This is a genomic window from Mycobacterium sp. 1245499.0, assembly GCF_001673615.1.
GTDB classification, from domain to species: Bacteria; Actinomycetota; Actinomycetes; order Mycobacteriales; family Mycobacteriaceae; genus Mycobacterium; species Mycobacterium europaeum_A.
The window spans coordinates 1-43,035 of record NZ_LZMG01000087.1; the positions used below are offsets into that span (position 1 = coordinate 1).

41 protein-coding genes and 1 pseudogene are annotated in these 43,035 nt (G+C 65.7%); 16 read left to right on the forward strand and 26 right to left on the reverse strand.

What is annotated here, in order from left to right; all coding sequences use genetic code 11:
* The 3 genes from A5646_RS04575 to ligD form a co-directional block, all read right to left on the reverse strand.
* Positions 1 to 1,261: DUF2961 domain-containing protein (locus A5646_RS04575; protein WP_156765518.1), on the reverse strand; the 1,261-nt coding region annotated here is incomplete at its 3' end.
* A gap of 330 nt (positions 1,262 to 1,591) precedes the next feature.
* Positions 1,592 to 1,774: a hypothetical protein gene (locus tag A5646_RS04580; RefSeq protein ID WP_156749049.1), complete on the reverse strand. Its 183-nt coding sequence runs from the start codon at positions 1,772 to 1,774 to the stop codon at positions 1,592 to 1,594.
* A gap of 516 nt (positions 1,775 to 2,290) precedes the next feature.
* Complete coding sequence (ligD, locus tag A5646_RS04585; protein WP_066868249.1) at positions 2,291 to 3,322, reverse strand: non-homologous end-joining DNA ligase; 1,032 nt, start codon at positions 3,320 to 3,322, stop codon at positions 2,291 to 2,293.
* Positions 3,323 to 3,348: 26 nt separating this feature from the next.
* Between ligD and A5646_RS04590 the strand changes: the two genes are divergently transcribed.
* On the forward strand, positions 3,349 to 4,428 hold the full coding sequence (locus A5646_RS04590; RefSeq protein ID WP_066868247.1) for an ATP-dependent DNA ligase: 1,080 nt from the start codon (positions 3,349 to 3,351) through the stop codon (positions 4,426 to 4,428).
* 67 nt (positions 4,429 to 4,495) lie between these two features.
* On the opposite strand, the gene A5646_RS04595 is transcribed toward A5646_RS04590, so the two are convergent.
* Both A5646_RS04595 and A5646_RS04600 read right to left on the reverse strand, forming a co-directional pair.
* Positions 4,496 to 5,740, reverse strand: coding sequence for an HNH endonuclease signature motif containing protein (locus tag A5646_RS04595; RefSeq protein ID WP_067020238.1), 1,245 nt, complete (start codon positions 5,738 to 5,740; stop codon positions 4,496 to 4,498).
* A 56-nt stretch (positions 5,741 to 5,796) separates the two neighbouring features.
* Entirely contained in the window at positions 5,797 to 6,084 is a 288-nt protein-coding gene (locus A5646_RS04600; protein ID WP_066868849.1) for a hypothetical protein, read from the reverse strand.
* Between the two features lie 84 nt (positions 6,085 to 6,168).
* On the opposite strand from A5646_RS04600, the gene A5646_RS04605 reads away from it, so the two are divergent.
* The gene (locus tag A5646_RS04605; RefSeq protein ID WP_066868847.1) at positions 6,169 to 6,537 is read left to right on the forward strand and encodes a hypothetical protein; all 369 of its coding nucleotides are present in this window, start codon (positions 6,169 to 6,171) and stop codon (positions 6,535 to 6,537) included.
* On the opposite strand, the gene A5646_RS04610 is transcribed toward A5646_RS04605, so the two are convergent.
* The 6 genes from A5646_RS04610 to A5646_RS04635 all read right to left on the reverse strand — a co-directional run bounded on the left by A5646_RS04610 (position 6,534) and on the right by A5646_RS04635 (position 11,933).
* Positions 6,534 to 7,793: a cytochrome P450 gene (locus A5646_RS04610; RefSeq protein WP_066868844.1), complete on the reverse strand. Its 1,260-nt coding sequence runs from the start codon at positions 7,791 to 7,793 to the stop codon at positions 6,534 to 6,536. The genes A5646_RS04605 and A5646_RS04610 overlap by 4 nt on opposite strands.
* Positions 7,794 to 7,828: 35 nt before the next feature.
* The gene (locus A5646_RS04615) at positions 7,829 to 8,734 is read right to left on the reverse strand and encodes a haloalkane dehalogenase (protein WP_066868840.1); all 906 of its coding nucleotides are present in this window, start codon (positions 8,732 to 8,734) and stop codon (positions 7,829 to 7,831) included.
* Between the two features lies 1 nt (position 8,735).
* Positions 8,736 to 9,221 (reverse strand): NUDIX domain-containing protein, encoded by a 486-nt coding sequence (locus A5646_RS04620; protein ID WP_066868836.1) that lies wholly within the window; start codon positions 9,219 to 9,221, stop codon positions 8,736 to 8,738.
* 6 nt (positions 9,222 to 9,227) lie between these two features.
* Positions 9,228 to 10,583: a wax ester/triacylglycerol synthase family O-acyltransferase gene (locus A5646_RS04625; protein WP_066882505.1), complete on the reverse strand. Its 1,356-nt coding sequence runs from the start codon at positions 10,581 to 10,583 to the stop codon at positions 9,228 to 9,230.
* Between the two features lie 61 nt (positions 10,584 to 10,644).
* The gene (locus tag A5646_RS04630) at positions 10,645 to 11,028 is read right to left on the reverse strand and encodes a DUF1330 domain-containing protein (protein ID WP_066882503.1); all 384 of its coding nucleotides are present in this window, start codon (positions 11,026 to 11,028) and stop codon (positions 10,645 to 10,647) included.
* 47 nt (positions 11,029 to 11,075) lie between these two features.
* Positions 11,076 to 11,933 (reverse strand): SDR family oxidoreductase, encoded by an 858-nt coding sequence (locus A5646_RS04635; RefSeq protein WP_066868827.1) that lies wholly within the window; start codon positions 11,931 to 11,933, stop codon positions 11,076 to 11,078.
* A 115-nt stretch (positions 11,934 to 12,048) separates the two neighbouring features.
* Here A5646_RS04635 and A5646_RS04640 point away from each other — a divergent pair, with 115 nt between their 5' ends.
* The 4 genes from A5646_RS04640 to A5646_RS04655 are packed head-to-tail and all read left to right on the forward strand — an operon-like array spanning position 12,049 to position 15,000.
* The gene (locus A5646_RS04640; RefSeq protein ID WP_066882501.1) at positions 12,049 to 13,134 is read left to right on the forward strand and encodes a dihydrodipicolinate reductase; all 1,086 of its coding nucleotides are present in this window, start codon (positions 12,049 to 12,051) and stop codon (positions 13,132 to 13,134) included.
* Positions 13,131 to 13,637 (forward strand): VOC family protein, encoded by a 507-nt coding sequence (locus tag A5646_RS04645; protein ID WP_082984632.1) that lies wholly within the window; start codon positions 13,131 to 13,133, stop codon positions 13,635 to 13,637. The genes A5646_RS04640 and A5646_RS04645 overlap by 4 nt, the downstream gene beginning before the upstream one ends.
* Positions 13,634 to 14,407 carry an SDR family NAD(P)-dependent oxidoreductase gene (locus A5646_RS04650; RefSeq protein WP_066868824.1) on the forward strand — a complete coding sequence of 258 codons (774 nt, stop codon included), beginning with the start codon at positions 13,634 to 13,636 and terminating at the stop codon, positions 14,405 to 14,407. The genes A5646_RS04645 and A5646_RS04650 overlap by 4 nt, the downstream gene beginning before the upstream one ends.
* Positions 14,404 to 15,000 (forward strand): TetR/AcrR family transcriptional regulator, encoded by a 597-nt coding sequence (locus A5646_RS04655; RefSeq protein WP_066882499.1) that lies wholly within the window; start codon positions 14,404 to 14,406, stop codon positions 14,998 to 15,000. The genes A5646_RS04650 and A5646_RS04655 overlap by 4 nt, the downstream gene beginning before the upstream one ends.
* A gap of 5 nt (positions 15,001 to 15,005) precedes the next feature.
* On the opposite strand, the gene A5646_RS04660 is transcribed toward A5646_RS04655, so the two are convergent.
* The 4 genes from A5646_RS04660 to A5646_RS04675 form a co-directional block, all read right to left on the reverse strand.
* Complete coding sequence (locus A5646_RS04660) at positions 15,006 to 15,989, reverse strand: D-2-hydroxyacid dehydrogenase family protein (protein ID WP_067020185.1); 984 nt, start codon at positions 15,987 to 15,989, stop codon at positions 15,006 to 15,008.
* Positions 15,990 to 16,241: 252 nt separating this feature from the next.
* Entirely contained in the window at positions 16,242 to 17,183 is a 942-nt protein-coding gene (locus A5646_RS04665; RefSeq protein ID WP_067020188.1) for an NADP-dependent oxidoreductase, read from the reverse strand.
* A 26-nt stretch (positions 17,184 to 17,209) separates the two neighbouring features.
* A complete protein-coding gene (locus tag A5646_RS04670; protein ID WP_197497945.1) occupies positions 17,210 to 18,142 on the reverse strand; it encodes an alpha/beta hydrolase in 933 nt (310 codons plus the stop codon).
* 47 nt (positions 18,143 to 18,189) lie between these two features.
* Complete coding sequence (locus A5646_RS04675; RefSeq protein WP_067020194.1) at positions 18,190 to 19,008, reverse strand: SDR family oxidoreductase; 819 nt, start codon at positions 19,006 to 19,008, stop codon at positions 18,190 to 18,192.
* A gap of 124 nt (positions 19,009 to 19,132) precedes the next feature.
* Here A5646_RS04675 and A5646_RS04680 point away from each other — a divergent pair, with 124 nt between their 5' ends.
* Positions 19,133 to 19,714 carry a TetR/AcrR family transcriptional regulator gene (locus A5646_RS04680; RefSeq protein WP_067020197.1) on the forward strand — a complete coding sequence of 194 codons (582 nt, stop codon included), beginning with the start codon at positions 19,133 to 19,135 and terminating at the stop codon, positions 19,712 to 19,714.
* Between the two features lie 127 nt (positions 19,715 to 19,841).
* Here the strand turns inward: A5646_RS04680 and A5646_RS04685 are convergent, their stop codons facing one another.
* The gene (locus A5646_RS04685) at positions 19,842 to 21,257 is read right to left on the reverse strand and encodes a short-chain fatty acyl-CoA regulator family protein (protein WP_067020241.1); all 1,416 of its coding nucleotides are present in this window, start codon (positions 21,255 to 21,257) and stop codon (positions 19,842 to 19,844) included.
* A 118-nt stretch (positions 21,258 to 21,375) separates the two neighbouring features.
* Between A5646_RS04685 and prpD the strand changes: the two genes are divergently transcribed.
* The 4 genes from prpD to A5646_RS04705 are packed head-to-tail and all read left to right on the forward strand — an operon-like array spanning position 21,376 to position 28,326.
* The gene (gene prpD / locus A5646_RS04690) at positions 21,376 to 22,881 is read left to right on the forward strand and encodes a 2-methylcitrate dehydratase PrpD (RefSeq protein WP_067020200.1); all 1,506 of its coding nucleotides are present in this window, start codon (positions 21,376 to 21,378) and stop codon (positions 22,879 to 22,881) included.
* Entirely contained in the window at positions 22,881 to 23,783 is a 903-nt protein-coding gene (prpB, locus tag A5646_RS04695) for a methylisocitrate lyase (protein WP_067020203.1), read from the forward strand. The genes prpD and prpB overlap by 1 nt, the downstream gene beginning before the upstream one ends.
* Before the next feature lie 26 nt (positions 23,784 to 23,809).
* A complete protein-coding gene (locus tag A5646_RS04700; RefSeq protein ID WP_067020206.1) occupies positions 23,810 to 24,937 on the forward strand; it encodes a bifunctional 2-methylcitrate synthase/citrate synthase in 1,128 nt (375 codons plus the stop codon).
* Positions 24,938 to 24,942: 5 nt separating this feature from the next.
* Positions 24,943 to 28,326: a pyruvate carboxylase gene (locus A5646_RS04705; RefSeq protein WP_067020209.1), complete on the forward strand. Its 3,384-nt coding sequence runs from the start codon at positions 24,943 to 24,945 to the stop codon at positions 28,324 to 28,326.
* On the opposite strand, the gene A5646_RS04710 is transcribed toward A5646_RS04705, so the two are convergent.
* From A5646_RS04710 to A5646_RS04720, 3 genes are read right to left on the reverse strand one after another with little or no spacing between them, the layout of a single operon-like run.
* The gene (locus A5646_RS04710) at positions 28,323 to 29,240 is read right to left on the reverse strand and encodes a CoA ester lyase (protein ID WP_066868804.1); all 918 of its coding nucleotides are present in this window, start codon (positions 29,238 to 29,240) and stop codon (positions 28,323 to 28,325) included. The two genes, A5646_RS04705 and A5646_RS04710, sit on opposite strands and share 4 nt — an antisense overlap.
* Positions 29,241 to 29,256: 16 nt before the next feature.
* Positions 29,257 to 30,441 (reverse strand): CaiB/BaiF CoA-transferase family protein, encoded by a 1,185-nt coding sequence (locus A5646_RS04715; protein WP_067020212.1) that lies wholly within the window; start codon positions 30,439 to 30,441, stop codon positions 29,257 to 29,259.
* Positions 30,434 to 31,798 (reverse strand): LLM class flavin-dependent oxidoreductase, encoded by a 1,365-nt coding sequence (locus tag A5646_RS04720; protein WP_067020215.1) that lies wholly within the window; start codon positions 31,796 to 31,798, stop codon positions 30,434 to 30,436. Before A5646_RS04720 ends, A5646_RS04715 begins: the two co-directional genes overlap by 8 nt.
* A 67-nt stretch (positions 31,799 to 31,865) precedes the next feature.
* On the opposite strand from A5646_RS04720, the gene A5646_RS04725 reads away from it, so the two are divergent.
* Positions 31,866 to 32,516 carry a GntR family transcriptional regulator gene (locus tag A5646_RS04725; RefSeq protein ID WP_066868796.1) on the forward strand — a complete coding sequence of 217 codons (651 nt, stop codon included), beginning with the start codon at positions 31,866 to 31,868 and terminating at the stop codon, positions 32,514 to 32,516.
* Positions 32,517 to 32,886: 370 nt separating this feature from the next.
* On the opposite strand, the gene A5646_RS04730 is transcribed toward A5646_RS04725, so the two are convergent.
* From A5646_RS04730 to A5646_RS04750, 5 genes are all read right to left on the reverse strand, one after another.
* A complete protein-coding gene (locus A5646_RS04730; RefSeq protein WP_067020218.1) occupies positions 32,887 to 33,858 on the reverse strand; it encodes an LLM class flavin-dependent oxidoreductase in 972 nt (323 codons plus the stop codon).
* 12 nt (positions 33,859 to 33,870) lie between these two features.
* Positions 33,871 to 34,362, reverse strand: coding sequence for a VOC family protein (locus A5646_RS04735; RefSeq protein ID WP_066882479.1), 492 nt, complete (start codon positions 34,360 to 34,362; stop codon positions 33,871 to 33,873).
* Positions 34,359 to 35,597 (reverse strand): MBL fold metallo-hydrolase, encoded by a 1,239-nt coding sequence (locus A5646_RS04740; protein WP_067020221.1) that lies wholly within the window; start codon positions 35,595 to 35,597, stop codon positions 34,359 to 34,361. The genes A5646_RS04735 and A5646_RS04740 overlap by 4 nt, the downstream gene beginning before the upstream one ends.
* Positions 35,598 to 35,612: 15 nt before the next feature.
* Entirely contained in the window at positions 35,613 to 36,884 is a 1,272-nt protein-coding gene (locus A5646_RS04745; protein WP_067020224.1) for a sulfotransferase, read from the reverse strand.
* A gap of 97 nt (positions 36,885 to 36,981) precedes the next feature.
* The gene (locus A5646_RS04750; RefSeq protein ID WP_067020227.1) at positions 36,982 to 37,368 is read right to left on the reverse strand and encodes a DUF2237 family protein; all 387 of its coding nucleotides are present in this window, start codon (positions 37,366 to 37,368) and stop codon (positions 36,982 to 36,984) included.
* Positions 37,369 to 37,498: 130 nt separating this feature from the next.
* On the opposite strand from A5646_RS04750, the gene A5646_RS04755 reads away from it, so the two are divergent.
* The 4 genes and pseudogenes from A5646_RS04755 to A5646_RS04770 all read left to right on the forward strand — a co-directional run bounded on the left by A5646_RS04755 (position 37,499) and on the right by A5646_RS04770 (position 41,621).
* Entirely contained in the window at positions 37,499 to 37,930 is a 432-nt protein-coding gene (locus A5646_RS04755; RefSeq protein WP_067020230.1) for a TM2 domain-containing protein, read from the forward strand.
* A 230-nt stretch (positions 37,931 to 38,160) separates the two neighbouring features.
* Positions 38,161 to 39,301: pseudogene (locus tag A5646_RS04760) on the forward strand (1,4-beta-xylanase).
* Between the two features lie 136 nt (positions 39,302 to 39,437).
* Positions 39,438 to 41,075 (forward strand): DUF4185 domain-containing protein, encoded by a 1,638-nt coding sequence (locus tag A5646_RS04765; protein ID WP_067020233.1) that lies wholly within the window; start codon positions 39,438 to 39,440, stop codon positions 41,073 to 41,075.
* Between the two features lie 24 nt (positions 41,076 to 41,099).
* Positions 41,100 to 41,621 carry a hypothetical protein gene (locus tag A5646_RS04770; protein ID WP_156749067.1) on the forward strand — a complete coding sequence of 174 codons (522 nt, stop codon included), beginning with the start codon at positions 41,100 to 41,102 and terminating at the stop codon, positions 41,619 to 41,621.
* An 81-nt stretch (positions 41,622 to 41,702) separates the two neighbouring features.
* Here A5646_RS04770 and A5646_RS04775 read toward each other — a convergent pair whose 3' ends face one another.
* Both A5646_RS04775 and A5646_RS04780 read right to left on the reverse strand, forming a co-directional pair.
* Positions 41,703 to 42,179, reverse strand: a complete 477-nt coding sequence (locus A5646_RS04775) for a CAP domain-containing protein (protein ID WP_197505121.1) — start codon at positions 42,177 to 42,179, stop codon at positions 41,703 to 41,705.
* A 99-nt stretch (positions 42,180 to 42,278) separates the two neighbouring features.
* A partial coding sequence (locus tag A5646_RS04780) for a glycoside hydrolase family 6 protein (RefSeq protein ID WP_067020235.1) occupies positions 42,279 to 43,035 on the reverse strand: 757 nt, incomplete at its 5' end.

Sequence of the window (43,035 nt, forward strand, 5' to 3'; positions counted from 1 at the left end):
CAAAACGGCGTTCAGTGACGATGCCCCTTACTTTCTCGAGGGTGCCGAGCGGGTCTACACCGACGGCGCCGCGTCCCTGTTCCTCGGCGAACAGCCAGTCCTGGCCGAGTGCCGTCGGCCCGGCATGCGAGCGCGCGGTGAAGTAGCCGGCTCGGCCGCTGCTCAGCGCGGGCGCCCACTGGGCATCGGGAGTGGTGGCGACGTCGCTGTCTATCCCCGACACCACATCCGCGCCCGCGTTGACCAGTGTTACGCGCGCTGACTGCGCGAAAGGCATTGGCCACCAAGCGCATAGCAGCAGTGATCCATCGTGCTGCGCAGTGGTGGCGAACATCAGCGATCGCACGGGGTTGGCCCCCAGCCCGGCGCCGAAGAACTCACCTAATGGGGAGTCCACCATGGTCCGGCCGTCGAACTCGATCTGTAGCCGCAAGGTGGTCAGCTGCGCAGTCGCCGGCTCGGGCAGCTGCAGCCGCAGTGCCGAAACAGTCGCCGGGCCAGTCGTTTCGGCGATGGTTTGTCCGGCGCTGGGGGCCAGCTCGATGACCCGATTGGTGTGCGCGGCAACCGTGGCGGCCGGTTTGGGGTCGGCCGTACCGGCGGCTCGCAGCATGTCCAGCACGTCGAGCGCGGGGTCGGTCGGTGAAAAGGTGTCGACCCCGTCGGCGTTGGGAAACTGCCGATAGTCGACGTGGTAGTACTCCAAATGGGATGTGACGCTGACCCGCATCGAACGCCGATACGGCATCGGCACCTTGATGTAGTCGCCTCCCGGCGATTGAGCGGCGTTGGCGACCAGCGGCCACACGAACGGTGCCCCCATGTTGCCGTCGACCAACGATTGCAGCGGGGTGTCGACCACGGTCTGCCCGTCCAGCTCGATGCGGATGTTTCCGAGTGCGCGAAGATTGCCGCCGTCGCGGGTCAACCAGATCGATTCGATCTCTCCGGCACCGTGATCCTCCGCGATGACGCAGCCGGCGCCTCCCGGCGCCAAGCACCCGCCGCTGCCGTTGCGATTGCCCGTCGATATGTCGTAATCGCCGCCACTGCGATCGAAGCTGGATACCTGCAGAGTCTGCGAGCCGGGGTGCAAATACGGCAGCCGATCGAGCCGCCGATAGGTGTCCCAGCCGACCAATCTTTCGCCGATTTGTTTCGTCACCGGCGCGGCCGGCTCCGCGGCGGCCGCGCCGGCGACGGGAATTGTCGACAGCAGCAACGCGAATGTCACGGTGCATAACCGAGCTGCCACCGACATAGCACCTGAGCCTACGGAACGAGATTTCGTACCCGCAGTTGAGCCTCGTGAGGAATTCCGTACTGAAAGTCCGATTTCTGCCGTTAAAACGAGTTTATATCCTGTTTTTAGCCAACACGTTTGCGCCACGGCGCCGATCGGCATTCAAGTACCCCTTTGCGGCACAGCAGAACTCGACTTTGGCGGTAACTTTCTGAACTGGCGCCGTAAGACGGCCCAAATTGACGACCGCTACTCGACGGCTTTCAGTCAGGTGAAGTAATTGAATGAAAATTACTCATTCCCATACTCATACGAGGGCGCGGCGCGTAATATTCCTACTCTCGGGCGTCAGATTTCTCCTACGGACGGAGTGGTCATGTCTGGTCTGAAATACAAAGTTGTTCTTGGTTTGATCCTCACCTTCACCGCCATCACGGCTTCCGGCTGCACGACGCCGATAACAATCGATTGCGGACCCAATCTGACCTGCACGATGTAGGTCTGCCGGGCTACCGGCAGGGTCTGGATCACCCCCGCGTCCATTGCGTGGTAGGGCCCGTTTCCTGGGCCTGTCGAGTAGTTTCTCCATGGCATTGGGTGTCCGCATTCGCACGGTCAAATTCCGCTACGCGCCGGCCTGGCGGATAGGAACGTGACAGCATGAGCCGATCCCCGGTGGCACGAAAAACGCTGGGCCGCAAGGGTTTGCCGGCGCCATCGGTTCTATTCGGGGCGCGCACGCTCGTCGCGAATTGCTTGGGTGGCCTTTGCACGCGATGGCGGTAAACTATTCTCCTCGGCCAAAAGGTTCAAAGCCGTTGGCCCCGACGCCTTGACGGATCGGGTACGGGAATTCGTGCGGTTTGAATCCGGTTGGCATCACGGGATTGAAGTTCCAAGTTGTCACCGTGACAAATCGGCTCAAGCCACTGCGGCGCAATGCAATGCCTTTTGCGTGGACGCCCCGAGTGATAGCGTTGAGATCCTCACTTGGGCGCAGCGGCGCGGGACGGTAAAACGCGGCCGAGGAAAGTCCGCGCGTTTCGGCTAGTCCTTCTCGTTTTTGAGATCTCGATCCCGGCTGGGCTGAACGCGTTTGGGCTCGCCGGGCATTTTCGGGTAGTTCGGCGGATACGGCATGTCCCCCAGCCCGCGCGCCTCGTCGGCGTCGGCCATTTCCAATAGGGCAGCGATCGATTGGGCCGCATCATCCATTGCGGCCCAAGGGTCTTCCCGGCCCTTGATTAGATCGGGCACGGTCGCCATGGTGTAATCGTCCGGCTCGGCGTCGGCCAGCTCGTCCCATGTCAGTGGCATCGAAACGGTCGCGATCGGCGTGCGTCGCACCGAATACGCCGACGCCATGGTGCGGTCCCGGGCGTTCTGGTTGAAGTCGATGAAGATGCGCTCGCCACGTTCTTCCTTCCACCAGGAGGTGGTGACGGCATCGGGCGCACGGCGCTCGACCTCGCGGGCCAAGGCGATGCCGGCACGGCGTACCTCGATGAAGTCCCAATCGGTCGCGATCCTCAGGAACACGTGGATACCGCGACCGCCCGATGTCTTCGGGTATCCCGCCAGCCCCAGTTCGTCGAGCAGCGGCCGCAGCACGTCGACCGCGACCGTGCGCGCCTGGTCGAAGGCGACGCCGGGCTGCGGATCCAGATCGATGCGCAGTTCGTCGGGGTGGTCGGTGTCCGGGCAGCGCACCTGCCATGGGTGCAGGGTGACCGTGCCCATCTGCGCCGCCCACACGACAGCCGCCGGATGGGTGACCTTCAGCGCGTCGGCGGTCCGCCCCGACGGAAAGGTCACCCGGCACGTCTGCAGGTAGTCGGGATGGTGCTGCGGGATCCGCTTCTGGTAGATCTCCTCGCCGTCCACGCCGTCCGGGAACCGCTGCAGGTGGGTGGGCCGGTCGCGCAGCGCGTCGAGCATCGGACCACCCGCCACGGCACGGTAGTAATCCACCAGGTGCCGCTTGGTGCCTTTCGATCCCAGTTTGGGGAAATACACCTTGTCCGGATTGGTCAGCCGCACCGCTATGCCGTCGACGTCGAGCTCTTCTGCAGCAGCCATACCTCCGATTCCAGCACAATCAGGCTATGGACCTCCCTGTCATGCCGCCGGTGTCGCCGATGCTGGCGAAGTCGGTGCGCTCGATTCCCGCCGATGCGTCCTACGAGCCCAAGTGGGACGGCTTCAGGTCGATCTGCTTTCGCGACCACGACCAGGTCGAGCTGGGCAGTCGCAATGAACGGCCGATGACCCGCTACTTCCCCGAGCTGGTCGCCGCGGTGAGGGCCGAGCTGCCGCAGCGCTGCGTGATCGACGGTGAGATCGTCATCGCCACCGACCGGGGCCTAGATTTCGAGGCGCTGCAACAACGGATTCATCCGGCGGATTCGCGGGTGCGCATGCTCGCACAGACCACGCCAGCGTCCTTCATAGCGTTCGACTTACTCGCCCTCGGCGACGACGACTACACGCGGCGACCCTTCACCGAGCGGCGCGCCGCCCTGATCGACGCTGTGTCTTCAGCGGCCCGGCCGGGCCGCATGATCCACGTCACGCCGGCGACGACCGATCTGGACACCGCGCAGCGCTGGTTCAACGAATTCGAGGGCGCCGGCCTCGACGGCGTGATCGCCAAGCCGCTGGACATCACGTATCAGCCGGACAAGCGGATCATGTTCAAGATCAAGCACGAGCGGACCGCCGACTGTGTGGTCGCCGGTTATCGGGTGCACAAGTCCGGTGCCGACGCGATCGGTTCGTTGTTGTTGGGTCTGTATCAAGATGACGGCCAACTGGCGTCCGTCGGGGTGATCGGTGCGTTCCCGATGGCCGAGCGGCGGCGGCTGTTCAGCGAATTACAGTCGCTCGTCACCGATTTCGATGGCCACCCGTGGAATTGGGCCGCGCACGAAGCCGGCGAACGGACGCCTCGGAAGAACGAATTTTCCCGCTGGAACGCCGGCAAGGATCTGTCGTTCGTGCCGCTGCGGCCCGAACGGGTGGTCGAGGTCCGCTATGACCATATGGAAGGCCGGCGGTTTCGTCATACCGCGCAGTTCAACCGGTGGCGCCCGGACCGCGACCCACGCTCGTGCACCTACGAACAGCTCGAACAGCCGGCGACGTTCAGCCTGGGCGACATCGTGCCGGGACTCGGTCCGCGTTGATTCTCTGATGCTCCAACCTGTTTGAGGTTGGGGCCGTTGCTGGTCATGATCGGCGGCGGTGGGGCACCTAGTTAATTGTCGGTGGTGGGTGGGGTTGGAAGGGTGTGTACCACCACCAGTCGGCGCGTTCGCCGATCGGTCCCGGACACGGCGCCACCGCAGGTGGGGGCCCCGTGGGTGGGCGCGCCAGCGATCCCGGGCTCAGTACTCGGCCTTCGTCGTCGCGGACCACGAGTGCGTGTGCGGGCCCGGTGATGGCGATGACACCGCGATGGTGGAGCCGGTGGTGGTAGGGGCATAGCAGCACCAGGTTGGCTAGTTCGGTGGGGCCGCCGTCTTCCCAGTGCCGGATGTGGTGGGCGTGCAGGCCGCGGGTGGCGCCGCAGCCGGGTACCGCGCAGGTGCGGTCGCGGTACTCGAGCGCGCGGCGCAGCCGCCGGTTGATCACCCGCGTGGCCCGCCCGGCACCGATGACCTCGCCGCGGCGTTCGAACCAGACCTCACCGGTGGCATCACAAGTGAGATAGCGGCGGTCGGCATCGGAGAGCAGCGGACCCAGATGCAGCGCCGCGGTGGGTTTTTCCACGTCGAGGTGCACCACCACGGTGGTGTGCTGTCCGTGCGGGCGCCGCGCCGCCTCGGCGTCCCAGCCGGTCTCGACCAGGCGCATGAATGCCTCGACCGTGCCCGGCAACGGCGGCCGCTGATCACCCGCGCCGGTGGCCTGATCGTGTTTCCACTCGGCGATCAGCGCCTCACGATGCGACGCCACCGCGGCGTCGAACTTCGCGGCGTCATCGTGCGGAAGGGTGATCCGGTAGCAACTGCCCGTCTCGGTGGCGGTCGCGGTGAGCGAGCGCTCAAGCTCGGGCCGGGGCTTGGGGTCGGGCCGCGGTTCGAGCTTGACCGCGGTACGCAACTGGCTGACCGTGGCCACCGCGGCAAGCTCGGCGTAATGCTCATCAGAGCCCTCGCCGGCCCGCGCCGCGATCACCCCAACCTGGTCCAGCGACAGCCGGCCCTCGCGCATGCCCGCCGCGCAGCGCGGGAACTCCTCCAGCCGGCTCGCGATGGTGGCGATCGTGCGCGCATTTGCCGACGAACACCCCGTCTTCCAGGCCACCAACGCCGGCACCGACCGCGCCCCGGTCATCCCGCACAACTCGTCGCGGTCGATCTCGGCCACGATCTCCACGACGCGCCCATCAATCGCATTGCGCTGACCGGTCAACTCCGCCAGTTCGTCGAAGAGCTCCCCGAGACGTTCCTTCGGGGACGCTTCGACGCTGGCTGCAGTCGCGGTCGGGGACATGACGTCATCATCGCAACCGGGTACGACATCACGGCCGCCCAAACCACGTTCCCGGCTCAGTCGATGTGCGTCGGTGGATCGGCGAAGGTGAAATCCGAGGGCTGCTGGCCGGGACCCATCAGGCCGCAGTGATTGTCGGGCACGAGGTAGGAACTGGCGCCATTGGGAACCAGGCGGGTGACCGCGACGCAACGTTGCCAGGTGCCGTCGGGCTGGACGGGGCCGTCGCACTTGCTGAGTACGGGTCCCCCGTACTGGCAGCCGGCGCCGGCGGGCGGCGCCGAGGCAATCAGCCCTGCGGCCGTCAGCAGGGCAGCCGTTCCACCAACGATGCTGCGCTTCATGGTTGCCTCCCGTCACGACGCTACCGCTTGGGTAAGCGGTTTTGGTCTCGTTTAAGCCCCGACTACAGCGGGCACGCGGCCACCATGTCAGTCACAGCCTTTCAAGATCTGCCGTTGGCCGATCGTGACCGCAAGTGGGACGGTGACGCGGCCGAGAAGCGGGTGCGTAAGTGGGCCGATGCCCAGGACGGTCCGAACCAGAAGTACCGCGACGCCCACGTCTGGTACGACGGCGACAAAAAGGACAATTTCACCGCCTACAAGCTGCTGATCGCCGACGTCATCGACGGCGACCTCAAAGCCGTGCCACGCGGCGTGATGGCGGCCGGCGCCATCATGGACGGCGCGCGGGGCGGTATCGACGTGCCCACGGCCGATGTCGATCGGATCAAGAGCCACTTGGCGAAGTACTACAAGAAGATGGACGAAAGCCCGCCGTGGGAGCGGGATTAGACCGCGACCATCAGCTGCGACAGCCCGCGCAACGTGACGTTGGTCTTGTACCGCGGCTCGCCGTCCAACCGGGCGTTCGGGAAACGCGCCGTCACCGCCGACAGCGCCACACCGGCTTCCAGCCGGGCCAGCGGCGCGCCCAGGCAGTAATGTGCTCCACGACCGAACCCCAAGTGCCGCATGGCTTTTCGATCCGGGTCGAAGACGTCGGGACGGTCGTATTCGGCGGGGTCGCGCTGGGCGGCGGCGGTCAGCAGCATCATGATGTCGCCGGCGGGCACCTCGATGCCCCCAATTGCCATGCCGTCGGCCGCAGTTCGGGCGATCATCTGCACCGGCGGGTCGTAGCGCAGCGTCTCCTCGATGACCGCCGGGGCGCGGTTGGCGTCGGCGCCGAGGGCGATCCATTGCGGCGGTTGGCGCAGCATCGCCAGGACGGCGTTGCCGATCAGGTTCACGGTGGTCTCGTGACCGGCGACCAGCAATAGGACGCAGGTGGACACGATCTCCTCCTCGGTCAGCTGGTCGCCCGACTCTTCCACGGCGATCAGACCCGACATCAGGTCGTCACCGGGGCGCGAGCGTCGCCGGTCGATCAGGCCGTGCAGGTAGGCGCGCAACCACATTCCGGCGTCCATCCGCTCCTTGAGGTTGTCCGACGGCGTTCCGGTGAAGGCGACGAACGGGTCCAGCGATTGGGCCAGTAGCGCGGACACCCGGCTGAAATGCGGTTCGTCCTCGAGCGGTACGCCGAGCAATCGGCAGATGACCGCCACCGGCAGCGGGTAGGCGAGGTCCTCGACCACCTCGAACCGCCCCTTTTCGGCGATCCGGTCCAGCAAGCCGTCTATCAGCGTGCTGATGTCGGGTTGCAGCGCGCTCACCACCTTCGGCGCGAAGGCCTTGCTGACCAGTTTGCGCAGCCGCGTGTGGTCCGGCGGGTCCAGGAACAAGAACCCCGGCGGCGTCTGCGGCGGCGCCTCGGCACCCGCCTCGAGCAGCTGCTGGGTCTGCGCCTCGATCTGTGCGCGGGCGGCGGTCGACTTGAGCCGGTCGTTGCTCGATGACGGGTGGCGCAACGCGTCGTCGCAGTCGCGGTAGTTCGCGAACACCGCGAGGTTGCCCTCCGGCAAGGCGAACGCTCCCCGTTCGCGAAACTGCGCGAACAGCGGGTAGGGGTCGGCCCGGACCGCCGGGTCCAGCAGCCGCACCAACAATTCGTCGGGTCTGGTGGACTCGGTCGGCGCGGTCGTCATGCTGACATTGTGCCCGCCGCCCGGCAGCGCCCAACTCAGCGGCGCAAGAACTCCGCGATGTGGCCGGCGAGTTCCTCTCCGGCGTCCTCCTGCAAGAAATGCCCGGCGCCCCGGATCACCGGGTGATCGATTCCCTGCGCGCCGCGCATCTCTCGCTGAAAGATTGCGGCCATCGGCCCGGTGATCGGGTCGCTGTCGCTGAACGCGACCAGCATGGGTGTCGCGCTCGCCGACAGCCTGGCCCACGCGGACTTGTTCGCCGCCGCGGCGGGATCGTCCGGCGACGTTGGTACCAGGCCGGGCATGGCGCGTGGCCCCGCGCAGTAGTCGTCAGTGGGGAACGGCGCGTCATAACCGGCCCGCACCCGCTCGCTCAGCCGCGTGCGACAACCGCCCGCGACGAACGCGCCGACATCCAGCGTCGGAGCCGAGGTGATGGCTTCGCGGAAGCGCCACCAAACATCGGCCATGGGCTGCTCGCCGTTGGGCAGCCCGGTGTTGGCGACGACCACCCGGGCAAAACGTTCCGGATGCTCCGCGGCGAGCCGCAATCCGATCAGCCCGCCCCAGTCCTGACCCACCAGGGTGACGTTGCGAAGGTCAAGCACATCGAAGGCCGTCGCCCGCATCCACTCGACATGGCGCGCGTAGCTGTGGTCTTCGCGGCGGGTCGGCTTGTCCGAGCGGCCGAACCCGACGAGGTCGGGGCAGATCACGCGATGGCCGGCGGCGGCCAGAATCGGAATCATCTTGCGGTACAGGTACGACCACGACGGTTCGCCGTGCAGCATGAGAATCGGGTCGGCGCTGTCCGGGCCGTCCTGAACCCACGCCACGCGCAGTGCGCCGCCTTCGTCGTCGGGCACCTCGCAATACCTTGGCGGGTAGGGGAACTCGGGCAGCCCGTCGAACCGGTCGTCGGGTGTTCGCAACGTTTGCATGTCAGGCTCCCTCGGACAGTCCGGCCACGCCCGGGTCCGCCATCAACCGGTCGAGAAAGCCGTGCTGGCCCTTCAATAGTTTGGTCCGCGCGGTTGCCATCGCGAACCATCCCACGCGGTCGACCTCGGGGAACTCGCGCAGCTTGCCCGATCCTTTCGGCCATTCCAGTTCAAAAGTGTTGCTGCGCGCATCGGTGATGTCGAGGTCGCTGCCGACGGCGAAAGCGGTCACTACCTTGCCGCCAGACTGTTTCAGCTGACCGAGGTCGACGCGCGGTCCGGGTGGCACCGGCAGACCCAGCTCCTCGGTGAACTCGCGCTGCGCGGCCACCCAGGGCTCCTCCCCGTCGGTGTACTCCCCTTTCGGGATCGACCATGCGCCGTCGTCCTTGCGGACCCAGAACGGTCCGCCCGGATGCGCGAGCAACACCTCGACGACGCCATCGCGGATCCGAAACAGCATCACACCCGCGCTCAGCTTCGCCATCGAATCCTATGCTCCGACAGCGCGTTCCAAGTCCTTCAGGGAGGACTCCAGATGCGCGAGCAGGCGTTGCAGGTGCGGCACACTGCGCCGGCATCCCACCAGACCGAAGTCCAGATTCCCGGCGTTGTTGGCCAGGGTGATGTTCAGCGCTTGGCCGTCCAGCGCGATGGACAGCGGGTAGTTGCCGTCGAGCCGGGCGCCCCCGTAGTAGATCGGCTGCGTCGGCCCCGGCACGTTCGAAATGATGATGTTGAACGGGGGTGACGTCGATGTCACCCAGCCCGGAACCGCCGCCAACGCCAGCGCCGACGTATTGACGGCGGACAGCGCCAGTGCCTGAAGCCGCGGCAACTGCGAGAACACCTTCTTGTTGCTGCGCATCGACTCGCTGATGGTCAGCAGACGTTGCGCCGGGTCGTCGGTGTCGGTCGCGAGGTTGCACAGAATGGCCCCGACCAAATTGCCACCGGTGTCGGCCTCCTCGTCGGTGCGCAGGCTCACCGGGACCATCGCGATCAGCGGCGTGTCCGGTAGCGCGTCCTGCTCGAGCAGGTAGTAGCGCAGGGCGCCCGAGCACATGGCCAACACGACGTCGTTCACCGTGACCCCCGCGGCCTTCTTCACGGTTTTGATGCGGTCCAGCGACCAGGACTGCGCGGCGCAGCGACGAGCGCCGCCGATCTTGACGTTCAACATGGTCTTCGGCGCCCCGAAGGGCAACGTAAGCTGCTGCTCCAGCAGCGCGGCACGCGCCAGAACCAGCGTCGAGGGTGCCAGTGCCGCAACGGATCCCGCGGTCCGGGCCAGTGAGCGCAATGGAGATGACGGGGCGGATTTGCGCTTGGGTTTGCGCAGTCCCCACGGGGCGCGGATCTCGAGGTCGTCGTGGTCGGTCGACAGCGCGCGCTGCATCAGCTTCTGGGCCGAGACACCGTCGATCAGCGCGTGGTGGACCTTCGTGTAGATAGCGAACCGGCCGTCTTTCAGACCTTCGATGATGTGGGTCTCCCACAGCGGGCGGTGCCGGTCCAGCAGGCTGCTATGCCACCGCGACGTGAGTTCGAGCAATTCGCGGACGCGTTTGGGCGACGGCAGCGCCGAACGCCGGACGTGGTAGTCGATGTCGACGTCGTCGTCGTACGACCAGCCCAGGCTGGCGATGCCGCCGACGAAGCTCGCGGGATGTTTGCGAAACGTGGGCTGGAAATCCCGCTGAGCGACCAGGCTCTTATAGAGGTCGCGAACGAAGCCGCGGCCGGCGCCCGGCGGGGGCTCGAACAACTGCAAGCCTCCGACGTGCATGGGATGTTCGCGAGATTCTCCCAGCAGGAAGATCGCGTCGGTGGGCTTTATCAGTTCCATCCACCCATTAGACCCATTTCGGTCTGATCCGGAAAGGCATAGCGCGATCGGACGCGTCAGGTCACTCGGAGGCCATCGTCCATGTCGAGGTCGCGATCAGGTCTCCGCGGTCCAGGCCGGCGGCGCGATGCTCGTGCACCTTCGCATACTCCGGGATCGTCACCATGTCGATGAAGGCCTGCGGGGCAGGATATTCGACGATGAGAATCGCGTCCCACCAAGGGTGTTCGCCATCGCCGATGACCACCGACGGTGCTCCCCCGGCATAACGCAGGGTGGCGCCCACCCGCTCGAGATGGGGAACCACTTCCCGGCCGTATTGCAGGTAGCTCTGCAGCCCGCCCTCGGGTTTGAACTTGAGCAGGTTGACCATCACCACCGGTTCATCGGCCGGTCGCGCGGCGAGCGCGGCGAACTGCTCGGGCGTGGGCTCTAGACCGCTCATGTGAATCTCCTTGCGCTGGTTCTGGTCTGGCCGGATGCCGACGGCGGTCAGAGCAGGTCGGTGATCGTCTTCAGTCCCGCCTCGTAGAGCACACCGGGAAGCATGCCACCGTCGCATTCAATGGTGGTGCCGTTGACGAAGTCGGCCTGACCGCCGGCCAGGAAAACGCAGACCCGTCCGACCTCTGCGGGTTCGCCGGCTCGGCGCAACGGGACGGCGGCGAAATACCTTGCGCCATCGGGGTCGTCCTTGGGCAGCACGAACGATCGGAAGTTCTCGGTCATCGTGGGCCCCAGGGCGATGCAGTTGACCCGCACCTTGGGTCCCCACTCTTCGGCCAGCGACCGGGTGAGGTGATTGAGGCCGCTTTTGGCCGCCCCGTAGGAGACCAGCGTTGGCGATCCGGCAGGATGGCCGGCGCCGCTGGAGATGTTGATGACGCAGCCCACCCCATCCTGGTTCTGCATCTGCCGATAGGCGCGGATCGCGAACCATAGCGGGCTGATCAGGTTCATCTGCACGGCGAACGAGTGAAACAGGGCGGTGCGCGCGTAGTCGTCGTCGGCGGCGGGCGCGCCCTGAATACGCTGCACCAGTTCGGGAATGCTCTCGGCGTGGGGCGCCGGAACGGTGCCGCCCGCATTGTTGACCAGGATGTCGACCCGGCCGTGGGTGGCCACGACATCCGCGACGAACGCGTCGATCGAGCGGTAGTCGCCCTGGTCGCACACCTTTTGCGAGGCCCGGTGCGCCCAGTCCGGTTCGATGCCGGGGATCGCGTCCAGCGGTGAGCGCGAGCAGCCGATCACGGTCGCGCCGGCGCGCAGTAGTTCATGGGCGATGCCCACGCCCACGCCGCGGCTGGTGCCGGTGACGATCGCGATTTTGCCCTCCAGGACGCTCATCACAGACCCTCTCCCGAAACCGTCGATTGTTGACAGTCACTGTCAGCGAGACATAGCCTGCCATCTCATTCGTCGGTGTGTAAAGGCCGCGCACCGTCCGCCCGGGAGGTCAATGATGAGTAGCCCGTCCAAGCTTCGTGTCATCCAATGGGCCACCGGGGGCGTGGGCAAGGCGGCGATCGCGTGCGTCATCAATCATCCTCGGCTGGAGCTGGTGGGGTGCTGGGTGCACAGCTCGGACAAGGACGGCGTCGACGTCGGAAAGATCATCGGAACCGGTGAACTCGGCGTCACCGCCACCACGAGCATGGACGAGATACTGGCGCTGGACGCCGACTGCGTGATGTACAGCCCGCTGATACCCAACGACGACGAAGTGATCGCGATCCTGCGCTCGGGCAAGAACGTGGTCACACCCGTCGGGTGGGTCTATCCCGATCCGGCCAACAAGCGTCACCGGGCCGTCGCCGAGGCCGCGACGGAAAGCGGTGTGACGCTGCATGGTTCGGGCATCCACCCGGGGGGCATCACCGAGCGGTTCCCGCTCATGGTGTCCTCGCTATCGTCTGCGGTGACGCACGTGCGGGCCGAGGAGTTCTCCGACATCCGCACCTACAACGCACCGGACGTGGTGCGCCACATCATGGGATTCGGCGGCACCCCCGAGGAAGCTACCCAAGGACCGATGGCCGGCCTTCTCGAAGCGGGCTTCAAACAATCCGTGCGAATGATCGCCGACCGCATGGGATTTCGCATCGATCCCAACATCCGGACGATCCAGGACGTCGCCGTGGCGACCGCCGACATCGACTATGACCCCTTCCCGATCACGACCGGCACCGTGGCCGCGCGCCGGTTCCGCTGGCAGGCGCTCGTCGACGGCGAACCGGTCATCACCGCGGCCGTCAACTGGCTGATGGGCGAGGAGAATCTGGAACCGGCCTGGAATTTCGGCGGGCGGGGTGAACGTTTCGAGGTGGAGATCACCGGCGACCCCGACGTAAACCTCACCTTCAAGGGTCTGCAACCGGAGACGATCGCGGAAGGACTGGTGAAGAATCCGGGCGTCGTGGTCACCGCCAATCACTGCATCAACGCCATTCCCGACGTCTGCGCGGCCGGGCCGGGCATCAAGACCTACCTCGACCTGCCGCTGTTCGCCGGGCGCCCCGCCCCTGCACTCGCCGCGGAAAAGCCGTGACCGACAAGAGCGTCCTCGACGACGTCTCGTTCTGTCATCTCGTCGTGGGCGTCACCGACATGGACCGCGCGCTGGCGTTCTACCGCGACGTGCTCGGCATGGAGGTCGTCTTCGAAACCCTCATCTCCGGCGAGCCCTTCGACGCGGTATTGCATGCGACCCGTAAGCAGGAAGGCCGGGTCGTCGGCGGGCTGCTGGGCGGGCTGATGATCGAACTGCTGTCAATCGGCGCAAATCCGCCCGACCACAAGCCGGCACGCCGGGGCATCACCGGCATCCACAATGTGTCGCTGTCGGTCACCGATCTCGACGACACCCACCGCCGCGTCATCGACGCCGGCTACACCCCCGACCAGGTGCCCTTCGAGATCGGCGGCGTCCGAATGTTTTTCGTCAAGGACCCGGACGGCACACCGGTGGAGTTCATCGAACTCCCCAACGGCGCGCGCAGTACCTACGAAATGCATCGCGGTGTGCAGCTGCAGATGGGACCGGTCAGATGAGCTACAGCCACCCCGATTCCATGCGCGGACACGTCGCGATCGTCACCGGCGCCGCCCAGGGCGTCGGTAAGGGCGTCGCGACCGCGCTGCTCGAACGCGGCGCGAAGGTGCTGCTGGTCGATATCCAGGAAGAGGTTCTGGACAGGACCTGCGCCGAGCTCAAGGCGATCGGACCGGCCGAACAACTGGTCGCGAACCTGCGCGACCCGCAGAGCGCGCAGCGGATCGCGGCCGCTGCGGTCGACGCCTTCGGCACGGTGCACGGCCTGGTCAACAACGCCATCGCGACGAACGAACCCAAGGCGTTCGTCGACATCACCACCGAAGACCTGGCGCTGGGCTACGACGTGGGTCCCCGCGCGACCTTCCTGCTGATGCAGGCCGTACACCCGCTGATGGTCGAGGCCGGCGGTGGGTCGATCGTGAACCTCGGTTCGGGCACGGGCACCGGCGGTGAGCCGAAGTGGGGCGGCTATGCCGCGGCCAAGGAAGGCATCCGCGGGTTGTCGAAGGTGGCGGCCCTGGAATGGGGTCGCGACAACATCCGCGTCAACGTGATCTGTCCCTTTGCCGAATCCGACGGGGTCAGGTTCTGGAAGTCGTTCGCGCCCAAGGAGTACGACAAGGCCGTGGGCCGGGTGCCGATGAAACGCATCGGCGATGTCCGCACCGACGTGGGGGCGCTGGTGGCGTTCCTGCTCGGCAGTGACGCCACGTTCATCACCGGGCAGACCATTCACGTCGACGGCGGGATCGGCTGCTTCCGATGAACGGCGAGTCGCTCCGCGACCGGCAGCGCGCACAGATCCGGGCCGATATCCGGCGCGCGGCGTTCCGCCTGTTCGTCGAGCGCGGGTACGACGCGGTCACCACCGAGGAAATCGCCACGGCCGCCGGGGTTTCCCCGCGCACGTTCTTCCGGCATGTGCCGGCGAAGGAGGAGCTCCTCCTGGCACCGGTGCGGTACGGCGGGGCCGCGATCGTCAATCTTCTCGAGGGCCGGCCCGCCGGCGAGTCACCCGATGTCGCGCTGATCAATGCCATCGTCACGCGGACCCGCTCGTTCGAGCAGACCGACACCGAAGAATGGCGCGAAGCCCTGCTGGTGGTCCCCGACCTGCTCGACAAGGTCACGGTGCACCGGCCCGCCGACAAGGAGCGGGCCACCAAACTCATCGCCGAGCGGATGGGCGTCGATCCGGACACCGATTTGCGCCCCGGCCTGTTGGTTCAACTCGCCTTCGCGGCAGCCGATTTCGGATTCCAACAATGGGTGCGACGGTCCGGGAAGCCGCGGCCACTGGATAGTTACGTCACCGATGCCCTGGAGGCGGTCAAAAGTCCGCATTGGAAACGCAAGTAGACGGTTCAGCGCCGTCCTTCGGGATCGGCGATCCGGATCGGCGTGCCGTCCAGCCAGGCCACCACCGATTCCACGGTGTCGGAGTAGAAGGCGCCCAGCATCTCGCGAGTGACGTAGCCCAGGTGCGGAGACAGGGTCACGTTCGAAAGCCGGCGCAGCCGGTGGCCTTTCGGCAGCGGCTCGGCGTCGTAGACGTCCAGGCCGGCCCCGGCGATGCGCCCCGCTTCCAACGCGTCGATCAGCGCGGCCTCGTCCACGATGGGACCTCTGGAGGTGTTGATCAGGTAGGCGTGCGGCTTCATCAGCGCCAGCTCTGCCTCGCCGACCAGACCTCGGGTGCGCTCCGAGAGCACGAGATGAACGGAAACCACGTCCGAGGATTCGAACAGCGCCGCCTTCTCGACCCTGCGCGCACCCAACCCCGCAGCGGTCTCCGGGGTGAGGTTTTGGCTCCAGGCAAGGACTTCCATGCCGAACGCCGCGGCGTAGTGCGCCATCCGAGCGCCGACCCGGCCCAGGCCAAGCAGTCCGAGGGTTTTACCGGACAAGGTGACTCCCGCGCTGCGCTGCCAGCCGCCGGCACGCATGTTGCGATGCTCTTCGGCGAGATTGCGCACCGTCGCGATCATCAGACCCCAGGCGAGTTCCGGTGTGGCGTCACTCATCGACCTGAACCGGGGATGCGCGAAATCCGAGTGCGCCACCAATATCCCGTGTTCGGTGGCTGCGGCCATGTCCAGGTTCGGCAAGCTCCTGCCGACGATCGTGATCAGCTTCAGGTCCGGCAGCCGCTCGATCAGCGTCCGGGGAAACGCCATCCGCTCCCGCAGGGTGCACACCACGTCAAACGGTCGTAGCACCTCGGCCGCTTCGTCCTCGTCGAGGTGGCGGTCGAAAACGGTGACGTCGGCCCGCTTTTGCACCGGTGACCAGTCGGCAACGTGCAAGGCGACGCCGGCGTAGTCATCGAGAATCGCTACCTTGGGCATACTGTCTCCCGATCCGGTGAAGGGCTCACCGCAACATTACGTCCCCGCCGCCGTAAAGACCGCATACTCATCTGACGGGGTAGCCTCGATGTTTCGTGGTGGTTTAGGGCTGGCGGGCGTGTAAGGCGCGGAAGTGCCCGTCCTGCTTGAGAAAACTGGCTTGTCGAAGGTTGTCCTCGGTGGGCATCCAGGCTGTTGCTGTAGGGGCGCAGACGTCGGGTGCGGGGCGCCTGGTGTTACTGGCCGGCTGGCTCAGTCGGGCACAATTATGAGCTTGCCCCGCTTGGCGAATCCGTTTTGTTCGAGTTGCGCAAGGGCTGAGATTGCTTGCGATAGTGGCACCGTTTTGGCGATGGGTAGCCGCAGCACCCCTTCGCCGGCGGCTCTCGCGACCGCCTCGATATCGGTTGTGACTGCCTTGGCGATCACGACGTGGAATGGGCCAGGCAGGACGCTTCTGACCATGTTCGCTGGACTCGGCTTGACGCTGACGATACGACCGTTGATCGTCAACATCTTTCGGGCATCTCTGACCGGTAACGTGCCGGCGGTGTCCAGGACGACATCGAATCGGCGTGTGAGGGCAGTGGGATCGAAGTCGAAGTCGACGATCGGGTCGATACCGACCTCCCGCGCCTCGTCCGCCGAGCCGGCCCGGCAGCTTCCCGCCACGGCCGCCCCGTGTGCCAACGCCAGTTGTGCCGCCGAGCGACCAACTCCCCCAAGGCATCCGTGCACGAACACGGACTCGCCACGCTGCACCTTCGCTTTGTTGAACAGGGCTTGGTATGCGGTCAGACCGACAGTGGGAATGGCGGCCGCCGCCTCGAACGTCAAGGCAGCGGGCTTCGCGACGACACCCTTCTCTTCGGCGACGACGACGTCGGCGAAGGCGCCCGACCATTTGATCGGCGGCCCCCCGAGCACTGCGTCACCCACACGCAGCCGGGTCACGTCGTCGCCGACAGCCTCGACGATGCCGGCGAAGTCGTAGCCCATCCCACGCGGGAAGGTTCGGCCGGTCACCATCTTCATCGCGCCGTTTCGGATTACGAAGTCCATCGGGTTAGCAGCGGCCGCGCGCACCCGTACGAGAACATCGTCGGCGCCGAGTTTCCTGGGCTCGAAGCCTTCGAGCCGCATGACGTCCGGTCCACCGTAGCGGTGGTACTGAATTCGCTTCATCGTGGGCATGTGAGTTCTCCGATTGGTGTTGTGTGTCAACGGGATAGGGGCCTTGACAGAATAGAGTCGAGGAATGTCAACGTTCTGTGATGCAGCGGAGCCGCGTTGAAGTGAGCAGACCCGTGGTCGCCGCCGACGATCTCCACCAGGTCCGCCCGGACCCCCACGGCTGTGAGTGCGCGATGCAGGCGCCGGCTCTGCTCGATGCCGACGCGACGATCCCTGTCCCCGTGGGCGATCAGGAAGGGTGGCGCGCCGGGATGTGCCAGGCGGCACAGGTTTCCCTGCTCCACCACCTGCGGTTGGCTGGATGGCACGAATCCGAAGAAGCGCGCCAGTGTGCTGTCGGGACCGTGCATTCGTTCGATGGCGTCGGGGTGTGCGTCCTCATCGTGTTTGAGGAAGTCGGTGGGCCCGTAGTGCTCCACGACAGCGGTCAGACCGCAGGACACCTCCGAGTAGGGTTCATGGCTGCTCACCAGGTCGCTGTCGTCTTCGGCGAGCGCAACGGCGCTGATGAGGTAGGCGCCTGCGCTGGAACCGAAGCCCACGATGCGCTCAGAATCCAAGCTGTAGCGATCGGCGTTGGTCCGTACCCAGCGCACGGCCGTAGCGACATCTTGGATGGCGGCAGGAAAGACGGCCTCGCCACTGAGCCGGTACTGCACCGACACCACCGCCAGCCCAGCCTCGAGCAGAAATCGCCATGGGCCCATTTGCTTGCTGCCGGTGAAAAAGCCTCCCGGATGGGCGTAGACGATCACGGGAACCGGTGTGGCTGAGGGGTGGTGCGGGATGTGCAGATCCATGGTGAGTTGCCGAAATCCGATGCAGGTGGCGTACGGGCGATCCAAATAACTCGCCACCCCGGGGAAGACTTCGACCGGTGCCAGAGTGTCGAATTCGGGCCGGAGCACTGCCGAGAGCATTTCGTCAGGGATATCGACTGGCATGCCGGGAATGTGCAAGGGATGGCTCCTCTCGAAATACGCTGCTGTAGAGGCTATTCCGTCACTCATGACGCATGAGGCGCGGTCTCGATGAGAGCGCGGCCGAGCAGCCAGCCGAACATCTTGGCCGACAGGGATCGCGGAATCAGGTGTTTAACCAGAAGATCCGTAGCCCTGTTGGTGGCGCCTGGGATGACGCGCGCCCGCGCGCCCAGGTTGTTCAACGCCGCCTCGGCAACCTGCGACGCCGTCATTCTTGGACCGCTGATCTTCTGGGGGTCAAGGCCGAAGGATTTTTCGGTGATTTCGGTCTTCGTCATCCCGGGCGAGAGGACCAGGACGTCGACGCCGTCTTTTTTCAGTTCGTAGTGCAACGCCTGGCCCAGTGAGGAGACGTACGCCTTCGCCGCGGAGTAGTTGGCCACGTAGGGCACGGCGCTGGCGTCGAGGCTAGACGCCACCAATACGATGGCTCCGCGACCCCGCCGGACGAAGGCATTGCCGAAAACGTGGGCCATCTGCAGTGGCACCACCGCATCGAGGGTGAGGACGTCGAGTTCGTAGGCAAGCGAACTGTTGACCAGCGGCCCTGCAGAAGAGATGCCGGCATTGGCCACGACTAACCCGACGTCGAGATTACTGACCCGACGGGCCAATTCGTCCACTGCATTCTCGGCAAGTAAATCCAGAGCGAGCACGAGACTCTCGGTGCCGTGTGCACGGGAGAGCTCGGTGGCCAGCGTTTCCAGACGGTCTTTGCGGCGCGCCACCAAGATGACGTTGACGCCCGCCGCACTGAGGTGGCGTGCGAATTGCTCTCCGATGCCTGAGGACGCCCCGGTCACGAGTGCGTACTGTCCGTAGGCTGCGCGGAGATCCTTCATTCCGATTCCTATCTGCGCAGAAGGGTGGTATCCCTGCGCCAACAGCACGGCACCCGGTGTCATCACACTACAGCAGGGCGGCACTTGGTGTCATCACTGCGTCTTAGCGCTTTAGAATGCGGATATGAGTCGGTGGGAACCCAACGCGGCCGAGCGATTGGGAGCCGCGGCGGTGGAATTGTTCGCCGAGCGCGGATATGAGGACGTCACGGTCGTCGAGATCGCTGAGCGCGCGGGATTGACCAAACGGACGTTCTTTCGTCACTTCGCCGACAAACGCGAGATTCTATTCCGCGGCCAGGATTCCTACCGCGGCATGTTCGCCGACGCCATCGCCGGTGCGCCCGACGAAGCCGGCCCCATGGAAGCGATCGGAGCCGCACTGACCGCGTTCGCCCGCGGCTTCACAGACGACCGCCGCGAACTTGTGGCCAAACGTCAAGCCGTCATCGACGCCAATCCCGAACTCAAAGAGCGAGACCTGCTCAAAGCCGCCGCCCTGACAACGGCGATAGCTGAGGCGCTGGTCGCGCGCGGCGTAAAACCGCCTGTCGCGAACCTGGCCGCCAACTTCGGCGCACTCGCCTTCGCCGATGCCTTCCAAAGCTGGCTGCAACCCCGGAATCGGAAATCCATGACCACGCTTGTCCAGCAAGCGCTCCGAGACCTCGACACCGCAATCGAAGCGCTGCGCAAAGGCCTTTGACACTACTAGCGCGGCGAAGCCAAACGAGTTTCACCGCGGCGGGTACTGACCCCGCAGAACTAGCCGAGATGGCGGCCCACGCGCACGTCCCACTTAGCTAGACGGCGGCGTCCCGTGCTGACCGCACTCAGGTCCTAATCGCCGGCGGATACGGCAGATCCGTGCTGCTGTGCGGATCGACATACACCGGACGCCCCAGATACGGGAAGGCGCGCTGCGGGCAGGCGGGCCGGTCGCAGATCTTGCAGCCGGCGCCGATCGGCACGATCGATTCGGTGTTGGTCGGATCGATGCCGACGGAGTACACGAGCTTCCCGGCGTGGGCGACGTCGCAGCCCAGCCCGATGGCGAAGCTTTTGTCCGGCCCGAGGTAGCGGCTCGGCTCCGTCGCGGTGGTCCTGGCGATCCAGAAGTACGTGCGCTCGTCGGGCATCTGCGCGACCTGCGTCAGAAACTGGCCGGGAAGGGAGAACGCGCGGTGCACCACCCACAGCGGGCAGTTTCCGCCGACACGGGAGAAGTGAAAGGCCGTGGCGGACTGGCGTTTAGAGATATTTCCCGCACTGTCGGTCCGGACGAAGATGAAGGGAACGCCGCGGGCGTTGGGGCGCTGCAAAGTGGACAGCCGGTGGCAGATCGTTTCGAACCCGACCTCGAATCGCCTTGCCAGCTGGTCGATGTCGTACCGGACGGCCTCGGCCGCCGCCAAGAACCTCAGGTAGGGCAGCAGCAGCGCGCCGGCGAAATAGTTGGCCAGGCCGATGCGGGCGACGCCGCGCGCATCGTCGCTGAGCTGATCGTCGCCGGCGATGATCCCGGTGATCAACCTGTCCTGGGTCAGCAAGGCGATCTGGGTGGCGAGCTGGAAGGCACGCTGGCCCGGGTGAAGCCACCGCGCCACGTACAGGGTCTTCGATTCGGGCGCAAACAGCCGTTTGGAGTTGGGATCTAACGCTTGGCCGTCGTCGATCACCACCGTGACGCCTAGCTTGTCCGCGAGCAGCTGCGCCAGCTGGCCGTCGAGACCGCCGATGCGCAAGTTGTTCTCGTTGAACAGGTCTTCGGCGGCCATGTCCAGTTCGCCAATATAGTTCTTGCGGTCGTAGAAGAAGTCGCGAACCTCTTCGAACGGCATGGGCTGCTGGGACATCCCCGACGTGTCGACGTTGGCGCGGTTGTGTAGCGCTTCGAGATCGGCGGTGGTGCCGTGCAGCCGGCGGTGCAGATTGACCAGCGTCTGCCCGATCGCCGGCATGCGGGCGACCAGCTCCTCGAGTTGCGCCGGCGTGGCGGACGTGTCGGCCAGCACCTCACGCAGGTCCGAGATCAAGCGGGCGTCGGATTCCGGCGCGAAGTAATGCGCCGGTAGGTCGAACCGCTCGGTGAGGGTGAGCAGCACCGCAACGGTGATCGGACGCTGATCGTTCTCCAGCTGATTGACATAGCTGGTCGACAGTCCCAGTGAGCGCGCCAACCCCACCTGGGTCAACCCCCGCTCCTCGCGTAATCGCCGGAGCCGCGCGCCGGCGAACGTCTTCGCCACCCAATACACGGTACGCCGCCGTCTTTCACAACATTCGCAAAAATCGGCGATTATGGACACACGATTACGCTTTTACAGGGGATTTACCGCGCGACCAGCGTTGCGTACTGTGCGGCTTATGCGGATTCATGACGTTCGAACCCGACGCAGCGCCGACGATTTCCCCCGCGACGAGCACCTGGCATGGAAGATCGCCGAGGTCGCGGCCGACCCGGTCGTCGTGCCCGCGGACACCGAGGCCATGGTGATCAACCGCATCATCGACAACGCGGCGGTCTCGGCAGCCTCGGTGAACCGCCGCCCGACCGCCGCGGCCCGCGCCCAGGCACAGGCCCACCCGACCTCCGCCAGGGGAGCCAAGGTGTTCGGTATCCAGGGTGACTACTCCCCGGAATGGGCGGCCTGGGCCAACGGGGTCGCCGTGCGCGAGTTGGACTTTCACGACACCTTCCTGGCCGCCGAGTACTCCCACCCGGGCGACAACATCCCGGCGCTGGTGGCGGTCGGGCAGCACCTCGGGATCGGCGGAGCCGACCTGATCCGCGGCATCGCAACCGGTTACGAGATCCAAATCAACCTGGCCAAGGGAATCTGCCTGCACGAACACAAGATTGACCACGTCGCTCACCTCGGCCCATCGGTGGCCGCAGGACTGGGCACCATGCTGCGGCTGGACAAGGAGACCATCTACTCCGCGATCGGACAGGCGCTACACCTGACCACGTCCACCCGGCAGTCCCGCAAGGGCCTGATCTCCAGTTGGAAGGCGTACGCACCCGCCTGGGCGGGCAAGGTCGCCATCGAGGCCGTCGACCGCGCCATGCGCGGCGAGGGCGCGCCCGCACCGATCTGGGAGGGCGAGGACGGGGTGATCGCCTGGCTGCTCTCGGGTCCGGAGCACACCTATCGGGTCCCGCTGCCCGAGCCCGGCGAGCCGAAGCGCGCCATTCTGGACAGCTACACCAAGGAGCACTCGGCCGAATACCAGAGTCAGGCGCTGATCGACCTGGCCCGCCGGATGCGCGAGGGCATCGGCGATCTCGACCAGATCGCCACGATCGAGTTGCACACCAGCCATCACACCCACTACGTCATCGGCACCGGATCCGGCGACCCGCAGAAATTCGATCCGGACGCCTCCCGAGAAACGCTGGACCACTCCGTGATGTACATCTTCGCGGTCGCCTTGCAGGACGGAACCTGGCACCACGAAAGGTCTTACACGCCAGAGCGTGCGCACCGTGCCGACACCGTCGAACTGTGGCGCAAGGTCTCGACGGTCGAAGATCCCGAATGGACCCGGCGCTACCACTCCTGTGATCCCGCGGAGCAGGCGTTCGGCGCCCGCGCCGAGGTCACCCTCAAAAGCGGTGAAGTCATCGTCGATGAGATCGCCGTCGCCGACGCGCATCCGTTGGGGACCAGACCGTTCGAGCGTGAGCAGTACATCGGAAAGTTCAGCGAGCTGGCCGACGGGGTGGTCAGCGAAACCGAGCAGCGGCGCTTCCTGTCGGCGGCACAGTCCCTTTCGGACCTGCAGCCGGGTGCGCTGGGCGCGCTCAATATCGACGTCGCCCCGGCGGTGCTCGCCCAGGGGCCCGCGATTCCCTCGGGGATCTTCTGATGGGCGGCCTGATCGGCGCGGCGGTGCCCGCGGCGACCAAGCGGGCTGCGTTCCGCGCGGGGCTGGAAAGTGGCGAGCTGCAACGCTTCCCAGGCGCCTTCTCCCCGCTGGTGGCCAAGCTCGTCGCCGAGCTCGGTTTCGACGGGGTGTATGTCTCCGGGGCGGTGCTGTCGGCCGACCTCGGCCTGCCCGACATCGGCCTGACCACCCTGACCGAAGTCAGCGGGCGCGGAGCGCAGATCGCCTCGGTCACCGACTTGCCCACCCTGATCGACGCCGACACCGGGTTCGGTGAACCGATGAGCGCCGCGCGCACCGTAACGGTCCTGGAGGACGCCGGGCTGGCGGGCTGTCACCTGGAGGACCAGCAGAACCCCAAGCGTTGCGGGCATCTCGACGGTAAGGCCGTGGTGCCGGCCGGCGAGATGGTCAAACGCCTGCGGGCCGCCGTGGCAGCCCGCAGGGATCCGAACTTCATCATCTGCGCCCGCACCGATGCCGCCGGGGTCGAAGGGGTGGCCGCGGCGATCGAGCGCGCCAAGGCCTACGCCGACGCGGGCGCCGACCTGATATTCGCCGAATCCCTGCAAACGCCGGCGCAGTTCGAACTGTTCCGCGCCGCCGTGCACACGCCGTTGCTGGCCAACATGACCGAATTCGGCAAGTCGGAGCTCTTGACCGCCCAGCAGCTGTCCGACATCGGCTACAACGTGGTGATCTACCCGGTCACCACCTTGCGGCTGGCCATGCACGCCGTCGAGCTCGGTCTGCGGGAAATCGCCGACAGCGGAACGCAATCGGGCCTTCTGGACCGCATGCAACATCGCGGCCGACTCTATGAGCTGCTGCGCTACGCCGAATACACCCGATTCGATTCCGACATCTACAACTTCGCGATTTGAAACTTCACCCCTCGAGGAGCCGTGCAATGAGCACCGTCGAAGACAACCAACCCCGCATCTACAAGGGCCTGGCCGGTGTCGTCGTCGACACCACCGCCATCTCCAAGGTGGTGCCGGAGACCAACTCCCTGACCTACCGCGGGTACGCGGTCCAGGACCTGGCGGCGAACTGCAGCTTCGAGCAAGTTGCCTACCTGCTGTGGCACGGCGAACTTCCCGACGAGCAACAGCTTGCACTGTTCAGTCAGCGCGAACGAGCGGCCCGGCGGCTGAACCGATCCCAGCTGTCGCTGTTGACCAAATTGCCCGAGACCTGCCATCCGATGGACGTGGTGCGCACCTTCATCAGCTCGATGGGTGCCGAGGATCCGGACGAGGACGACAGCAGCCCGTCGGCCAACTACGGCAAGGCGTTGCGGATGTTCGCGCTGCTGCCCACGATCGTCGCCGCCGACATGCGCCGCCGGCGCGGCCTGGACCCCATCGCCCCGCACAGCCACATGAACTATGCGCAGAATTTCCTGCACATGTGCTTCGGTGACGTTCCCGAGCAGGTGGTGGTGGACGCCTTCGAGCAGTCGATGGTCCTGTATGCCGAGCACAGCTTCAACGCATCGACCTTCGCCGCCCGGGTGGTCACCTCCACCCAATCCGACATCTACAGCGCGGTCACGGCGGCCATCGGCGCACTGAAGGGCCCGCTGCATGGCGGCGCCAACGAGGCCGTCATGCACGACATGCTCGACATCGGCACCCCCGAGCGGGCCGCGGAATGGCTGCGGGGCAAGCTGGCTGGCAAAGACAAGATCATGGGATTCGGTCACCGGGTGTACAAGAACGGTGACTCGCGGGTGCCGACCATGAAGGAGGCACTCAAGCGCGTCGCCGCGGCGCGCGACGGCCAGAAGTGGCTCGACATCTACGAAGTCCTGGAGAAGGGCATGGCCGAGGCCAACGGCATCAAACCCAACCTGGATTTCCCGACCGGACCTGCCTATTACCTGATGGGCTTCGACATCGGCATGTTCACGCCGATCTTCGTGATGAGCCGGATCACCGGCTGGACGGCACACATCATCGAGCAGACCGCGTCCAACGCGTTGATCCGTCCGCTCAGCGAGTATGTCGGACCACCGCAACGGGCTCTATCGTAAAGACCGTGTTTGCGAAGGTACTGGTCGCCAATCGCGGAGAGATCGCGATCCGCGCGTTCCGCGCGGCCTATGAGCTGGAAATCGGCACGGTCGCGGTGTACCCGTATGAGGACCGCAATTCCGTGCACCGGCTCAAGGCCGACGAGTCCTATCAGATCGGCGAGGAGGGCCACCCGGTCCGCGCCTACCTGTCCGTCGACGACATCGTCGCGACGGCACAGGCGTGCGGGGCGGACGCGATATACCCCGGCTACGGCTTCCTGTCGGAGAACCCCGATCTGGCGGCGGCATGCGCGGCGGCCGGCATCACCTTCGTCGGCCCGAGCGCGGAGGTGCTCGAGCTCACGGGTAACAAGTCCCGGGCGATCGCGGCGGCGCGGGCGGCGGGTCTTCCGGTGCTCGCTTCCTCGCCACCGTCGACATCGGTGGACGAGCTGGTGGCCGCCGCCGAGTCGATGACGTTCCCGCTGTTCGTCAAGGCCGTCGCCGGTGGCGGCGGGCGCGGGATGCGCCGGGTCACCGACGCGGCGTCGCTGCCCGAGGCGATCGAGGCCGCCAGCCGCGAGGCGGAATCCGCGTTCGGGGACGCGTCGGTGTTTCTCGAGCAGGCGGTGATCAATCCGCGCCATATCGAGGTGCAGATCCTGGCCGATAGCCAGGGCAACGTCATTCACCTCTACGAGCGGGACTGCAGTGTGCAGCGCCGCCACCAGAAGGTTGTCGAGATCGCACCGGCGCCCAACCTGGATCCGGCACTGCGCCAACGGATCTGCGCGGACGCGGTGGCTTTCGCGCAGAGCATCGGCTATACGTGCGCCGGCACCGTGGAGTTCCTGCTCGACGAACGCGGCAATCATGTGTTCATCGAGATGAACCCGCGCATCCAGGTGGAGCACACGGTCACCGAGGAGATCACCGACGTCGACCTGGTGTCGGCGCAGCTGCGGATCGCCGGCGGGCAGAGCCTGGAAGACATTGGCTTGAGCCAGAATTCGATCGTTCCGCACGGTGCGGCCCTGCAGTGCCGGATCACCACGGAGGATCCGGCGAACGGGTTCCGGCCGGACACCGGCCGGATCACCGCCTATCGCACCCCGGGTGGCGCGGGAATCCGGCTGGACGGCGGCACCACGCTCGGTGCCGACATCAGCGCGCACTTCGACTCGATGCTGATCAAGCTGACCTGCCGGGGCCGCGACTTCGCCACGGCGGTGCGTCGGGCGCGCCGTGCGGTCGCCGAGTTCCGCATCCGTGGTGTCTCGACGAATATCCCCTTCCTGCAAGCGGTTCTGGACGATCCGGACTTTCAGTCCGGTCGCATCACCACGTCCTTCATCGAGGAGCGCCCGCAGCTGCTCACCGCCCGCAGCTCCGCCGATCGCGGCACCAAGATTCTGAGTTACCTGGCCGACGTCACCGTCAACAAGCCCCACGGCGAGCGTCCGTCCGCGGTGTACCCGCACGACAAGCTGCCCGACGTCGACCTGTCGGTGGATCCGCCGGCGGGTTCCAAGCAGCGGTTGACCGAACTCGGGCCGGAGCGATTCGCCGCGTGGCTGCGGGAGTCACCCGGTGTCGGCGTCACGGATACCACCTTCCGCGACGCCCACCAGTCCCTGCTGGCGACGCGGGTGCGCACCAGTGGGCTGATCAAGGTGGCGCCCCACATCGCCCGGACCACACCGCAGTTGTTGTCGATCGAGTGCTGGGGCGGTGCCACGTACGATGTCGCGCTGCGGTTCCTGAAGGAAGACCCCTGGGAGCGGCTGGCAACGCTGCGCGAGGCGTTGCCGAACATCTGCCTGCAGATGCTGCTACGCGGACGCAACACCGTTGGGTACACCCCTTATCCGGAGACGGTCACGACGGCGTTCGTCGAGGAAGCGACGGCAACGGGCATCGACATCTTCCGGATCTTCGACGCGTTGAACAACGTCGACTCGATGCGGCCGGCCATCGACGCCGTGCGCGAAACCGGGGCATCGGTGGCCGAGGTGGCGATGTCCTATACCGGCGATCTCAGCGATCCCGCCGAAAAGCTTTACACGCTGGACTATTACCTCAAGCTCGCCGAACAGATCGTCGAAGCAGGCGCGCATGTGCTGGCGATCAAGGACATGGCCGGGTTGTTGCGCGCGCCCGCGGCGACCACCCTGGTCTCGGCGCTCAAGTCCCGATTCGACCTGCCGGTGCACGTGCACACCCACGACACCCCGGGTGGGCAGCTGGCGACCTATGTGGCAGCCTGGCACGCCGGGGCCGACGCCGTCGACGGCGCCGCTGCCCCGCTCGCGGGAACCACCAGCCAGCCCGCGCTGTCGTCGATCGTGGCCGCCGCGGCCAACACGGCCTACGACACCGGGCTGTCACTGGCCGCGGTGTGTGACCTGGAGCCGTATTGGGAAGCGCTCCGAAAGGTGTACGCCCCCTTCGAATCCGGCCTCCCCGCCCCGACGGGACGCGTCTATCACCACGAGATCCCCGGTGGTCAATTGTCGAATCTGCGCCAGCAGGCCATCGCCCTGGGGCTCGGTGACCGGTTCGAGGACATCGAAAACGCCTACGCCGGAGCCGATGCCATCCTGGGGCACCTCGTCAAGGTCACCCCGTCCAGCAAGGTGGTCGGTGATCTGGCGCTGGCGCTGGTGGGCGCCGGCGTCAGCGCGCAGGACTTCGCCGAGGACCCCGCCCGCTATGACATCCCGGACTCCGTCATCGGCTTCCTGCGCGGAGAACTCGGTGACCCGCCCGGCGGCTGGCCCGAACCGTTGCGCACCAAGGCATTAGAAGGACGCGGCCCGGCGAAGCCGGAACAGGAGCTGTCGGCCGACGACGAAAGGGCGTTGGCCACCCCGGGCGCCGACCGCCAGGCGGCGCTGAACCGGCTGCTGTTCCCCGGGCCCACCAAAGAACTCGAGGACCATCGCGAACAGTACGGGGACACCTCTCGGCTGAGCGCCAACCAGTTCTTCTACGGATTACGCCACGGCGACGAGCATCGCGTCGAGCTGGAGCGCGGTGTGGAGCTGTTGATCGGCCTAGAGGCCGTCTCGGATGCCGACGAACGTGGCATGCGCACGGTGATGTGCATCCTCAACGGTCAGCTACGCCCGGTCGTGGTGCGCGATCGCAGCATCGCCTCCGACGTGCCGGCGGCCGAAAAGGCCGACCGCGCCAACCCGGACCACATCGCGGCTCCCTTTGCCGGGGTCGTGACGGTGACCACCGACGTCGGCGAGGAAGTCGAAGCCGGCCAGACGATCGCGACGATCGAAGCGATGAAGATGGAAGCCGCCGTCACCACGCCGAAGGCCGGCAAGGTCGCGCGAATCGCGGTCTCGCAAACGGCACAGGTCGAGGGCGGCGACCTTCTGGTGGTGATCGACTAGCGCCGGAGGCTGCTCTTGATCAGGGCAGCGCGCGCCAGGGTCTGTTCGGCCTGCTTCACGTGGGCGGCGTCGACCAGCACGCCGTTCACCCCGACGGCACCGCGGCCCTTGGCCTCGGCCGCCCGGTAGGCGGCGACATTGGCTTCGGCCCGGGCGATTTCGTCGGCGGTCGGGGCGTAGACCTCGTTGGCGACGGGAACCTGGTCGGGATGGATGGCCCACTTGCCGGTGTAGCCGAGCAGCGACGCGCGCCGCGCGTCGCGTTCGTAGCCCGACAGGTCCCGGTAGTCGGGATACGGCGCGTCGATCGCGTCGATGCCGGCGATGCGGGCGGCCACGATCACCTTGTTGCGCGCGTAAGCCCAGAATTCGCCGGGATATTCGCCGAGTGGGACGAAGTTGGTGTCCACCCGGGCGCCCTGCGACAGCGAGAAGTCACCCACGCCGAAGATCAAGGCATCCAGCCGAGGGCTGGCCGCCGCGATCTCTTCGGCGTTGGCCAGGCCTTCGACCTCTTCGATGAGGACCTCGAGCCGAATGCGGTTGCTCAGGCCGAGTTTGGCCTCCAGCTGAGTGAGCAGCACGTCCACCCACCACACGTCGCGGGCCCTGCGGGCTTTCGGAATGATGATCGTGTCCAGGTTCTGGCCGGCCTTGGTCACCACCTCGACGACGTCGTCGTGGCACCACGGGGTGTCCAGCCCGTTGATCCGGATGGCACGGGCGGTGTGGCCCCAGTCGATGTCGTTGAGGGCGGCGATCGCCTTGGCGCGCGACTCCTCCTTGAACGCCGCGGGCACCGCGTCTTCGAGATCGAGGAACACCAGGTCGGCGCCGCACTGGGCGCCCTTCTCGAACATGTTGTCGTTGCTCGCGGGTACCGCGAGTTCGGAACGACGGAGCAGATCGGTCACCAGTGAGGTCCTTCTGTCACAGCACGCCGCGGGCGTGCAGGTCGTCAATGTCGTTGGCGGTCAGCCCGAGTAGTTCGCCATAGACCTCGGCGTTGTGTTCGCCGAGGCGAGGTCCGAGATGCTCGACCGTGCCGGACGCCGAGGAGAACCGCGGAACGGGTGCCTGCACCTTCATGGCTCCCAGCTGGGCGTCCTCGACGGTGATGAACACCTCCCGATGCGCCAGTTGCTCGTCGGCGATTAGATCGCCGATGTCATAGACGGGGGCCGCGGCCACCTCGTGGGCGTCGAAAATGGCCATCGCTTCCGAAAGAGTCTTTGCGGCAACCCAATCGGCCACCACCGCGTCGACCTCCCGGGCCCGGGCCAGCCGTCGCTGCGGGTCGGAGAAGTCCGCGTCGGCCAGCAGGTCGTTGCGGCCGATCGCCCGGAACACCCGCAGGGCCAACGCCGGTGAACTGCCCGACATTGCCAGCCACTTGTCGTCGGCGGTGCGATAGGTGTTGCGCGGCGCGGAGATATCCCATCTGTTGCCCGATCGCTCGGGCACCAGACCCAACTGGTCGTAGCCCAGCAGCGTCTGCTCCAGCAGCCGGGCCAGCGGATCGATGAGGTTGACGTCGATCAACTGCCCAGGCCCGCCGTGCACGTCACGGTGATAGAGCGCCATCAGCACCGCGTAGGCCGCGTTCAGCGAGGCGACACCGTCGGCCAGCATGAACGGCGGCAGGGTGGGAGGCCCGCCGGCCTGGCCGGTGATATGCGCGAATCCGCTCATCGCCTCACCGAGCGTGCCGAACCCCGGGCGCTCACTCTTCGGCCCGCTCAATCCGTAACCGGTGATGTGCAGCATCACGATCCGGTCGTTGACCGCACGCAGGCTCTCATAGTCCAGCCCCCACTTGCGCAATGTCTGGGGGCGGGTGTTGAAGATGGCGACGTCGGCGCGCGCCACCAGACGGCGCACCAACGCCTGGCCCTCGGCGCAGCGCAAGTCCAGCGTGATCGAACGCTTGTTGCGCGAAATCGACTTCCACATCAACCCGACTCCGTCGCGCTGATTGCCCCAGCCGCGGATCGGGTCGCCGTGCCCGGGTTGTTCCACCTTGATCACGTCGGCGCCGAACTCGCCCAGGTAGGTCGCCACCAGGGGTGCGGCGGCCAGGGTGGCGAGGTCGAGTACCCGCAGCCCGTCAAGCATTGGCACCGGCAGCCACCCGCGCGCACGAAGGGCGCTGCAGCCCAAGGTGTTCCCGCAACGTCGACGCCTCGTACTCGGTGCGGAACAGCCCCCGGCGCTGCAGCTCCGGAACCACCATGCGCACAACGTCTTCGAACGCCCCGGGCAGATGCGTTGCGGCCAGCACGAATCCGTCGCAGGCTCCGGTTTGAAACCAGTCCGCCATCTGATCGGCGACCTGGGGGCCGGTGCCCACGAAACGGGGGCCCTGCAGCAGGGTGGCGCGATGGTTGGCGAGGTCGCGCAGCGTGACCGTTTCCCCGCCGATATGGGTGCGCAGGTTCTGCACCAGACCGCGGATTCCGGAGACGGAGGCCAGCAGTTCGTCGGTGACCGGATCGTCGAGATCGTGTTGGGCGAAGTCGTAATTCATCAATTCCGACAAGAGCGTCAGCGATGCCATCGGATGAACCAGATCATCCAGGAACATGGCTTCGCGCTCCTTGGCGTGGGCTTCCGACTCGCCGACCACAGCGTATGCCATGGGGCAGATGCGAACCGCGGCGGGATCGCGGCCGGCGTCGGCGATGCGGTCCTTCTGATCGGTGTAGTGGCTGCGCGCCACGTCGATCCCGGGATCACCGGTGAAGATCAATTCCGCCCACCGCGAGGCGAATTCGCGTCCCCGTCCCGACGAACCGGCCTGGATGATGACCGGGCGGCCCTGCGGGGTTCGCGGCACTGTCAACGGCCCGCGCGTGGAGAAGAATCGGCCGACGTGGCCCAACTCGTGCACCTTGGTGGGATCCGCGTACTGCCCCGACACCCGGTCGTGCAGAACGGCGCCGTCCTCCCAGGTGTCCCACAGCCCGGTTACCACGTCCATGAATTCGTCGGCTCGGTCGTAACGTTCGTCGTGGCCGAGGTGGGCGTCGACGCCGAAGTTCTGTGCCTCGCTGTCGTTGACCGAGGTGACCACGTTCCACGCGGCGCGGCCGCCCGACAGGTGATCCAGCGAGGCGAACGTTCTCGCGACGTGGAACGGCTGGTAGTAGGTCGTCGAGTAGGTGGCGCCCAGCCCGATCCTGGAGGTGGCCTGTGCGAGTACGCCGAGGATCACGCTGAGGTCCAGCTTGACCGGGCGGGCGCCGTACTGGACGGCCTCGCCCACCGAGCCGCCGTAGACGCCGGGCATCGCCAGACGGTCGTCGAAGAACATCAGGTCGAAGCAGCCCTCTTCGAGCTGGCGGCCGATCTTGGCGTAGTAGGAGGCGTCCAGGTATCGGTGCTCGGTTGCGGGATGCCGCCAGGAGCCCGCGTAGACGGAAGTGCTGCCGGCCTGCATGAAGGCGACGAGCGCCATCTTGTCGGTGCGCATTTTTGAAACGTAACATCTGATATTTCAGATATCAAACGCTAGATCTGCCGTTTGGTATTGTGCGCAGGTGGCGAGGATCGATATTTCCGGAACCGTCCGTGAGCGCGCCGCGCGCGAGCTACGCGACCGGATTCTCACCGGCGCACTGCCCGCCGGGGCGCGGGTCGACCTCGATGCGATCACGGAGGAATTCGCGACCAGCCGCACCCCCGTGCGAGAGGCGCTGCTGGAGCTGTCCTTCGAGGGCCTGGTCCAGGTCGCCCCACGCAGCGGCGTGACCGTGCTCGGCATCAGCCCGGACGACGTCCTGGACAGCTTCACCATCCTCGGTGTGCTGACCGGGCAGGCCGCGGCGTGGGCGGCCGCACGGATCGAGCGACCGGAGCTGGAGACACTGCGCGAACTCGCGGCCGACGTCGTCGCTCGATCCGGTGACGACAGCATCGGCGAGGCGAACTGGCATTTCCATCAGATGATCCACCGCGCCGCGCACTCGCCCCGGCTGATGAACCAGATCAAACAGGCCGCCCGGGTGGTGCCGAGCAATTTCCTCACCCTGTTCCCCGAGCACGAGAAGCACTCACTCGACGAGCACCAGGAGCTATTGGACGCGCTCGGCGACAAAGACGCCGAGCGTGCGCGCGCCATTGCCGAACGACATGTCCTGGACGCGGGTCGCTCGCTGGCCGACTGGCTGGAGCAGCGCCGCGACGGTTAACCGCGGGCGCCGGTCAACTGTCAGCCGCCGCCGGCTCCTCCGCCTGCGCCACCCGCGGCACCACCCCCGCCCGCCGGGGGGCTTTCGCCGCTGCCGCCGTAGGGCACTTGCTGCGGAGCGGGCGCAGCTGGGGCCGGCGGAGCCGGACTGGACGATGTCGGCGTCGGCGGCGCCTCGGGAAGAGTTGCCGCTGCACTCGCGCCCGCACCACAACCGACCGCCAGCGCCACCAGGGCGGTACCACCTAGCAGGGTCATCGTCATCATCGCCTCAGATCTCAACGGATCTCCCCTTTTCGTCTGTGAGCATGGCTTCGAGCTCACATACCCGCATTCCGGTTTTGCAATCGCGCGTTGACGATTCGAGGCGGTCAGCTGAGTGCGGGCAAGACCTGGTCGGTGAGCAACTGGACCGACTTCCACGCTTCGTCGACCGGCATGCCGCCGACCAGGGGGTGCATCACGAGGGGCCCATAGTTGTCGGCATCGCGCACCTCCGTGATCAGCTGCTCCGGGGTGAGGAAGCGGTATCGTCCCGACGCCCTGACCTGGTCCAGCGTTTGAACACCGGGCAGGTGCATGAGCGAACGCTGGTCGGTGGACCACCGGCCGTAAGTCACTGCCTCCCAAAGGATATGCTGTCCCAGCTCCGCCCACGCCTGGTCGGGGTCCTCGTGCAGGTAGATCATTCCGCGGTTGACCGGCCCCGGCATGAGGATGAACGGCGACATGCCCGCCTCCGCACACAGCTCGCGGTAATAGTCGGCGATATCGGGCAGGTGGTCCGCCAAACTGAGCGGCAGCCGGAACCGGGCCGCGCGCCGCGCCGTGGCACGTGCGCCACCCCCGACGTACAGCGGGGGATGCGGCCGCGACCAGGTGCCGGTGCAGATTCCGTGTTCCGGATCAGTACCCGACCACACGGCGAGCATTCGTTCCAGCAGGGCATCCATCAGTGCACCGCGCCGGCTGAAATCGGCTCCGAGAGCGTCATATTCGACCGTCCGGTAGCCCAGGCCCACCGTTGTGTGCAGACGTCCGCGGCTCATGTTGTCCACGAGGGCGATGTCCTCGGCAAGTCGCACCGGATTCCACAATGGCCCCAACGCGCAATCGACGCTCGCGATCAGCTTCGAGGTCCGGGCCAAAAACATCGCCGCGGCCATGATCGGATTGCAGCTCCACCCGTGTCCGGTCGCGTGATGCTCGTCGACGCTGACGGACGTGATGCCGTGGGACTCTCCCCACTGTCCCAGCTCGAGCGCCGCGGATAAGAGCTTGCCCTGCGTGCGTGGATCGCCTTGCGGGGAGGCGAAATTGAAGCGCAGCACCGTCAACAGCATCTGCCCGCCTTGCTACGCTTCCGGGCCGGCCGCCGCCTGCAGGAAACCCGGAAAGTCCGGGAACAGCGCGCGGTCGACGATCTCGATTCGGGTTCCCGCGTCGTCGACGTAGTAGGCGAAGAGCGCCAGATCGCCGTTCGAAGACGGGTCCGCGGTGTCGGCGGTGGCTTCGAAGCTGAAGCCGTTGTCTTCCAGCATCTTTGCACTCTCGGCCAGGTTGTCGGTCCAGTAGCCGAGGTGGTGGATCGCGTTGCCGGGTGCCGCCGTCCAGGCCGTCCCGGGTACCTCCTTGATCAGTTCGACGTGCGGCGCCTGCAGCGAATAGACGAAAGTCGAAGTGATCTCTTGGGTTCCGCCGGCAGTGCGAAAGGGCAAGGTGTAGCTCACCGGGGTGATCCACCGGTAACCGGCCAGCGCGCTCAGCCTTGCCATCGCCGCGTCGAGGTCGGGCACGATGATGCCGGTGTGGTAGAAGTCCTCGGGCCGTAACGCGAATGCCGTCATGTGTTCCTCGCTATCTGGTTGCGCAGCCAGGCACTCTCCCAGAAGTTCGTGCTGCTGGCGAGAAGTTTTTCATGGGCGTCGCGCAACACGGCGCGAGCCCCCGGATGATCCCCCGGAACAAGCTCGGCCAAGTGGATGGCCTGCAGCGCACGATCGGCTGCCAAATGAGCCCGGGCACGCTCGAGTAGCGCATCGGCGCCGGCCAGTTCGACCACGTCGGCGGCGACGGAATCGAACCCGACGGGGTAAAGCTCGGTGGTCGATTCGTGGTGGAACCAGCCGGAGTAGTTCTCCCAGACTGCCCGCACGTCCCAGGCGACTTTGCCGTAGCCCTGTCCCACTTCGTATTCCGCGGGAAGCGTGATTTCGCGCATCAACGTGCGAACATCCTTGCCGGCGTTCATCCCGTCAACGGTTTGGTCGTGGATGTACTGGATGGCGTTTCGCAGCCTCGTGAGCTCTCGGTCGATGCGCTCGGCGCCCTGGACGGGCTCGAAGTGCCCGGTCACCAGCAGGTCGGCCTGCAGGTCCCGCACCCTGTCCACCGACGCGATCGCCGTCAACGCGTCCCGATACCGATCGCCGCGCATGGTGACCAGGTTGGGAATGTGCCCGATCAGCGGACCAAAGGTGTTTCCACACAGGCAGATCCGCTCGTTGGGCAGCCATACCACGAGGGAGTCGGTGGTCTCTCCACCGGGCACCGAAATCAGTTCCATTCGCCGGCCGCCGATTTCCAGGCGCAGGGTGTCTTCGAAATCGATGTCGACCACCGGCACGCTCTGGCCCGCCAGCCGCGACGTCCCCAGGCGCCGTTGGATGGCCTGAATGCCGGTGGCCAACGTGTCTTTGAATGCGAAAGCGCTGCGGCTGGCCCGATACGGGATCAGCCGGTCGTTGTCGTCGCGCCAGCTCTTCCAGTTCGCCTGCGCGACAACGATCGTGTCGGGATCACGCACGCTGTCCAGGCCGCCGACGTGATCGACGTGGCCCTGCGTGAAGATGATGTAGCGCACCGGCGACGGGTCGACGGCGTCGAAGTTGGCGCGATGCACCGGCCCCTCGAAGCCCATCCCGGTGTTGATGACCACCCGACCCTCGGTCGTGGTGAGCAGATACGAGTTGGACAGGCCCGGCGAACACCACAGGCCCGGGGCGATCTCCTCGGCCCTCTCGGCGGACGCCGGGCGCATCGAGTCGGCGCCCGGCCGGCTCCGATAGACCGGTTCGGACATCGCTGGTGACTCCTTTTATTCGGGACGGACGTCGAACTTATCGAGGTAGAAGCCGAAACGGCTGCGCAGTTCGTCGGCGGAGGTGCCGAAGTGCCGCTGCAGTTCATAGTGGATGCGGCCGTGTTTTCCCCGTGGATTACCGTCCAGGTAGCGCTGGAACCGTTCGCGTACCTTGGGCGGCAGCTCCACGCCGGCACGCTGGTACAGCTTTTCGAGCACCGGCGTCTCGTTGCCGCCCAGCTGGTGGAAGTTGATGTCGATGCTGCGTTCGGGCGCCACCAGATGGCGGTCGCGCACGCATGCGCTGAGGAGTCGATACACGCGGTCGGTCCAATAGTCCAGCAGCCACTGCGGGTCAATGCTGCTGCGGCGCAACCGATCCGAGTACGCCATCATGGTGATCGCCGACTGGATCACCGCGGCGGGGTCGCGGTGCGTGAAGGCTACCGTCGCGTCGGGAAACGTCGCCATCAACGGGCCGAGCTGCTCGCAGTGCTGGGGACTCTTGAGCACCCATGTCCGTGGACCGCGCAGGAAGGTCAGCGCCTGCAGCACCTTCTTCATGTACGCGTAGTGCCGAGTTTGGTCGAGGCCCAAGTAATAGTCGCGCCAATCGGGCACGCGCGCATGCCATTCGAGCACGTACGAGGCCATGTCGAGGTCGAGAAGCTCCACTTCCTCCTCGATCGCCTCGGGAAAACGGTCATGCATCGCGGCCACCACGGGTGCACTCGCCATCAGCGCATCATGTTCCGCTTTCGCGCGGGCATAGCGGGGATCGACGCCGAAGATGTCGGGGCCCTGCCCCAGCGCGGGAATGGGATCCTGGCTCTCCCAATACGGCAGCGCGCGCCGGCGCGGGTCGGAGGCAATGAGATTCACCAGATGTGTGGTGCCCGAACGCGGCATCCCGACGACGATGAACGGTTTTTCGATCGGGATAGATTCTATTTCGGGATAGCGCCGGATGAGTTCGGTGAGCGATAGCCGGTTGCGGAGCAGGCGCACGACACGTTGGCGCAGCGATCCGCGGGTGAGCTGGCGCAGCGCGTCGTCGGCTTCGATGGCCCCGACGTGCGCCCGCAGCCGGTCGGCGAAGCCGTCGGTGTCGTCGAGGTCGGCGGTTCCGGCCGGCAGGCCGGTCTGCTCGATGGCCTCGGCGAGCATCCGATCGATGTCCAGATCGACGGGCTTGGCTTCGGTGAATTCCAGGATCTGGCGCTGCACGTCGGTCAGTCGGGGCGCCGTCAGGTCGTCGAAGTCGATGTCGTCAACCGCGGAACCCACCGCAACCCCTCTCCGACGCATCAGGTGAGAAAGACGACACAGACGCTAGCCGCGGCGCAGATCCGTCGTGCATCCACCTCGCCGCGCCCGGCCGGCGCTAGAGGTTGGCCAGATCGTCGGGGACGTCGACCTTGTGTTCTTGCAGCGCCTCCAGGGGCACCACCTCGAGGGTGCTCTCGTGCGTCGCGGCCAACACCACCGGGGCGGCACAACCGTCGTGGTGGGCGTGCAGCCAGTTCAGCGCGGTCACGCACCAACGGTCGCCGGGCAGCAGACCGGGGAACCTGTACTCGGGCACCGGCGTCAACAGGTCATTGCCGATCGAGCGCTGGTGCTCGAGGAATTCGGCGGTCATCACCGCACAGATCGTGTGCCGCCCGAGATCCTGTGGACCGGTCGAGCAACAGCCGTCGCGATAGAAACCGGTCAGCGGGTCCGTGCCGCACGGTTCCAGCGGGCCGCCAAGCACGTTTCGATCTGGCACCCGTTCAGTATTGCGCTCTCGAGGGTGAAGTTTGAAGAAAATCTGCCGACTGCTTCGTCGGGTTTTCGCGTGACGGACCCATCGGGTGCCCGTGTGGACGCCCGGGCATCGGGCGTGTTAACTCGAATCGATGTCGACGCCGCCCAACCAACCCGGAAATCCGCCCGGTGAGCCACCCTGGGGATGGCAGCCTCCGCAGGGATATCCGCTCCCGCAGCCCTACCCCGGCTTCCCGGGGTATCCCGGCTATCCCGGATACGGCGACCCCCAGGCGCCGTACGGCCGCGATCCGGTGACCGGGCAGGCGCTGTCCGACAAGTTTGCGACCACCGCCGGCTTACTTCAGCTGTTCTTCGGCGTGTTCGGTATCGGCCGCTTCTATATCGACTCGACGCAGATCGCGGTCGCGCAGCTGTGCCTGGGGCTGTTCGGGGTTCTCTTCAGCCTCTTTTGTTTTCTCGGATTTCCGGTCCTGCTCGGCGTCACCGTCTGGGCCATCGTCGACGCGATCATGATCTTCACGGGCAGCGTCAAAGACAAGTACGGTCGCAAGCTGCGTTAGGCGCCTGAGTTGGACAACGTTTTCAACTGTCCGCCAACACTTTTGGCTTGCGTTGGGCCCAGATTTTAACCTGGACGACTTCGCCACGATCCAGGGCGCGCCGGTGGTAGTGGTCACGGATTGGTCACGATCGCGGGCGAACTTGGCCGTGCGACGGTGCCGACAACGAACCTGTCGCGACGCGCTGAGCAAATCCCGAGGAAATCGTCCCGAAAACTTATCGTCACATCGTGGAACGACGTACGGCCCTGAAACTCCCTCTGTTACTGGCGGCGGGCGCCGCCGTTGCTCGGGCACCTCGGGCCTCCGCGGAGGAAGCGGGCCGGTGGTCACCCGAGCGCGCGAGCCGTTGGTATCAAGCGCAGGGCTGGCTCGTCGGAGCGAACTACATTCCGGCGAACGCCATCAACCAGCTCGAGATGTTCCAGCCCGATACCTTCGATCCGCGGCGCATCGACACCGAACTCGGCTGGGCCCAGTTCTACGGCCACAACACCGCGCGGGTGTTCCTTCATGATCAGCTGTGGGCCGCCGACCAGCGTGGCTTCCAAACGCGCCTAGGGCAATTCGTCGACATCGCCGCGCGCCACCGCATCAAACCGCTGTTCGTGTTCTTCGATTCCTGTTGGGATCCGCATCCACGCGCGGGGCGCCAGCGCGCGCCCAGGCCCGGCGTGCACAACTCGGGGTGGGCGCAGAGCCCGGGCGCCGAACGACTCGGCGACCCTCGCTACGTCCCGGTCATGCGCGACTACGTCACCGCGGTGATGACCCAATTCCGCAACGACAACCGGGTTTTGGGCTGGGACCTGTGGAACGAGCCCGACAATCCCGCGCGCCATGTACTCGGTGCACAGAATCGGCCGGCCCAGCGGGGTGAGTTCGTTGATCCGATTTTCGAACCCCGAAGGCCCGGCGTAGGAGTGGAAGGTGATCACGTCGGCGTTGGCAAGCGGTGTGTGGCAGGGGGATTGGGGGCAAGCTCAGGGGCGTAGCGCGATCAGCGACATCCAGCTTGCCAACGCCGACGTGATCACCTTCCACTCCTACGCCGGGCCTTCGGGGTTCGAAAATCGGATCAACGAACTCACCCCGCTGGGCCGGCCGATTCTGTGCACCGAGTACATGGCGCGCCCCCAGGGCAGCACCGTCGAATCGATCCTGCCGGTTGCCAAGCGCCACAACGTCGGCGCCATCAACTGGGGCCTGGTGGCCGGCAAAACGCAGACCTACTTCCCCTGGGACTCATGGGATCACCCGTACACCTCGGTCCCCAAGGTGTGGTTCCACGACCTGATCCGGCCCGAGGGACGCCCGTTTCAAGACATCGAAGCGCTGACGGTGCGAAAGCTGGCCGGTAGCCAGACCTGATCAGGGTTGCGGCCGGGGTAACCCTTCGCTGAAGTCGATCAACGCCCGCCCGCCACAGTCCGTCCGGTAGTAGGGTTATACCTGCTCAGAAGGGGGCGGCGATGGTCGTCGGTGTTGGTCGGCTACTGGCGGCGTCATGACGTGGGAAAATTTCACCGAAGCAGAACTGATCGCGGCGGGCGGCGGCGATCCATGGGCGATCAATCAGAGCCTGCAGGCCGGCAGCCCGTTTCAGATCGACCGTTTGGCGGAGGCCTTTCACGGTGCCGGTCGGCACACCGCCGAAGCCGACCACGCCTTCGAAGACGCGCGGAAACGCTTTGCCGCCGCTTGGAACCACCAGGACGGTGGTCACCCGATCAATGACTCCGACGAAGTCCAACGAGTCACCAAATCCCTTGGTGCACAGTCTGAGCGACTACCGAAGATCGGCGCCGATCTGGAATCCATCGCCGCCGCGTTGGCCGATGCGCAAAAGCAAGGGGCTCAAGAGATCGCCCTGCTGGACAGCGAGCTGCGGGGACTCGACAGACTCATCCACGCGATAAATCATGACCTGACATTCGAACTCTCCGCGTCGGAACGCGACAAATTAGAGAAGCTGAGGGACGCTGCGCACGCCCAGGCCGCGGACGACGTCCGCGAAGCCGTCAAGCAGATGAATTCAATTCGCAACGCCTACTCGGACACCTTACGGAAATCGATGAGCGCTCTGCATGCCGACGGTTACGACATCCCGAAAGCCGTAGACGGTTGGATCGAAAGCCCACTGAAACCCGGTGAGGTAAGAGATCTCGGTCCGATCGCCGGCACCGGCGGCATTCCCGGCATCCCAGGAATTGGGGCGGCCGACTTGGGGGAAGTCGTCGAGGTACCCGGGCAGCCCGGGAAGTACCTCGCTATCTTTGGTGATTCGTTCTCCGGCAATAAGGTCGGTGAGGGCGAGCACTATCGATCTGTCGCCGTTCCAGTGACCTTCGATGCCGATGGACGCCCGCATTTCGGGGCGCCATTGACGGGAGCAGAAGGTAGCGGTCGCGAGCTATTTCCCATCCCAACGGAAGCGAAGGGGGTTACCGACACCCTGCCAGCTGGGACGATCACGCTCGGCGACAAAACCTACATGATGGTGACGGGCACTCAGGGTGACTTGAAACCCGTGGCTTCGTGGCTGGTCGAGGTTAATGGTGACCCCGGTAAGGGGTGGGCCATGGTGCCGGGGTCGTTTCGGGGCGCGGGCGAAGCGCCCACACAGGTCAGCGGCTATAAGGGTACTGACGGCAAGGTCTACATCGCCGCCGATTCCTTCGACCGCAGCCGAGGCATCACCATGTACCGCGCGGATCCCGGCAACGTGTTCGATCGTTCAACCTGGCAGCCGTGGAACGGGAACGACTGGGGAAAGCCCGGACAGCAGGCCGTACAGGTAACCCCGAACCGTTACGGGGAGCTGAGCTTTCGAGAAATCGGCGGGAAGCCCGTCTTATCTGGCTTTAACGTAGACGCGCATAAGGGAAGTATTGAAGTGCGGGTAGGAGCCAACCCGACCGAAATGTTTAGTGCGAACGTGCCCACAACCCTCGTTGCGCAGAATGGCGACCCAGGAGGCCCGAAGTTCATCCCACAACCGTACGGTGGATATATCCTGCCCGGATCAACGCTCGACGATTTGAAATTATTTGGAAGTCAATGGAATACGCTTAAGGATGCGAGCGGCGTGCCGTTCGGTACTCCGTATAACACCCGAGAGTTTCAACTTAGCCCCTATCACTGACCCGCCTGAACCGATTGGATGCATATGGCCATCAACAAACTGGTCGGCGTCACGACACTCGCCGGAGCTACGTTGTTAGTTGCCTGCACGGCGCACGCCGACCCACCTCGATTTCCCGATCTGAGCGCAGACGCACCAGTGAACGTCCGCGACTACACGATCGACGTTTCCAACCCTGGCCGGCCGCCCCTGCCCACGGTGTATTTCCTCACTCCCGATGGGGTCGTCTGCAACTACATGCCCGACCAAGCACAGTGCACTGGCAACAACCTGCCCGGGATCCCTCCCGCGCCTTCAAATCCCGACGCGGGAATCACCGGAGTCAATTGGATCGGAACCACCACTGGGCTGAAGCAGACGAATGAGGGTGAACCATCACGCGTGATCGACGGACAGCCAGTCAAAACGCTGCCTCCGGGCCATTCCATCACGGTGAACGGCATCATCTGCGGGGTCGACAACTCAGGCACGACCGCGTGCAAGGACCCGCAAGGCCGTGGCTTCGTGCTGTCGCCGAAGGGATCTGGGTGGCTGCCCCACGTGTGAGTACCGCTCGAGCGTGGCGGCAACACAGTCGCCGGGCATAGCGACAGAAGTTACGACTCGAAAAAAGCTTGGTACAAGGTTTTACGACGCCGCGAAATCCCCGACGGCGGTCATCTTGTTGCCGTCCCAGGCGGTGGCGAAGCCGCCCGCGTTATACGCGCAGTTCAAAATGATGTCTCGGTGCGGTGGACTCTGCATCCACATGTCGAGCGCTTCCTTCGGGGTCGCGGCGGATCCGGTGCCCCAGAAGACGATTTCACCCGAGTACCTGCTCCGATAACCCGCAGCGGTGATGCGCGCCTGCGGTGATGAGCCGTCCGACCCGATGTGGCCGCTGACCCCGTTGCGCAACATGTCATCGGCATGGCGCTGGGCGGCTTCGGTCAAGCGCGGGTCGTCGCTGATCGGCCCGCATCCCGGGCGAAGCTGGTTGATACCGCTGTACAGCGCGGTCCCCGAATCGTCGGCGTGCGCCACGAATCCGGACAGGGCGCCGGGAGCCGTGATGAAGGCAGTACAGATCGCGAAGACGGCGATGATCTCGACCTTGCTGGCCATGATGCCTCTTGTCGCGCGCTCGCTTTGCTGTTTTCGGTATCTAAATGTTACCCATTTTCAACCAAGAACGATCACGAATCGCAAATCGATTCGCGGCGCTCAGTGACCGGCGTTGCGGGCCAGATCGATTGCGTATTGATTCACGAAGTTGCCGGCCGGCGGATCACCCTTGCCGCATGTTCCGTCCGATTCGCCGGGGCGCTTGATCCACAGGTAGGCGTCGGCGTGTGCGCCCGCGGTGCTGGCGGTCGGCGGAGTGCCCAGTGCTCGGCCGCTGGGGTTGCACCAGTTGAGGTCGGAGTCCGGGGCCGGTCCCGCACCGTTGCGCGACGTGTCGATCACGTAGTGCGAGCCATTCGTGAGGCCCGAAATGGCCTCGCCATAACCGATTTCGTCCTCGGTGGTGAAGAAGTTCGCGGTGTTGATGCTGAAACCCCGCGCGTGGCCGACGCCGGCCTGATTGAGCCGGGCGGCCATGTCGTCGGCGCTGTGCCAACGCAAGTGACCCGCGTCGACGTACACGGCCGCGTTCGGATCGCGGGTGAAAGTGTCGACGGCGTAGCGGATCAGGTCGAAGCGTTCCTGGCGCGCATCACCGGACAGGCAGTCGGCCATGGCCAGCGCATCGGGTTCGACGACGATCGCCACTCGCGAAGCCCCCACACCGGATGCGATGCCGTCGATCCACGAGCGGTAGGCGTCGGCCGAGCCCATGCCGCCGGCGGCGAAACTGCCACAGTCGCGGTGCGGGATGCCATAAATCGCCAGCACCGGGATGGCGCCGGCGGCATTGGCGTCGCCGACATACTTCCCGACCGTGCCTGCCGACCCGCCCGGGACGATCCAGTACGCCTGC

Excerpts from the sequence above, each read along its gene's own strand:
- ligD (WP_066868249.1), bottom strand. The coding sequence starts at position 3,322 with ATGGCTGCTGCAGAAGAGCTCGACGTCGACGGCATAGCGGTGCGGCTG.
- A5646_RS04590 (WP_066868247.1), top strand. The coding sequence starts at position 3,349 with ATGGACCTCCCTGTCATGCCGCCGGTGTCGCCGATGCTGGCGAAGTCG.
- A5646_RS04595 (WP_067020238.1), bottom strand. The coding sequence starts at position 5,740 with ATGTCCCCGACCGCGACTGCAGCCAGCGTCGAAGCGTCCCCGAAGGAA.
- A5646_RS04600 (WP_066868849.1), bottom strand. The coding sequence starts at position 6,084 with ATGAAGCGCAGCATCGTTGGTGGAACGGCTGCCCTGCTGACGGCCGCA.
- A5646_RS04605 (WP_066868847.1), top strand. The coding sequence starts at position 6,169 with ATGTCAGTCACAGCCTTTCAAGATCTGCCGTTGGCCGATCGTGACCGC.
- A5646_RS04610 (WP_066868844.1), bottom strand. The coding sequence starts at position 7,793 with ATGACGACCGCGCCGACCGAGTCCACCAGACCCGACGAATTGTTGGTG.
- A5646_RS04615 (WP_066868840.1), bottom strand. The coding sequence starts at position 8,734 with ATGCAAACGTTGCGAACACCCGACGACCGGTTCGACGGGCTGCCCGAG.
- A5646_RS04620 (WP_066868836.1), bottom strand. The coding sequence starts at position 9,221 with ATGGCGAAGCTGAGCGCGGGTGTGATGCTGTTTCGGATCCGCGATGGC.
- A5646_RS04625 (WP_066882505.1), bottom strand. The coding sequence starts at position 10,583 with ATGGAACTGATAAAGCCCACCGACGCGATCTTCCTGCTGGGAGAATCT.
- A5646_RS04630 (WP_066882503.1), bottom strand. The coding sequence starts at position 11,028 with ATGAGCGGTCTAGAGCCCACGCCCGAGCAGTTCGCCGCGCTCGCCGCG.
- A5646_RS04635 (WP_066868827.1), bottom strand. The coding sequence starts at position 11,933 with ATGAGCGTCCTGGAGGGCAAAATCGCGATCGTCACCGGCACCAGCCGC.
- A5646_RS04640 (WP_066882501.1), top strand. The coding sequence starts at position 12,049 with ATGAGTAGCCCGTCCAAGCTTCGTGTCATCCAATGGGCCACCGGGGGC.
- A5646_RS04650 (WP_066868824.1), top strand. The coding sequence starts at position 13,634 with ATGAGCTACAGCCACCCCGATTCCATGCGCGGACACGTCGCGATCGTC.
- A5646_RS04655 (WP_066882499.1), top strand. The coding sequence starts at position 14,404 with ATGAACGGCGAGTCGCTCCGCGACCGGCAGCGCGCACAGATCCGGGCC.
- A5646_RS04660 (WP_067020185.1), bottom strand. The coding sequence starts at position 15,989 with ATGCCCAAGGTAGCGATTCTCGATGACTACGCCGGCGTCGCCTTGCAC.
- A5646_RS04665 (WP_067020188.1), bottom strand. The coding sequence starts at position 17,183 with ATGCCCACGATGAAGCGAATTCAGTACCACCGCTACGGTGGACCGGAC.
- A5646_RS04675 (WP_067020194.1), bottom strand. The coding sequence starts at position 19,008 with ATGAAGGATCTCCGCGCAGCCTACGGACAGTACGCACTCGTGACCGGG.
- A5646_RS04680 (WP_067020197.1), top strand. The coding sequence starts at position 19,133 with ATGAGTCGGTGGGAACCCAACGCGGCCGAGCGATTGGGAGCCGCGGCG.
- prpD (WP_067020200.1), top strand. The coding sequence starts at position 21,376 with ATGCGGATTCATGACGTTCGAACCCGACGCAGCGCCGACGATTTCCCC.
- prpB (WP_067020203.1), top strand. The coding sequence starts at position 22,881 with ATGGGCGGCCTGATCGGCGCGGCGGTGCCCGCGGCGACCAAGCGGGCT.
- A5646_RS04700 (WP_067020206.1), top strand. The coding sequence starts at position 23,810 with ATGAGCACCGTCGAAGACAACCAACCCCGCATCTACAAGGGCCTGGCC.
- A5646_RS04715 (WP_067020212.1), bottom strand. The coding sequence starts at position 30,441 with ATGCTTGACGGGCTGCGGGTACTCGACCTCGCCACCCTGGCCGCCGCA.
- A5646_RS04720 (WP_067020215.1), bottom strand. The coding sequence starts at position 31,798 with ATGCGCACCGACAAGATGGCGCTCGTCGCCTTCATGCAGGCCGGCAGC.
- A5646_RS04730 (WP_067020218.1), bottom strand. The coding sequence starts at position 33,858 with ATGCTGTTGACGGTGCTGCGCTTCAATTTCGCCTCCCCGCAAGGCGAT.
- A5646_RS04735 (WP_066882479.1), bottom strand. The coding sequence starts at position 34,362 with ATGACGGCATTCGCGTTACGGCCCGAGGACTTCTACCACACCGGCATC.
- A5646_RS04740 (WP_067020221.1), bottom strand. The coding sequence starts at position 35,597 with ATGTCCGAACCGGTCTATCGGAGCCGGCCGGGCGCCGACTCGATGCGC.
- A5646_RS04755 (WP_067020230.1), top strand. The coding sequence starts at position 37,499 with ATGTCGACGCCGCCCAACCAACCCGGAAATCCGCCCGGTGAGCCACCC.
- A5646_RS04765 (WP_067020233.1), top strand. The coding sequence starts at position 39,438 with ATGACGTGGGAAAATTTCACCGAAGCAGAACTGATCGCGGCGGGCGGC.
- A5646_RS04770 (WP_156749067.1), top strand. The coding sequence starts at position 41,100 with ATGGCCATCAACAAACTGGTCGGCGTCACGACACTCGCCGGAGCTACG.
- A5646_RS04775 (WP_197505121.1), bottom strand. The coding sequence starts at position 42,179 with ATGGCCAGCAAGGTCGAGATCATCGCCGTCTTCGCGATCTGTACTGCC.